The 55,595-nt window shown below is 62.6% G+C and carries 50 protein-coding genes, 1 tRNA gene and 4 pseudogenes (1 of these 55 running past the window's edge); 30 read left to right on the forward strand and 25 right to left on the reverse strand.

Annotated elements, in window-relative coordinates:
* Positions 1-150: 150 nt before the first annotated feature.
* Together B0T39_RS16240 and B0T39_RS26520 are read right to left on the reverse strand one after the other, a co-directional pair.
* Positions 151-605, reverse strand: a pseudogene (locus B0T39_RS16240) (transposase); the annotation flags it as partial.
* A gap of 385 nt (positions 606-990) precedes the next feature.
* Positions 991-1,236: a transposase gene (locus tag B0T39_RS26520; RefSeq protein WP_081548374.1), complete on the reverse strand. Its 246-nt coding sequence runs from the start codon at positions 1,234-1,236 to the stop codon at positions 991-993.
* Between the two features lie 1,020 nt (positions 1,237-2,256).
* Here B0T39_RS26520 and B0T39_RS16250 point away from each other — a divergent pair.
* Both B0T39_RS16250 and B0T39_RS25170 read left to right on the forward strand, forming a co-directional pair.
* Positions 2,257-3,087 (forward strand): winged helix-turn-helix domain-containing protein, encoded by an 831-nt coding sequence (locus tag B0T39_RS16250; RefSeq protein WP_081548376.1) that lies wholly within the window; start codon positions 2,257-2,259, stop codon positions 3,085-3,087.
* A complete protein-coding gene (locus B0T39_RS25170) occupies positions 3,088-3,606 on the forward strand; it encodes a hypothetical protein (RefSeq protein ID WP_141111264.1) in 519 nt (172 codons plus the stop codon). It abuts the gene before it with no gap.
* Positions 3,607-3,920: 314 nt separating this feature from the next.
* On the opposite strand, the pseudogene B0T39_RS16255 reads toward B0T39_RS25170, so the two are convergent.
* Positions 3,921-4,956, reverse strand: a pseudogene (locus B0T39_RS16255) (IS5 family transposase).
* Between the two features lie 88 nt (positions 4,957-5,044).
* Here B0T39_RS16255 and B0T39_RS16260 point away from each other — a divergent pair.
* Positions 5,045-5,362 (forward strand): annotated as a pseudogene (locus B0T39_RS16260) (integrase core domain-containing protein); the annotation flags it as partial.
* Between the two features lie 220 nt (positions 5,363-5,582).
* On the opposite strand, the pseudogene B0T39_RS16265 reads toward B0T39_RS16260, so the two are convergent.
* From B0T39_RS16265 to B0T39_RS16275, 3 genes and pseudogenes are all read right to left on the reverse strand, one after another.
* A pseudogene (locus B0T39_RS16265) lies at positions 5,583-5,818 on the reverse strand (transposase); the annotation flags it as partial.
* Positions 5,819-5,976: 158 nt separating this feature from the next.
* Positions 5,977-6,051, reverse strand: a tRNA-Arg gene (locus tag B0T39_RS16270).
* Between the two features lie 116 nt (positions 6,052-6,167).
* The gene (locus B0T39_RS16275; RefSeq protein WP_217806265.1) at positions 6,168-7,103 is read right to left on the reverse strand and encodes a polyprenyl synthetase family protein; all 936 of its coding nucleotides are present in this window, start codon (positions 7,101-7,103) and stop codon (positions 6,168-6,170) included.
* Positions 7,104-7,333: 230 nt separating this feature from the next.
* Between B0T39_RS16275 and rplU the strand changes: the two genes are divergently transcribed.
* The 7 genes from rplU to B0T39_RS16310 all read left to right on the forward strand — a co-directional run bounded on the left by rplU (position 7,334) and on the right by B0T39_RS16310 (position 12,841).
* Entirely contained in the window at positions 7,334-7,645 is a 312-nt protein-coding gene (rplU, locus tag B0T39_RS16280) for a 50S ribosomal protein L21 (RefSeq protein WP_039753142.1), read from the forward strand.
* A 12-nt stretch (positions 7,646-7,657) separates the two neighbouring features.
* Complete coding sequence (rpmA, locus tag B0T39_RS16285; RefSeq protein ID WP_043640972.1) at positions 7,658-7,933, forward strand: 50S ribosomal protein L27; 276 nt, start codon at positions 7,658-7,660, stop codon at positions 7,931-7,933.
* A gap of 130 nt (positions 7,934-8,063) precedes the next feature.
* Positions 8,064-9,224, forward strand: a complete 1,161-nt coding sequence (gene obgE / locus B0T39_RS16290) for a GTPase ObgE (protein WP_081548382.1) — start codon at positions 8,064-8,066, stop codon at positions 9,222-9,224.
* Positions 9,225-9,674: 450 nt separating this feature from the next.
* Entirely contained in the window at positions 9,675-10,454 is a 780-nt protein-coding gene (locus B0T39_RS16295) for an ABC transporter substrate-binding protein (RefSeq protein WP_081548384.1), read from the forward strand.
* A 204-nt stretch (positions 10,455-10,658) separates the two neighbouring features.
* Positions 10,659-11,348: an ABC transporter permease gene (locus tag B0T39_RS16300; RefSeq protein ID WP_081548507.1), complete on the forward strand. Its 690-nt coding sequence runs from the start codon at positions 10,659-10,661 to the stop codon at positions 11,346-11,348.
* A complete protein-coding gene (locus B0T39_RS16305) occupies positions 11,345-12,058 on the forward strand; it encodes an ABC transporter permease (protein ID WP_019102446.1) in 714 nt (237 codons plus the stop codon). The genes B0T39_RS16300 and B0T39_RS16305 overlap by 4 nt, the downstream gene beginning before the upstream one ends.
* A gap of 15 nt (positions 12,059-12,073) precedes the next feature.
* Positions 12,074-12,841 carry an ABC transporter ATP-binding protein gene (locus B0T39_RS16310; protein ID WP_081548386.1) on the forward strand — a complete coding sequence of 256 codons (768 nt, stop codon included), beginning with the start codon at positions 12,074-12,076 and terminating at the stop codon, positions 12,839-12,841.
* A 123-nt stretch (positions 12,842-12,964) separates the two neighbouring features.
* Here the strand turns inward: B0T39_RS16310 and B0T39_RS16315 are convergent, their stop codons facing one another.
* Together B0T39_RS16315 and B0T39_RS16320 are read right to left on the reverse strand one after the other, a co-directional pair.
* Positions 12,965-13,201, reverse strand: a complete 237-nt coding sequence (locus B0T39_RS16315) for a putative hemolysin (protein WP_081548388.1) — start codon at positions 13,199-13,201, stop codon at positions 12,965-12,967.
* A gap of 18 nt (positions 13,202-13,219) precedes the next feature.
* Positions 13,220-14,347: a succinylglutamate desuccinylase/aspartoacylase family protein gene (locus tag B0T39_RS16320; protein ID WP_081548390.1), complete on the reverse strand. Its 1,128-nt coding sequence runs from the start codon at positions 14,345-14,347 to the stop codon at positions 13,220-13,222.
* A gap of 154 nt (positions 14,348-14,501) precedes the next feature.
* On the opposite strand from B0T39_RS16320, the gene B0T39_RS16325 reads away from it, so the two are divergent.
* The 4 genes from B0T39_RS16325 to B0T39_RS16340 all read left to right on the forward strand — a co-directional run bounded on the left by B0T39_RS16325 (position 14,502) and on the right by B0T39_RS16340 (position 19,985).
* Positions 14,502-15,779 carry a hypothetical protein gene (locus B0T39_RS16325; RefSeq protein ID WP_254894574.1) on the forward strand — a complete coding sequence of 426 codons (1,278 nt, stop codon included), beginning with the start codon at positions 14,502-14,504 and terminating at the stop codon, positions 15,777-15,779.
* The gene (locus tag B0T39_RS16330; RefSeq protein ID WP_081548394.1) at positions 15,779-16,543 is read left to right on the forward strand and encodes a hypothetical protein; all 765 of its coding nucleotides are present in this window, start codon (positions 15,779-15,781) and stop codon (positions 16,541-16,543) included. Before B0T39_RS16325 ends, B0T39_RS16330 begins: the two co-directional genes overlap by 1 nt.
* Positions 16,543-19,353 (forward strand): ATP-binding protein, encoded by a 2,811-nt coding sequence (locus B0T39_RS16335; protein ID WP_081548396.1) that lies wholly within the window; start codon positions 16,543-16,545, stop codon positions 19,351-19,353. The genes B0T39_RS16330 and B0T39_RS16335 overlap by 1 nt, the downstream gene beginning before the upstream one ends.
* A gap of 77 nt (positions 19,354-19,430) precedes the next feature.
* Positions 19,431-19,985, forward strand: coding sequence for an REP-associated tyrosine transposase (locus tag B0T39_RS16340; protein WP_081548398.1), 555 nt, complete (start codon positions 19,431-19,433; stop codon positions 19,983-19,985).
* A gap of 456 nt (positions 19,986-20,441) precedes the next feature.
* On the opposite strand, the gene B0T39_RS16345 is transcribed toward B0T39_RS16340, so the two are convergent.
* Positions 20,442-20,849 carry a hypothetical protein gene (locus B0T39_RS16345; protein WP_081548400.1) on the reverse strand — a complete coding sequence of 136 codons (408 nt, stop codon included), beginning with the start codon at positions 20,847-20,849 and terminating at the stop codon, positions 20,442-20,444.
* A gap of 316 nt (positions 20,850-21,165) precedes the next feature.
* On the opposite strand from B0T39_RS16345, the gene B0T39_RS16350 reads away from it, so the two are divergent.
* Both B0T39_RS16350 and B0T39_RS16355 read left to right on the forward strand, forming a co-directional pair.
* Positions 21,166-21,435, forward strand: coding sequence for a hypothetical protein (locus tag B0T39_RS16350; protein WP_081548402.1), 270 nt, complete (start codon positions 21,166-21,168; stop codon positions 21,433-21,435).
* 439 nt (positions 21,436-21,874) lie between these two features.
* Entirely contained in the window at positions 21,875-22,213 is a 339-nt protein-coding gene (locus B0T39_RS16355) for a DUF1484 family protein (protein WP_081548404.1), read from the forward strand.
* Between the two features lie 228 nt (positions 22,214-22,441).
* On the opposite strand, the gene B0T39_RS16360 is transcribed toward B0T39_RS16355, so the two are convergent.
* The 3 genes from B0T39_RS16360 to B0T39_RS16370 all read right to left on the reverse strand — a co-directional run bounded on the left by B0T39_RS16360 (position 22,442) and on the right by B0T39_RS16370 (position 24,232).
* The gene (locus tag B0T39_RS16360) at positions 22,442-22,909 is read right to left on the reverse strand and encodes a DUF1842 domain-containing protein (protein WP_166453384.1); all 468 of its coding nucleotides are present in this window, start codon (positions 22,907-22,909) and stop codon (positions 22,442-22,444) included.
* A 247-nt stretch (positions 22,910-23,156) separates the two neighbouring features.
* Positions 23,157-23,684, reverse strand: coding sequence for an RDD family protein (locus B0T39_RS16365; protein WP_081548408.1), 528 nt, complete (start codon positions 23,682-23,684; stop codon positions 23,157-23,159).
* Between the two features lie 2 nt (positions 23,685-23,686).
* A complete protein-coding gene (locus B0T39_RS16370) occupies positions 23,687-24,232 on the reverse strand; it encodes a gamma carbonic anhydrase family protein (RefSeq protein ID WP_081548410.1) in 546 nt (181 codons plus the stop codon).
* Positions 24,233-24,291: 59 nt separating this feature from the next.
* Between B0T39_RS16370 and B0T39_RS16375 the strand changes: the two genes are divergently transcribed.
* Complete coding sequence (locus B0T39_RS16375) at positions 24,292-26,325, forward strand: M3 family metallopeptidase (protein ID WP_081548435.1); 2,034 nt, start codon at positions 24,292-24,294, stop codon at positions 26,323-26,325.
* A 210-nt stretch (positions 26,326-26,535) separates the two neighbouring features.
* Here the strand turns inward: B0T39_RS16375 and B0T39_RS25685 are convergent, their stop codons facing one another.
* Complete coding sequence (locus B0T39_RS25685) at positions 26,536-26,712, reverse strand: hypothetical protein (protein WP_176219578.1); 177 nt, start codon at positions 26,710-26,712, stop codon at positions 26,536-26,538.
* A gap of 220 nt (positions 26,713-26,932) precedes the next feature.
* On the opposite strand from B0T39_RS25685, the gene xth reads away from it, so the two are divergent.
* From xth to B0T39_RS16395, 4 genes are all read left to right on the forward strand, one after another.
* On the forward strand, positions 26,933-27,706 hold the full coding sequence (gene xth / locus B0T39_RS16380; RefSeq protein ID WP_081548437.1) for an exodeoxyribonuclease III: 774 nt from the start codon (positions 26,933-26,935) through the stop codon (positions 27,704-27,706).
* A gap of 125 nt (positions 27,707-27,831) precedes the next feature.
* A complete protein-coding gene (gene rquA / locus B0T39_RS16385) occupies positions 27,832-28,539 on the forward strand; it encodes a rhodoquinone biosynthesis methyltransferase RquA (RefSeq protein WP_081548439.1) in 708 nt (235 codons plus the stop codon).
* Positions 28,540-28,696: 157 nt separating this feature from the next.
* On the forward strand, positions 28,697-29,233 hold the full coding sequence (locus B0T39_RS26260; RefSeq protein WP_176219579.1) for an acid-shock protein: 537 nt from the start codon (positions 28,697-28,699) through the stop codon (positions 29,231-29,233).
* A gap of 213 nt (positions 29,234-29,446) precedes the next feature.
* Positions 29,447-30,574 carry a pyridoxal-phosphate-dependent aminotransferase family protein gene (locus B0T39_RS16395; RefSeq protein WP_081548441.1) on the forward strand — a complete coding sequence of 376 codons (1,128 nt, stop codon included), beginning with the start codon at positions 29,447-29,449 and terminating at the stop codon, positions 30,572-30,574.
* Positions 30,575-30,686: 112 nt separating this feature from the next.
* On the opposite strand, the gene B0T39_RS16400 is transcribed toward B0T39_RS16395, so the two are convergent.
* The 3 genes from B0T39_RS16400 to B0T39_RS16410 all read right to left on the reverse strand — a co-directional run bounded on the left by B0T39_RS16400 (position 30,687) and on the right by B0T39_RS16410 (position 34,048).
* The gene (locus B0T39_RS16400; RefSeq protein ID WP_019104206.1) at positions 30,687-31,469 is read right to left on the reverse strand and encodes a ferredoxin--NADP reductase; all 783 of its coding nucleotides are present in this window, start codon (positions 31,467-31,469) and stop codon (positions 30,687-30,689) included.
* Between the two features lie 720 nt (positions 31,470-32,189).
* Positions 32,190-33,230 (reverse strand): glycosyltransferase family 4 protein, encoded by a 1,041-nt coding sequence (locus B0T39_RS16405; RefSeq protein WP_081548443.1) that lies wholly within the window; start codon positions 33,228-33,230, stop codon positions 32,190-32,192.
* A complete protein-coding gene (locus tag B0T39_RS16410) occupies positions 33,218-34,048 on the reverse strand; it encodes a UDP-2,3-diacylglucosamine diphosphatase (protein ID WP_081548445.1) in 831 nt (276 codons plus the stop codon). Before B0T39_RS16410 ends, B0T39_RS16405 begins: the two co-directional genes overlap by 13 nt.
* Positions 34,049-34,269: 221 nt before the next feature.
* Between B0T39_RS16410 and B0T39_RS16415 the strand changes: the two genes are divergently transcribed.
* Both B0T39_RS16415 and B0T39_RS26410 read left to right on the forward strand, forming a co-directional pair.
* Positions 34,270-34,932, forward strand: a complete 663-nt coding sequence (locus B0T39_RS16415; RefSeq protein ID WP_081548447.1) for a response regulator — start codon at positions 34,270-34,272, stop codon at positions 34,930-34,932.
* Positions 34,929-36,281 (forward strand): ATP-binding protein, encoded by a 1,353-nt coding sequence (locus tag B0T39_RS26410; RefSeq protein WP_081548449.1) that lies wholly within the window; start codon positions 34,929-34,931, stop codon positions 36,279-36,281. The genes B0T39_RS16415 and B0T39_RS26410 overlap by 4 nt, the downstream gene beginning before the upstream one ends.
* Before the next feature lie 127 nt (positions 36,282-36,408).
* Here the strand turns inward: B0T39_RS26410 and B0T39_RS16425 are convergent, their stop codons facing one another.
* Both B0T39_RS16425 and B0T39_RS16430 read right to left on the reverse strand, forming a co-directional pair.
* Positions 36,409-36,810, reverse strand: coding sequence for a hypothetical protein (locus B0T39_RS16425; protein WP_081548451.1), 402 nt, complete (start codon positions 36,808-36,810; stop codon positions 36,409-36,411).
* 73 nt (positions 36,811-36,883) lie between these two features.
* Positions 36,884-38,860 carry a TonB-dependent copper receptor gene (locus B0T39_RS16430; protein ID WP_081548453.1) on the reverse strand — a complete coding sequence of 659 codons (1,977 nt, stop codon included), beginning with the start codon at positions 38,858-38,860 and terminating at the stop codon, positions 36,884-36,886.
* Positions 38,861-38,980: 120 nt separating this feature from the next.
* Here B0T39_RS16430 and B0T39_RS16435 point away from each other — a divergent pair, with 120 nt between their 5' ends.
* From B0T39_RS16435 to B0T39_RS16455, 5 genes are all read left to right on the forward strand, one after another.
* Complete coding sequence (locus B0T39_RS16435) at positions 38,981-40,258, forward strand: ATP-binding protein (RefSeq protein ID WP_081548455.1); 1,278 nt, start codon at positions 38,981-38,983, stop codon at positions 40,256-40,258.
* Positions 40,258-40,782 (forward strand): response regulator transcription factor, encoded by a 525-nt coding sequence (locus B0T39_RS16440; RefSeq protein ID WP_081548457.1) that lies wholly within the window; start codon positions 40,258-40,260, stop codon positions 40,780-40,782. The genes B0T39_RS16435 and B0T39_RS16440 overlap by 1 nt, the downstream gene beginning before the upstream one ends.
* A 205-nt stretch (positions 40,783-40,987) precedes the next feature.
* A complete protein-coding gene (locus B0T39_RS16445; protein ID WP_081548459.1) occupies positions 40,988-42,616 on the forward strand; it encodes a 3-(methylthio)propionyl-CoA ligase in 1,629 nt (542 codons plus the stop codon).
* Between the two features lie 400 nt (positions 42,617-43,016).
* Positions 43,017-44,894, forward strand: a complete 1,878-nt coding sequence (locus tag B0T39_RS16450) for a methyl-accepting chemotaxis protein (protein WP_176219580.1) — start codon at positions 43,017-43,019, stop codon at positions 44,892-44,894.
* Positions 44,895-45,289: 395 nt separating this feature from the next.
* Positions 45,290-47,140, forward strand: a complete 1,851-nt coding sequence (locus tag B0T39_RS16455) for a tetratricopeptide repeat protein (RefSeq protein ID WP_081548463.1) — start codon at positions 45,290-45,292, stop codon at positions 47,138-47,140.
* Between the two features lie 9 nt (positions 47,141-47,149).
* Here the strand turns inward: B0T39_RS16455 and B0T39_RS16460 are convergent, their stop codons facing one another.
* The 6 genes from B0T39_RS16460 to B0T39_RS16485 all read right to left on the reverse strand — a co-directional run bounded on the left by B0T39_RS16460 (position 47,150) and on the right by B0T39_RS16485 (position 52,631).
* Positions 47,150-48,532, reverse strand: coding sequence for an FAD-binding oxidoreductase (locus tag B0T39_RS16460; RefSeq protein WP_081548465.1), 1,383 nt, complete (start codon positions 48,530-48,532; stop codon positions 47,150-47,152).
* Between the two features lies 1 nt (position 48,533).
* Positions 48,534-49,049 carry a cupin domain-containing protein gene (locus B0T39_RS16465; RefSeq protein WP_081548467.1) on the reverse strand — a complete coding sequence of 172 codons (516 nt, stop codon included), beginning with the start codon at positions 49,047-49,049 and terminating at the stop codon, positions 48,534-48,536.
* A gap of 19 nt (positions 49,050-49,068) precedes the next feature.
* Complete coding sequence (locus B0T39_RS16470; RefSeq protein WP_081548469.1) at positions 49,069-49,692, reverse strand: glutathione S-transferase family protein; 624 nt, start codon at positions 49,690-49,692, stop codon at positions 49,069-49,071.
* Entirely contained in the window at positions 49,689-51,200 is a 1,512-nt protein-coding gene (locus tag B0T39_RS16475) for a sodium:solute symporter family transporter (RefSeq protein WP_081548471.1), read from the reverse strand. Before B0T39_RS16475 ends, B0T39_RS16470 begins: the two co-directional genes overlap by 4 nt.
* Positions 51,197-51,421 carry a DUF485 domain-containing protein gene (locus tag B0T39_RS16480; protein ID WP_081548473.1) on the reverse strand — a complete coding sequence of 75 codons (225 nt, stop codon included), beginning with the start codon at positions 51,419-51,421 and terminating at the stop codon, positions 51,197-51,199. Before B0T39_RS16480 ends, B0T39_RS16475 begins: the two co-directional genes overlap by 4 nt.
* Positions 51,422-51,494: 73 nt before the next feature.
* Positions 51,495-52,631: a sugar diacid recognition domain-containing protein gene (locus B0T39_RS16485; protein WP_081548475.1), complete on the reverse strand. Its 1,137-nt coding sequence runs from the start codon at positions 52,629-52,631 to the stop codon at positions 51,495-51,497.
* Between the two features lie 184 nt (positions 52,632-52,815).
* Here B0T39_RS16485 and B0T39_RS16490 point away from each other — a divergent pair, with 184 nt between their 5' ends.
* Both B0T39_RS16490 and B0T39_RS16495 read left to right on the forward strand, forming a co-directional pair.
* Positions 52,816-54,135 carry an MFS transporter gene (locus tag B0T39_RS16490; RefSeq protein ID WP_254894575.1) on the forward strand — a complete coding sequence of 440 codons (1,320 nt, stop codon included), beginning with the start codon at positions 52,816-52,818 and terminating at the stop codon, positions 54,133-54,135.
* A 37-nt stretch (positions 54,136-54,172) separates the two neighbouring features.
* Positions 54,173-55,339, forward strand: coding sequence for a glycerate kinase (locus B0T39_RS16495; protein ID WP_081548479.1), 1,167 nt, complete (start codon positions 54,173-54,175; stop codon positions 55,337-55,339).
* On the opposite strand, the gene B0T39_RS16500 is transcribed toward B0T39_RS16495, so the two are convergent.
* Positions 55,312-55,595: the 3' end of a S4 domain-containing protein gene (locus B0T39_RS16500; protein WP_081548481.1), read on the reverse strand. The gene runs 412 nt beyond the window's last position; only the last 284 of its 696 coding nucleotides appear in the window; the start codon falls outside the window, past its right edge; its stop codon occupies positions 55,312-55,314. The two genes, B0T39_RS16495 and B0T39_RS16500, sit on opposite strands and share 28 nt — an antisense overlap.

The following is a 55,595-nucleotide window of genomic DNA, read 5'->3' on the forward strand; positions in this document are numbered from 1 at the left end:
TTCGGCCTGCTTGAGAAAGCCAATGATCTGTTCTTCGGTGAATCTGCTCTTCTTCATGTCCGTCATTCTCCTTCAGTGACGGACTTCTCTCTACTTTTGATTGGTAAGGCCTAAGGGGAGCAGATCAGGGGAAGATCAGGGGAAGATCACACTGGCTCGCCAGGAGTCGCGAATCAACGCCAGCAATCTGGCATCTTCCTTGGCGTGATCAGATTCGGGGCGGTGTAGCCATTGATAGAAGCCGGCACGCGCAACTTGCAACAAACGGCACATGGTCGTCAGCGGCCAGGTATGTCGATGCTCGTTCATGAAGCGGTACCTTACTCGGACTCCCTGGCAAAGTACCGCGCGGCTTTTTTTAGAATATCTCGCTCTTCTTCTGTGCGACGCAGTTGCGCCTTCTGGCGAAGGATTTCGCTCTTGGCTTCGATCAGTTCAGCAGCTTGCTTCTCTGAGTTGTCCGGGGTGACAGCTTTCACCCACTTGTACAGGCTATGGCTAGAAACCCCAAGCCGAGCGGAAACCTCGGCCACGGAGTAGCCACGCTCGGTGACTTGTTTGACGGCTTCCTCTTTGAATTCTGGGGTGAAACGCGGTGTGCTCATGGACATCCTCCTATGCTCAAATCATAAGGCAGGAATGCCTACAGGAGCCGGGTCAGTCCATACCACCTAAGTTGGTGTCCGGATTTAGTAGACCACTACACCTCGAATAACCCAAGCTTTTCAGCAAACCTAACGACAACATGACGCTTATAGTTCACTTGCCAACCTTCCCCTTGCGGCATGACGTGCAGCCGGAGCGAACCAACGCGCTGGCGTTCTTCGGCCTACTCACAGAGGCGTTGCCGTAGCTCCGCATTACGGTCCGGCGCCGGCTTGCGACGAAAAGTCTTACGCGTGACCATGACCAGATTACAGGCCCGCCGCTCGGAGATTCGGTGGCGAGCCATCAACTGCTTGGCCGCTTCACACCGAGCAGCAGGCCTACTTAGTTTTTTCCAAGTACTTCTTTGAGCATCTCGATATCGAGAGCCTGGTTGGCGACCAAGCGTTTCAACCGGGCATTCTTTTCCTCTAGCTGCTTCAGCCGCTTGGCCTCCGACACTGCCATACCGCTAAACTTGCTGCGCCAGTTGTAGAACGTCGCATCGGAGATACCGTGCTTACGGCACAGCTCAGCGACCGGGGCCGGCCTCGGCTTCCTTGAGGATGGTAATGATCTGCGCTTCGGTATATCGAGACTTCCGCATGAGGGGTTCCTTTGGCCTTCATGCTAAATTATGTTTGGTATATCTGCCGAGGGGAAGGTCAAATCTTCCTGAGTACGGCACCGTTTTGATATGCTTATTTAGCGTGCTTTATATGGCAAGCAAGCAATTGAATGGTGTTGGCATTATATTTCTGTAAAATAAATCATATGCCATAATGTGTTCTGTTCAAATCGGACATGGATGTTTATGGGTGTATTTCGTACTAGTCATATATTGTTTTGTGTTGCACCTCTGCATACTACCGCTAGTAGTAATTATACCCATATCTAGCCAGCCTAGACCCAATGTTGTAATGGGCTAGTTGTAAGTGTAGGAGTTTGTGCAAAGCAAGCAGAACAATGAATGGCTTTCAGAATGTAAACACGATCTCCATGCTATATTATTTCACACCTCAGGCAAAGTACGTTTCATGTGTTACGCATATTGTTGCGTACGACTGCAAAATCTTTTGACTTACAGCTGTTAATGAAAGTATCTGGTCTTCAAGGGTAAATTCGGTTAAGCAAGATCATAGAAAAGCTATAGGTGTTAGCAAGACTGCTCTTTGGTTGAAGTTTACGCAATGCTGCCATGATTGTCCTATCTGATTCAATCTCTCTGAGCCGCCCTGTCAATCAGAAATAAGCTCATTCTCATTATGTCGATGTGCCTTAATATTTCATCACAAAATCTAATCGCTAGACACTAATTAATCGTTACTTGTGGTGTTAGGGATAGTGTGAAATAAAATGGGATGTGAGGCTCGCCTCGTAATATGGGAGGGTTTTATATTTTGATAGAAAATAAATCATGAATCTTTCTTGTGTATGGAGAGCGATTTGGTTGATGGAGCCATACTTTGTTTTTAAGTCAGGAATAGATTAGTGAAGTTATGCATATTTTTTAATGAATGATGACGAAGTTGTATGCTCGACTAGGTTTCATGTTTTTTATTTGTCCTGTGCCGATATTGATTTTTGGTAAATAATAACAAAGAGAATAAAATGTCTAAACACTTAATTTCTAATCAGGTTATTTTTGACTCCGTTTCACATCAATTGTTTAACTCGCTAGATGCTAGCCTCCAAACTACATTGGGAGCAACAGCAAGCAGGTGTTTGTTTGTATTAATAGAAAACAATGGGAAAATTGTTACAAAAAGAGAGCTGCTATATGAGGCATGGGAAAAGTATGGATCTATCGTAACAGGAAATAGTGTTAGCCAAGCGATAACGCAGATTCGAAGAGCTCTCTCGATAATAAATATTCGAGAAGATATTATCAATACTACACCAAGGATTGGATATAGCATTGCATGTCCTATCCAGTTGTTGGACTCAGGGTCTATCAATTTTTATCCACCTTCAGATATTTTGATGCCAGAGCCACAATCCCTCCATGCCGGCATATGGGATGTCGTTCCTGTGGAAGAGAATAAAAAAAAATATAAAGAGATAAAAAAAATAAAATGGGTAAATTTGCTTATATTGTGCAGTTTGACATGTTTTAGCTCGTTAATCGCTAGACTCACTTATATGGGCACATGGGGAAATGTCACAAATTCATTTGAAACCATTCGTTACAAAAAGGTAGAGGGGAATCCGAAAATATTTATGTCTTCAACGGCGAGTGATGGGCATGCTATTGCTTTAGATTATATTGATCAGTTAAAGGAATATCCTCCGACGACTATTGCGGATTTGAAAAATAAGTTGATTTATATAAATAATAATAAATTGTTGGAAAAAGATTTTTACAGCTATCTGGTGTGTGATAAAGCTATCGGAGAAGTTTCTGCAGAATGCGCTATTTATATTCTGAAAAAGGAGGGTTGAATGGCGCTTTTGCAAAAATGCATAATTGTTATAATCTGCATGTTTCTACCGTGGCTTATTTTTCTATCTGTAGGTGATAAGAGTGGATTGCTTGGTTCTAGTAAACCAATACATTATGAGTTAAAAACTATTGATAAGGAAGGGCACGTTTTTACAGCGAGTATGACGGAGGTGTTTGGGGCGTATGATCAGAATATGGCGATGGTAAGTTTAATCGGGGAATTGCAAGAAGATAGAGGGGATGGTTTGGTTGAAGTATTCCCTGTTAGACGGATTGCTATGCGTCAATATTGGAAAATAGATACATATTATTTCTTTAAAACAGAGGTCAGTTCAAGTCTAGTTGGAGACAAAATATCTGATGAAGTAGCCATGCGCTATGTTAGCCCGTTACTTGAAGTTGGATATGTTTCACATGGTCAGTTTTTTAAGGTCAATTCGGAAAGCTATATATTTGACAACATATCCAGGTTGCCTGGTTGTTTTAAATTGACAGAACGTTCTCCCTTTTTTTTGTAGCAGATGATTTTAGAATCCTAGGCGAATTTGGTCTCCTCCCGACTAACCGAGTAGTCTAGTTGTCGCATCCCGGACGATCGTCTGAGTAAATGTATCTGGAAGCTTATCCTGGCCCGTGAAGGTTTGGGTAAGCTTCTGGAGTCGCTCAAGGGCACATCGAATAACCTGATATTTTCAGTGAACCCGGCCGCAACATGATTACCGCGACCACATTCGGCGTAACTTCCGAGATGAACTGCCATCTTTGGGGGTGCGTCACGTGATTTTTTGCTCGGTTCTCCGCTTAAACCCAGCGATCCAGGCGAGTTCGAGCATCAGAAGGCTTGGATTTCCGCCTTGCGGAGAAATACCAATCGCTTCAGGTTGTAGCAGGTCGCCATCATCGTCAGCGCGAAGTTCGCACGCGCTTGGCCAATCGTGCGGACTAACTTGCCACTCATCTGCTCGATCACGGCGAACACATGCTCGACACGAGCACGCACCTTGGCAATGCGCTGGTTACGTCGCTGCTGGCAGTCGGACAGCGGCTTGTTGATGTACCCCCGGCGCTGAATCTGGTTCCGGAATCCGTCCTGCGCAAGCTGAGCTTCACGCGCTTCAGACGGGTAGCCGCGGTCGGCATAAATGTCCCGGCTTGTGTTGCCGGTATCGAAGACGTTGTCGAAATGCTGGCTGTCGTGCGTGCTGGCGGTGTCGGTCGCGAACTTGCGGATCAGTTTGTATTTATTGTCGATGTTCACCGACAGCTTGTAGCCAAGTAGGATTTGCTGTGCTTCTTGGTCCAGCTTGCATCCTGGTCCTTCTGGCGCCGTTTGGCCGGTTTCCAATCGGCCGGCGTCGCACCCTGATCGAGCAGTTCTTTCTCGCCGCGACTGTTGTGCTGCTTGGGCGCCGGCACCAGCGTCGCGTCAATGATCTGACCTCCGCGTGCGATATAGCCCTGCTTGAGCAACTGGGTTGACACACCGTCGAACAGCACATGAGCGCCGGTCTCGCCGACCCGGTTCTCGAAGGTCCAAATCGTGGTGCGGTCGGGGATATTAACGGTGTTGCTCAGACCGCAGAAACGCTGGTAACTCATACGGTCGAGCAGTTGATACTCATCTGCTCGTCGGACAGGTTGTAAAGCCGCTTGAGCACCAGAATCCGCACCATCGTTTCAGTCGGAAACGGCGGCCGACCGCCCTGCGGGCAGACCGGTCTCGGTGCCACCCGGTCGATCTCAGCAGCTAAAGCAGCAAAGTCGATGTGCTGCTCGATCTCGGAGAGCGGATCGCCCAGCCGGTCGATCTTCTGGCGGTGATGATCGGCGGCGAACAGGTCGTTCTTGATGGCGTTGGGCTGTTTCATCGGGCTCAAGCTCGGCAAGGTTCAGAACAACGTAATTTTAACAGCAGGTGGGCTCGTCTAGGTTTTTCGAGGTGCCCAAAAGCAGGCCAGCGGCGAACACGAATTTGACCAACTGTGCGTTGCTTTGAGTATCGAGCATCGCTTAACCAAGCCGCGCAGCCCGCAAACGAATGGGATGGTTGAGCGCTTCAACTGTCGCATCAGCGATGTGCTGGCGACACACCGTTTCGACTCGGGGGAGGACTTGGCCCAGACGCTGGGGCGCTATGTTCTGCTCTACAACCAACATCTCCCGCAGCTGGCTTTGCAGCACCAAACCCCCGTTCAGGCGATGAAGAGTTGGCAGAAACAGCGGCCGGGATTATTCAAAAAGCCGGTCAGCAATCGTCCGGGACTTGACACCTAGAGATGGCCGGCTGTGCAAGTCGATGGGCAGCTGCTACACGTGCCCCATTGCGAATCCGCGTGGCGGCAATCTCGCGAATTCGCTGCCGCTTCGCTCGATCGTTACGAGGGGGACGATAAAAATACGTTGCTTGCCGCAGCTGAATGACGGCTGTGGCGCGGCGTATACTGACGCGGTACGTACCGGTCAGAGTGGGCCAGTTCGCGTTGGCTAGCCGGCTTCACAGCTTTTTTGGATGACTTCCTGCCGCATCTGCTTATTCAGGCTCAGGTCCGCGACCATACGCTTGAGCCGGGGGACTTTTTCTTCCAATTGCTTCAGACGTCGTAGCTCGCTGACGCCCAGGCCACCGTATTTCTTCCACCAGTTGTAGAAGGTGGCTTCGGAGACGTCCATCTTGCGACAGACCTCTGCGACGGTGGTGCCGGACTCTGCCTGGTGCAATGCGAAGGCGATCTGTTCCTCCGTGAACTTCGTTTTTCATGACAAATCTCCTGCCTGAGTGGGCTTAAATTTGCCCGAAATTTCTACTTTTAGCTGCTACAGTTTTTCGGGAGGAGGTCAGCCAGGCAACAAAAAACCGCCCGGAGGCGGTTATGGGAAAACAAGTTGAGTGGCGCTCCCGACAGGAATCGAACCTGTATCTGCCGCTTAGGAGGCGGCCGTTCTATCCGTTGAACTACGGTAGCGGTGCTATGAAAGTGCTACTCAATTTTTTTATGATGTCTTAAATGTATTGAATTTTATGAAAAATTCGCTACAGCCAATCCCTTTAACTACGGAGACGTTTAGAGAAACTGCTGGGTCAGGCGCTGCGGTCCACCGATAGGCGGGCCAATTCCACCAAGGCCTGACGGGTGTCCGATTCCGGAATCGGCGCCAGCGCGGCGACAGCCTGTTCGGCCACTTTGACCGCTTCGGCCCTAGCGTAGTCCAGAGCGCCGCAGGATTGTACCGCAGCCAGCACGTCCTGGAAACGATCGCGGCTGGCGTGTTCCAGCGCGTCGCGCACGGTGGCGGAGGCTTCCGGATTGCCGTTGCGCATGGTGTAGATCAAGGGCAGCGTTGGTTTGCCTTCGGCCAGGTCGTCGCCCAGGCTCTTGCCTATGGTGTCGGCGTCGCCGCTGTAGTCCAGCACGTCGTCGATGATCTGGAAGGCGGTGCCCAGGTACATGCCGTATTCGGCCATTGCCCGCACTTGCTCGGCGCTGGCGCCGGCGCCGGCGCTGAGCGCGCCCACGCGGGCGGAGGCTTCGAACAGCTTGGCGGTCTTGTACTTGATCACGCGCAGGTATTCGTCTTCGGTAACGTCGGTGTTGCCGATGTTGAGCAGCTGCAGCACCTCGCCCTCGGCGATGATGTTGGTGGCTTCCGCCATCACCGCCAGGATGTCCATATTGCGGGTGGTCACCATCATCTGGAAGGCGCGGGTGTAGAGGAAGTCGCCCACCAGCACGCTGGCGGCGTTGCCGAACAGCGCGTTGGCGGTTTCGCGGCCGCGGCGCAGGTCGGATTCGTCCACCACGTCGTCGTGCAGCAAGGTGGCGGTGTGGATGAATTCGATCATCGCCGCCAGCTCGTGCAATTGGTTGCCGCCATGGCCCAGCGCGCGGCCGGACAGCAGCGTCAACACCGGGCGCAGGCGTTTGCCGCCGGCGGAAATGATGTATTCCGCTACCTGGCGGATCAGGACGACATCAGAGTGCAGCCGGGCGCGGATGACGCGGTCTACGGCCTGCATGTCGTCGGCTATCAGTGTACGGAAAAGCGGGGTGGACACGATTTCAACCAGTTATTTGAGATGGGTACGCCAAAGCCGAGAATGTTACCAGAAAAGCCCCTCCAGCCGCCATGGCGCGTACTCCTTAGGACTAAGTCGATGAAATCATTGACAACTTGACGGGCTGTCCGTATAGTTTCGCGTTCTCCCGCAACAGGCGGCGAGATTTTTATATTCAGGAGCTCATGCGAATGTATGCGGTCATAAAAACCGGCGGCAAGCAGTACAAAGTTGTCGTTGGTGAAAAACTCAAAGTAGAACAGATACCTGCAGACGTCGACAGCCAGATCGTACTTGAAGAAGTGCTGATGATTGCTGACGGTGAACAGGTTGTTGTAGGCGCCCCGATGATTGCCGGCGCCACTGTTAAGGCCACCGTTGTTTCCCACGGTCGTGGCGACAAGATCCGCATCTTCAAGATGCGTCGTCGCAAGCACTACCAGAAACATCAGGGTCATCGTCAAAACTTCACCGAAATCCGCATCGACGCGATTTCGAAGTAAGGATAAACAGTCATGGCACACAAAAAAGCAGGCGGTAGCTCCCGCAACGGTCGTGACTCCGAAGCCAAACGCTTGGGCGTTAAGGTTTACGGCAGCGAACTGATTCCGGCAGGTTCCATCATCGTGCGTCAGCGCGGCACCCGCTTCCACGCAGGTGAAAACGTTGGCCAGGGCAAGGATCACACCTTGTTCGCCAAGGTAGACGGCTATGTTGAATTCACCATCAAAGGTGCAATGAAGCGCAAGTTCGTTAATGTGGTTCCGTACACCGGCGTAGACGGCGAATAATTTTTCGCTTTCTAGTGACCGAGAAAGCCCTATCCTGCGATAGGGCTTTTTTTATACCGAGGGGCAAGGCGTGAGGGTTGAAGCGTGTCAATCCTGACCCCTGACTCCTCGCCAGACAGAGGTTGAAAACATGAAGTTTATTGATGAAGCCCGCATTGAAGTGTTCGCGGGTCGCGGCGGCAACGGCGCGGCCAGTTTCCGTCGCGAGAAGTTCGTTCCCTTCGGCGGCCCGGACGGCGGCGACGGCGGCAAGGGCGGCAGCGTGTACGCGGTGGCGGATGAAAACGTCAACACTTTGGTGGAATTCCGTTTCGTCAAAAAATACCTGGCGGAACACGGCGAACGCGGCCGCGGCGCTGATTGCTACGGCAAGGGCGGCGACGACATCGAACTGAAAATGCCGGTGGGCACGGTGATTACCGACCACGACACGGGCGAACTGGTGGCGGACCTGACCCACCACGGCCAGCGCATCATGATTGCGCGCGGCGGCAAGGGCGGCCTGGGCAACATCCATTTCAAATCCTCCACCAACCGCGCGCCGCGCCAATGCACGCCGGGCGAGCAGGGCGTGCAGCGCACTTTGAAGCTGGAATTGAAGGTGCTGGCGGACGTGGGCTTGCTGGGCATGCCCAACGCGGGCAAGTCCACCTTTATCCGCGCGGTGTCGGCGGCGCGTCCCAAGGTGGCGGATTACCCGTTCACCACGCTGCACCCCAACTTGGGCGTGGTGCGGATGGACGATACCCGCAGCTTTGTGATCGCCGATATTCCGGGCCTGATTGAAGGCGCGGCGGAAGGCGCTGGGTTGGGCCACCGCTTCCTCAAGCATTTGCAGCGCACCGGCTTGCTGCTGCACGTGGTGGACGTGGCCCCGTTCGATCCGGACGTCGATCCGGTGCGCGAGGCGCGCGCCATCGTCGAGGAATTGAAGAAGTACGACGATGAACTGCACGGCAAGCCGCGCTGGCTGGTGTTGAACAAGGTGGACATGCTGCCGCCGGACGAGCGCGAGCTGACGGTGTCCGCCTTCCTTAAAGCCTATGGCTGGCCGGAAGAGCAGCCGGACGACCGTTTCGGCTTCGATCTCAAGGCGCCGCGCGTGTTCAGCATCTCCGCGCTAAACCACGAAGGCACCCGCGAGCTGACTTTCGCCATCATGTCCTATCTGGACGTGGTGCGCGCCGAGCAGCGCAAGCTGGCGGACGAGGCGCAGCAGCAAGCCGCCGCCGCGCGCCAAACGGTGATTACGCCGGATGCGGCCATGCATCAGGATACGACCGAAGAATAAGAGTCCGTCCACTGCCGCGCGTCGGCATCCACGGCAAGCAACAAGGCCAGTCTAGCGACTGGCCTTTTTTCATGCGGTTTCTGTCCGAGCCTGTCTTCCCCTTCCTTCTCCCGTCCGCGGATACCAAGCGTTACTTGAGTTGGCGCTTGGATGTTGTATTTTTTCCTCAATAAAGCGCAGGTTTGTGCCGCTCCCTGGAATCTAAAGTCATTAATTGCGCCGCTTGGCATGACAAAAGGTTGGCTGAGCGCGCCCTGATAGCCGGGTGTGAGAGACGGTATAGACAAATTGCTCTATTTATATAACATGAAGCGCTTCAGCCCCTCCGGGGGCGATGCCGGATCAGAGGGCGAAAAGCCCCGGACGCTTTAACTTGTGAAATGCATATGCCCGGCTGTCGGCTCGGGATTTTCACCGTTGGCTGTAGATGAAGTCTATGAGGAGAAGCAAATGAAGAAAGCATTGGCTGTGATGGCCCTGGGTCTGATGACCGTGTCGATTGGAGCATGGGCCAAGGATTGGAAGGAAGTCCGCTTCGGGGTGGACGCCAGTTACGCGCCGTTTGAATCCAAAGCGGCCAATGGTCAGCTGGTGGGTTTCGACATCGACCTGGGCAATGAAATCTGTAAACGCCTAAAGGCCAAGTGCGTGTGGGTGGAAAACGATTTCGACGGCATGATCCCGGCCTTGAAAGCCAAGAAATTCGACGGCGTGTTGTCTTCTATGTCGATGACCGAAGCCCGGATGAAGGAAATCAACTTCTCCGCCAAATTGTTCAACACTCCGACGCGCATGGTGGCCAAGAGCGGTTCCGGCCTGATGCCGACCCCGGCTTCGCTGAAGGGCAAGCGCGTGGGCGTGGAGCAGGGCACCATTCAGGAAGCCTACGCCAAGAAACACTGGGCGCCGGCCGGCGTGGAAGTGGTGCCTTACCAAAACCAGACCCAAGTGCTGTCCGACCTGACGGCCGGCCGTCTGGATGCCTCGCTGCAAGACGCGGTGCAGGCTGACGAAGGCTTCCTGAAGAAGCCGGAAGGCAAGGGCTTCGGCTTTGCCGGCAAGGAACTGGTGGACCCGCAAACTCTGGGCGAAGGCGCCGCCATCGGCTTGCGCAAAGAAGACAAGGAGCTGAAGGCCGACATCGACAAAGCCATCGCCGGCATGCTCAAAGACGGCACCTATAAGAAGATTGAGAAGAAATATTTCAACTTCGACGTTTACGGCAAGTAAACCGTAAGAGCCTGTTCAGAGCTGTATTGCCGTTGTGCGGCAGGCTTTGAACCGGTTCTTGTAAGCCGCCGACAAAACCGTTGCATTGGAACCCGCAGCGCCTCCGTGGCCGGAGTTGGCCATCCGTTTTGTCGGCGGCTCGTCTTTTGCGCAAGTCAGGAACGGCCCGACGCCCACCGTCGCCGCTCCTGGAAGGGGATGAGCATGTTTTTGCATGGATTCGGTTCCATTATCTGGGAAGGCACGCTGGTGACGCTGGAGCTGGCGGTGCTGTCCTTGCTGCTGGCTTTTCTCATCGGCCTCATCGGGGCCGGGGCCAAGCTGTCCAGCAATCCCTTGCTGAGCGGCGTGTCCACCTTGTACACCACCTTGATCCGCGGTGTGCCGGACTTGGTGTTGATGCTGCTGATTTTTTACAGCCTGCAGATCGGCATTAATCATCTGACCGAATGGCAGGGCATGGAGAGGATTGATCTCAATCCCTTTGTGTCCGGCGTGGTGACCCTGGGTTTTATCTACGGCGCCTACTTTACCGAAACGCTGCGCGGCGCCTTCATCTCGGTGCCCAAGGGCCAGCTGGAGGCGGGCACCGCCTACGGCATGAGCCACTGGCAGGTATTTTCCCGCGTCCAGTTTCCGCAGATGATGCGTTTCGCCTTGCCCGGTATTTCCAATAACTGGCAGGTGATGCTGAAAGCCACCGCCCTGGTGTCCATCATCGGCCTGACCGACGTGGTCAAAGTGTCGATAGACGCCGGCAAGAGCACTTACAAAGTGTTCTTCTTCACCTTGGTGGCCGGGGCGATCTACCTGCTGCTCACCACGGTGTCCAACTTCGTGCTGATGTGGCTGGAGCGCCGTTATTCCCTGGGCGTGCGGGAGGCCGAGCTATGATCGACATCATTCAACAATACTGGCGTCCCTTCCTGTGGTCGGATGGCTACCACCTGTCCGGCCTCGCTGTCACCATGTGGCTGCTGGTGCTGTCCATCGCCTTCGGCTTCGTCGTTTCCATCCCGCTGGCGGTGGCGCGGGTGTCCAAGGTCAAGTGGCTGGCGCGCAGCGTCTGGTTCTACACCTATGTGTTCCGCGGCACGCCGCTCTATGTGCAGCTGCTGTTCTTCTACACCGGCATGTACAGCCTGGACGCGGTGCGCGAGGTGGGCTTCCTCAACCACTTCTTCCGCGAGGGTTACAACTGCACCATCCTGGCGTTCGCGCTCAACACCTGCGCTTACACCACCGAGATCTTCGCCGGCGCGATCAAAGCCACCCCTTACGGCGAGATTGAGGCAGGGCGGGCTTACGGCATGAGCAAGTTCACCCTCTACCGCCGGGTGATTATTCCATCCGCGCTGCGCCGCGCGCTGCCGGCGTACAGCAATGAAGTGATCCTGATGCTGCACGCCACTACCGTGGCCTTTACCGCCACCGTGCCGGACGTGCTGAAAGTGGCGCGGGACGTCAACGCTGCCACCTACGACTCCTTCAACGCCTTCGGTCTGGCCGCCCTGATCTATCTGGGCGTCACCTTCGTCCTGGTGGGCCTGTTCCGCAAGGCCGAGACCAGATGGCTGGCTTATTTGCAGCCGGCGAAAACTTGAGAAACGGACTAGAAGATGGACAAGCTGAATATCCAGAACATCTACAAGAGCTACGGCAGCCACGAAGTGCTCAAGGGCGTTTCGCTGACCGCCAAGGCTGGCGACGTGATCAGCATCATCGGCTCATCCGGCTCCGGCAAAAGCACCTTTCTGCGTTGCATCAACTTCCTGGAAAAGCCGAATCAGGGCAGCATCAGCCTCAATGGCGAGCCCATCCGCCTGGCCACCACCAAGAACGGCGAGCTGACGCCGGCGGACCAGAAGCAGCTGCAGGGCATGCGCACCAAGCTGGCCATGGTGTTTCAGCACTTCAATCTGTGGGCGCACATGACGGTGCTGGAGAACGTGATCGAAGCGCCGGTGCATGTGCTGGGGATTTCCAAGGAGGAAGCCACTCAGCGCGCGGTCAAATACCTGCGCAAGGTGGGCCTGGACGAGCGTGCGCAGGGCAAGTACCCGGCGCATTTGTCCGGCGGCCAGCAACAGCGGGTGGCGATAGCGCGCGCGTTGGCGATGGAGCCGGAAGTCATGCTGTTTGACGAGCCCACCTCGGCACTGGACCCGGAACTGGTGGGCGAGGTGCTGAAAGTGATGCAGGCGCTGGCCGAGGAGGGCCGCACCATGATCGTGGTTACCCACGAGATGGGCTTTGCCCGCAATGTGTCCAATCACGTGATGTTCCTGCACCAGGGACGGGTGGAGGAGGAGGGCTGCCCGGACGAGGTGTTCGGCAACACCAAGAGCGAGCGGCTGAAGGCTTTCTTGTCCGGCAGCCTGAAGTGATTTGAGTCTTACCCTGCTCAAGGGGGATACGGCCCGCCGGCGCATCATGACCGGCGGGTTCGTTGTTTTCAGGTTTGTGGATAAATCAGGAAAATGGGAAAGGCTGTGGATAAGCCTGGCGGGCTATCGGGGATGGTCGGCGCGGAACAGCGTCCACTCTTCCACCGTGCGGCCGTCCGGCAGCTGGCACAGCGCGTACTCATTGCCCTGGGCGTCTTTTTGCGGCAACAGCTTGCCGCCCTTTTCCCCGCAATACACGGAGGCCGGATTGGCCATGCCCACCGCGGGGCGCTCCGGCGGCTTGGTCTGGCTGCAGGCGCTCAGGCCCAAGAGCGCGGCGGCGCATATCAAGATTCTCATGCGGTTTTCCTTTCAGTATCAGGCCGACAACAGCTTGCCGGATTTGAAGGCCTCGCGGCTGGCCACCTTGGCCAGCGACAGGCCGGTGGTGGTGTAGGTGCGGGCGCTGGTGGCGTACAACATGCCGGGGCGGTTGGCGCGGATCTCGCTGCAGCGGTCGCCTATCGGGTCTATCACCTCGGCCAGCAGTTCGCCGCTGGCCACCTCTTCTCCGGGGAGAGCGTGATACACCACCACGCCGGCGTGCGGCGCGTACAGGTTTTCCGAGCCGGCCAGCGGCGTGGCCGGGAAGGGCAGTTCCGGCTGCGGCGGCGCGGCTTCGGCGATGACGCCGCGGTGGCGCAAGAAGTTGAGGATGCCTTCCGCGTCCTGGCGCGCGTAATCGTGATGGACGTCGCTTTCGCCGCGCAGTTCCACCGTCACCGCCAGGCAGGCCATGTCGATCTGCGCGTCCAGGCCTTCAGCCGTCGCCAGATCGCGCAGCTGCCACCACAGCTGGCCGCAGGCTTCGTCGAAGGGGTGGTCGCCGGAGTCGGTGGCCAGCAGGGTGGCGCAAGCGCCCAGATAGCGCGATAGCGGCTCGCACTGTTCCCATAGCGGGGTGCCGGTGTACAGGTGCAGGCCGGCGCGGCAGTCGCAGTGCAGATCCAGCACCACGTCAGCGTCGAAGGCCAGCTTCATCAGGGTGTGGCGCAGCGACTGCAGCTCGCTGTCGGCGCGCAGCGCGCCCAATTGCTGGCGCGCCTCCGCGCGGATCAGGGCGGTGTTGGCCTTGCCGTCGCGGCCCAGCTGCCCTTTCACCGCCTCGAAAATCGTTTCGGACAGCACCGGGTAATAGCGGTTGAAGTTCTGGCCGGTTTGCAGATCGAAACGCCCTAGCAGCTTCTCGCTCTGGTTCTGGTTCAGGCCGATGGGGTTGGCCACCGGCACCAGGATCACCTCGCCGCGCAGCAGGCCGGCGGCGTCCAGCCGCTGCAAGCCTTGCTTCAAATGCCAGGCGGTCAGCATGCCGGGCAATTCGTCGGCGTGCAGGCTGGCCTGGATATAGATTTTCTGGCCGCTTTGCGGCACGCCGAAATGGAAGCTGGTCAGATCGCGCTGGCTGCCCAGGCTGGGCGACAGCAAGGGCTGGCGGTGGGTGTACATGGGTTCTCCTCTTACGGTGTGCGGCTCGGTCGTGGAATCTTATTCCAAACCTGCCCGGGCAAGATAGGGCTGCCGAGCGGACATGCGTTGACGAACGACCATGCCCCCCGGACAATCATGGCTTTTGCCATTCCACGCCCGCGCGCGTGGTGGAGTGCCCTTGGATTCTCTCTCCGACTTCTTCCAGCCCGGCATCGAGCCCGCCTCCTTGCAGGCGGTATCGCGCCTGACCGGCGCCTGGCCTTATCTCGCCGTCTTCGTCACCCTGTTCCGCGGCGGCGACGAAGAAGTGCTGATGCGGCTGCTGGTGTTGCGGGAACTGGGCGGCCGCGCCGAAGCGCCGCTATGGACGCCGCAGGAAATCGCCCAGCGTTTCGCCTATCTGAACGACACCAAGCTGGCCACCATTCTGGGCCGGCTGCGCGAAGGCGGCCTGCTGGTTTACGACAGCGACGGCGGCGTTTACCAGCTGTCCGAAGGCGCGCGCGTCGCACTGGCTGCGCTGGCCACCATGGTGGATTTCGCCGGCGACGATGTGGAACTGGGCTATCTGACCAGTCAAGTGGCCGCCGGCCAGGCGGTGGGCCAGGTGTCCGACGAGGCGCTCAAACACCTGCTGGCGCGCTTGAACGAACTGTACGCGGAGTTCGAGGACGCGCTGGAATCGCAATCCGAATTCCGTATCCGCGCCGCTCAGCACCGCTTGGAAGCGGTGTGGCGCTGGGTGGCCAAATCCACCGAAGTGGTCAAGAGCCTGACCCAGGACGACACGCTGAGCCTGCTGGTGCTCAACCAGGCGCAAGCCATCGCGCTGGCGCAAAGCCGCATGCTGGCGCTGGCCGGCACGTTTGAGCGCCGGCTGGCGCAATTGGCCGCGCAGCGCGTGCACCTGGGCGGCTCCGGCCTCACCTCCACCGACATCGCCGACTGGCTGCGCCGCATGGCGGCCGGCCAGTTGGCGCACAAGCTGGACGCCTGTCTGTCCATCGCCCCCGAGCCCGCCTTCCTGTCCACGCCGGAGCTGGCCGACGTGGCCGAATTCGAACTGCTGGCGCGCGAGCGCGCCAAGGCCGGCTCCATGACGCTGCCGGGTGGCGAAGCCGCGCCGCTGGCCGACGCGCCGGAAATGGAGCGCCTGCTGGAGGCCGAGGCCATGTACGACGTCTTGCTGGAGCTGGGGATGTCCGGCGCGGCCGACGCCCACATCAGCCAGGCGGTGCTGGCCGACAGTTACAACGAAACCGCCTACCGGCTGTCGCTGCTGTCCCTGATCGGGGATCCGGAAACCAGCAACGACCAAAGCATCGTCGCCGCGCTGGCCAAGCTGCCGTTCAGTCTGCAAGGCGGCGAGCGCGTGATCGAGCCGGACCACCCGGAAGTGGCGTCGCTGTCCGACGCGCGCCTGGTGGCCGCGGCGCAAAAAGGTTCTTAATGGAAACAGAAATCAAAACCCTGACCGCCCGTTTGCTGGCGCATCGGGTGGTGCCGCGCGGCGACGCGCTGGCGAAGAAGGCGCTGCTGGACGACAGCTTCCGCCTGGAGTTGGACAAGAGCCTGGCTGCCGTTGGCCTGCGTTTGGTGGAGAACCCCTACGCCGAGCACGTGGCCGTGGCGCTGCTGCCGGAAATGACCGAGCCGGTGTTCGGCTCCGGCGACGCCTGGCTCAATAATAATCTGGGTCTGCCGCGCGACGGCGTGGCGCTGCTGGTCATCCTGTGGTCGCTGATCATCCTGCCCAAGCGCGAGCGCCAGATCGCCCGCGTGGAAGCCGGCAAGGAAAACCAGAGCGATATGTTCGGCGCGCAAAAGCCGCTGGAAACCGGCGACGCCGTGTCCACCGGCGTATCCGAGGACGCGCTCTACGCGGACTTCGGCAAGGCGCTGGGCGGCCGCACCCGCTTCAATGCCAACCTGGGCCGCCTGGTCAACCTGGGTTTCATCGTGCGCCGCAACCGTTGGCTGGACGAAGGCCCGATGCTGGACCTGATGATCGACTACGCCCAACTGGCGCCGCGCATCATCGAAGGCGCGCTGGCCGATGTGCTGCTGCGCCGCGAAGGCCGCGACGCGTTGGCCGACAAGCGCGCGGAGGCGACCGAGGACGAGCTAGAAGCCATCGCGGACGCCGACGACTCCGCCGGCCCGCTGTTTGACCTGCCGCCGGACGACGACGCGGCCCACGAGGAGACGCGCTGATGTTCCAGATGAAATCGGTGGAAATGGTGCACTGGGACTTCTGGCAGCGGCTGACCGTGCCGCTGGACGCGCAGATCGTCACCATCATCGGCCCCAACGGCTCCGGCAAGACCACCTTGCTGGACGCGATGCGCACCCTGCTGGCGATCAAATGCTCGGGCAAGCGCGATTACAAGCGCTACGTTCGCAACAATAAAGAGCCCTTCGCCTATCTGCGCGGCGTGGTGGACAATCCGCGCCGTCCCAGCGGCGGCCTGTACCCGACGCCTTTCTTCCCCATCGTCGCGGACGCCGTCACCCTGCTGTGCCGGGTCAAGAAACAGGGGGGGGACTGGGTGCGCCACTACGCCATCCTGGACGGCGACGTGCCGCTGGAGCAGGCCGAAGGCCAGGCCCAATGGATGGGCGTGCAGGAATACCGCCGCCGGCTGGAAATGGCCGGCCTGACCCCGGCGGTGGCCGAAGTGCTGGCGCTGGAACAGGGCGACACCGACAAGCTCACCGAATACAGCCCGCGCCAACTGCTGGACCTGGTGTTCCAGGTTTTCGGCGACAAGGACGTGCTGGACAACTACCAGCGCGCCCGCGATGAGCAGCGCGCCACCGAGCTGGAGCTGGAATCGCTGAGCCGTCAGGAAGAGGCGCTGCAGACGCGGGTGGAAACCATGAAGACCCGCGCCAACCGCTATCTGGAATGGCGGCAGTTGCAAACCGGCATCGCCCGGCTGCGTGACGAGGCGCTGCCGGTGCTGGCCTATCTGGACGCCAAGTCCGCGCTCGGCAATGTCTGGAAAAACTACCGCGGCAACTTCCACACGCTGAACCAGGCCCAGGGCGAGCACGCCGACACCCTGCAACTGGTGGCCAAGCTCAAGGCGGCGGAAGTGGCCGCCGACGCCTCGCGCAAGGCAGCCGAAACCGCCCGCGTCGGCGCGCAGGAAACTTTCATGGCGGCCAAGGGCGAACACGCCGGCGTGGCCGGCCAGCTCAAGGAACGCGACCGGCTGCAAGCCTTGGCCAGCAAGGAATACGGCGCCGACGCCGCCCATCTGGCCGACAAGCTCTCCGCCTTGCGCGGCGAAGCCGAGCAATTGAAAGACGGCCTGCGCGAACTGAAAAAGCAGCGCCAGGACAGCTCCCAGCATCTGGAGGCGCTGGAAATAGGCCGCGGCCGCGCGCCGGAAGACGTGCGCCAGTTCAAGGCCGCGCTGGACGAGGCCGGCATCGGCCACCTGATGTTGTCCGACATCGTGGAAGTGCTGGACCCCAACTGGCAGGCGGCGGTGGAAGCGCTACTGCGCGGCTATCGCCACGTGGTGTTGCTGGAGCGCGAAAGCGACCGTCGCGAAGCCTGGCGCATCGGCGAGAAACTGCGCTATCGCCACTTCGTGGTGCCGGAGCGCAGCAGCCCGCCGCGCGCCAACGCAGGCAGCCTGATGGAAGTGGTGCGCTTCTCCGCCGACGCGCCGGAATGGCTGTATCGGCAGTTGAACAGCGTCAGCCGCGTCGACGGTGCCGAGCAGGGCGCCGACGTTAGCGGCGACTGGATCACCCGCGACGGCTATTTCCGCGAACGCCGCGGCGCGCGCCACATCGGCGTGCCGGCGCATGAGTTCGCCTTCGGCGAAGCCGCCCGCCAATCGCGGCTGCTGGCGGTGCGCGAGGCATTGAAAGCGCTGAACACCCGCATCCTGGCCGATGAAGAACGCTTGGTGGCCGCCACGCGCGAAGCCGCCGGCCTGGCCGAATACCTGGGCGGCATGGACGCCATCCGCCAGCTGGACAGCCGCGCCGAAGAGTTCGCCGCGCTGGAAACGCGCAAGCAGGGGCTGGAAAGCGAAATCGCCCGCCTGGGCGCGGCCCTGGGCCTCGTCAGCGCGGAGAAGGAAGCCGCCGATCAGCGCTACAGCGACGCAAGGCTGGCGCACGACCGCGTCTGTCAGCGCGAACAGGACAGCCTGGCCGCCTTCCGCCAAAAACAGCAGGAAGTGGAGCAGGCGCGCCGCCAGGTGCGCCGCCTGCTGTCCGAGCTGCGCGAATGGGCGGAGCGCTTGCCTGATGCGGCGCTGGCGGCGGATAACGTCGCCGCGCTCGAAAGCGAGTTCGACACCGCCGCGGACGCCAAGCACCAGCTCAATTACTTGGAAGAGCGGCTGCAAAGCGGAGACTGGGAACAAGACGAAGCCGTGCTGGCCTTGAAGGAAAAGCTGGTGGAGGACCTGACTGGCCTGGACCGCGAACGCCAGCGCCGCCAGAGCGAAGTGGACCGCTCGCGCGAACTCACCGACGAAGCGCGCGCCGCCTATATGGGCAAGCTGCGCGCCACCGTCCGCGTCTACGGCCAGAACGTCAAGCGCTTGGGGGAGCTGGCCGGCATCCAGGTGGAAGTGGAACTGCCCCAGCTGTCCAACGACGACGCCACGCTGGCCCAGGCCGGGCTGGTGCTCAGGTTCAACTTCGACCAGAAGGGCCTGATGGGCATGAACGACGGCGAAGCCTCCGGCGGCCAGCAGGTGATGAAGTCGCTAATCCTGTTGATCGGCCTGATGATGGACGAGTCCAATCCGTCCGGCTTCGTCTTCATCGATGAGCCGTTCGCCCACCTGGACATCTTCAACATCGACCGCGTCGCCGGCTTCCTCAAAGCCACCGAGGCGCAGTACCTGATCACTACGCCCAACACCCACAACATCAATATCTTCGCGCCGTCGGAACTGACGCTGGCCACCCGCAAGAAGCGGCCGGGCGAGCAATGGGCGCCGCCCATCCTGCAAACCCGCCGCCGAGTGGACGGCGGCGAGCCGGCTTGAGCCAGACCACGCAGCCGCCCCTAGGGGCGGCTTTTGCTTGTTAGCATGGACAGACCCTAGCCCTGCCAGGAGAGTCCATGTCCAATTATCGACGCGACCGCAGCGCCGGCGGCAGCTGGTTCTTCACCGTCAACTTGGCTGATAGGCGGCAGCGTTTGCTGCTCGACCATGTTGAGGTCCTGCGTGAAGCTTTTCGTTATACCTTGCGCCGCCATCCCTTCCGGGTTGAGGCCATCGTGATCATGCCCGACCACCTGCATACGGTGTGGACTCTGCCGGCTGCTGACGTGGATTACCCCCTGCGTTGGCGTTTGATCAAAACCATGTTTACCCGATCATTGCCGGCGCTAGAGCGGATCTCCGCTTCGCGCCGTGGCAAGGGCGAGCGACATGTCTGGCAGCGGCGTTATTGGGAGCACCGTTTGCGGGATGAGCAAGACTTTGCCCGCCATATCGATTACATCCACAACAACCCGCTCAAACATGGCTACGTTTCCACACTTGCGGACTGGCCATGGTCTTCCTTCCATCGTTACGTGAGGCATGGTGTGTTGCCGGAAGATTGGGCCGGGGGAGATGGCGAGGGCGCCGAGTTTGGGGAGCGGGGGGATTCGATCACAAGGAGTGAGTAGATAGACCCAGCTTCCGTATGGTTGCGCTCCATCCTCGCCACTGCGAGTGGTGCATAGGGTGGGCGGAGAATCAGCAATCAAACAGGCCGGCGGCATGGAGTGCGTTTCCGCGTGGGTATCGCTTCGCTCCACCCACCCTACGGCGAGCTGAGCGTAGGGTGGGCGGAGCCGCAGGCGATGCCCGCCAATGATCAGAAATCAAACAGGCCAGTGATGTCGAGCACGTTTCCGCGTGGGTACCGCTTCGCTCCACCCAGCCTACGGCGAGTGGCGTGTAGGGTGGGCGGAGAATCAGCAATCAAACAGGCCGGCGGCATGGAGTGCGTTTCCGCGTGGGTATCGCTTCGCTCCACCCACCCTACGGCGAGCGGCGTGTAGGGTGGGTGGAGCCGCAGGCGATACCCACCAATGGCTGTCATCTCAAACAGGCTGATGAGCTGGGGGCATGGCGGTCGCTCACGGTTGGTTGTAGCTGTACTCGATGCCGTTGATCGTGGACTTGAAGCCGTAGCGCGGGAAGGCCGGGTTCGGCTTCTTGGCGAGGTAGGCGTCCGCCAGCGCCTCGGCCGCCTGGCGATAGAACTTGGTCTGGTTCTTGTTGTACCAAGGGTCGTCGTGGGGATTGGGGCTGAATTTGTAGCTCTGGTCCCGGCCGCTGGCGATGTAAATGCGGATGCCGCGCGCGCCGGGGCCGGAGCCGCCGCTCTTTTGCTCCACGTAGTTGAAGGTGATGCCGCTGTTTTTGTAATTGGGCAGGCTGCCGCTGATGTTGGCCGCCAGCGCGCCGCCGGCGGTCAGAGACAGTGCGCTGACGGCAAGCAAAGCCGCGACGCGGCGGAACAGGAAGTTGAGTGGGGGATGCATGGCGCTCCTTCGAATAATGGTTGAGAACCGTCGGCAAGCGGGCGGCCTTGCCGGCGAGGCGTTAGCGTCGTGAAATGGCGCTTAAATGTCGCCTATTTATACAAATGGCAATTATCTTTCGTTTTTTAATGTCATTTGGATTGTGAAGATAGGCGAGCGCGAGGCTATCAGCAAGCGCCGCATGCCAGTCCTTAATACCGGGCCGGGCAAGCGGCGATGGCGTGCCTGAGCGGGACAGAGGCGCTTGGATGGCGGCCCGCCGTCTCTGGCCTATGCTGAGAAAGAGGCATGGGCGTCGTGAGAAAGCGGGTTTGAAATGGAAGAACGCGACTTGGTGAGCAGCGCCATCCCCATGGCGCAACTCAAGCTGGAACTGCGGCCGAACGGCGTTTTGCGGATTGCGGTGTACGAGCTTGACGATGAGGAGCCGTTTTTCGTTTACGAGGCCAGCGATGACTTCGATCCCGAGGCGGTGCTGAGCGTCGCGGAAAGGCGGCTGGACCCGGTGCGGCTGGCCGTCTTCAAGCATGTGTTCTTCCCGGCTCAGGACGATGTCGAGGATGGCCGGGAAGAGGGCGAAGGGTAAAGGACTCCCGCGCCCCTTCGTTCATTGCAGGCCAACACCCCGCCAGGCGGGGTGTTGATTTTTACGCCGACCGCCATGGTTTTGACCCTGATGAACCGGCAAGTACAATCTTGGCCGTGTCGTTCAATTGGCGGAGCCGGATTTGGCGACCTAAATGTATTAATTCCTCTGTCGAGAGTGGTTGTCTCGCATCTATTTAAAGCAACGTAGTTGTGTTTCTTATGGCAGGCAGTGGCAGGGAGACCTTGATGGTCTGCCGGTTCTCAGTGCGCCGGTTCGCTAACCCTGTCACGTGCCTGCCGTATCCGCTTAGCGACGGATATCAGGCGTTAACGTTAGCACTGGAGACCGCCATGTTTACGTTGTTACGCCCCCTCCCGCATTTCCCTTTTTTCTTCTGGTTATGTCGTGTTTCTTTCCGTTCTTTGGAGATCCGGCCATGACTGCGCTGCCGCTTGCCGCTCCCTCCCAGAACCCGCGCCGGGAGCTGGCCCGTACCTTGAGTCGTCTGCATCAGATGCGGATGGAGCACGAGAGCCTGGCCTTGATCGACACCCAACTGGCCTGGCTGGAACACGCGATCGGTGAAATCGACGATGTCATGGACCACGTCATCCAATGCAAACAGGCCCTGGCCTTGCTGCTGCAGCTGTTGAGCCTGAGCGGGCAGGCGCAATTGTCGGGCCGTACGCTGTGGGCCTTGCTGGAGCCGGTGCAGCGCCGGCTGGCCGAGGCTTGTCATGCGCTGGACGATCAGTTCGACCGGCCGCGAGCCTGAGCCAGCGTCAAGACGCCCAAAGCCCGCCTGGGGGCGGGCTTTGGGTACTGATGGATGGCCCGGTCCCGGAACCGGGCGCATGCGCTTAGAACCTGTTTACGATCAGCTGCGCGTTGGCGATACGGCGTTGAAACCCGCTTCGAAATGCTCATGTACCACTCGTACATTCCGCTTTCTCAGCCGTTTTCACCTTGTCTCGCCTTAGCTCGCGAGATCGTAAACCTGTTCTTAGCGCAGGTTCAACGCTTTGATCGCGTTGTTGATTTCATCCGCCAGGCGCACTTCCTGACCCAGCTGCTCGTGCCATTGCTGGTTCTGGAAGAAGGCGTAGCGCGCCTTGGAGTTGTTGCCGGCTTGCCAGCCGTCTTTCAGTTGACCGTCGAAGAAGAACTGTTCCAGCAGCGCGTGGCCGGCGGCGTGGGCCTGGTTTTGCGCGTGCTGATCGTGTAGGCGCGGCGCGCCCACCAGATGCAGTTCGATGTCGCGGCCTTGCTCTTCATAGCGGCCTTGGATCGGATGCTCGAACACCAGCGGCTGCAGCGTGGCATGGGTGATGGTGGCGCGGCCGGTGATGTGGCGCGACGGGGTGTATACGGTCAGGTCCAGCCGCAGGTTCAGGCCGCCCGCCTGGCCGGGTTTGTTGACGTTGTAGCTGACGATGAACAGGCCGGATTTTTGATCGCGATCGATAGTCATGTTTGGACTCCTTGAGATCAATAACATCAGATGAGAAGTGTGAACGTCCGGTGGGACGTCCAGGCCCAATGGCGATGTGCAAGCTGCGGCGGTAACCGCTGCTGCCCTGTAGTTATATAACCTTTGATTTTATTTTCAGCCGTACTTAATGGCAGTTGGAAATAAGGAGGGGATGGGGCTTGCGCGCGGGGCTAGGGAGGGGAGGGGAAGAAAAGCGCGCCGCCGGGGCTGGCGGCGCGAGGGAAAATCAGGCTTGTTGCTCAAAGCGCACAGGCTGTTTGCCCAGGCGCTTGGGCCGCACCACCACGGTGCCGGCGATCTTGTCGTGCCAACCCTGTTTGCGGGCGTCCACGCCTACCCAGATCAGGCCCAGGAAGAAGGGGAAGCTGGACACGAAGTAGCCGAGGTAGCGCAGCGCCGCCTGTCCCGGCGTCATCGGCGCGCCGGTTTTGGCGTCCACGATGCGAGCGCCCAGCAGCATCTTGCCCGGCGTGCTGCTCTTGAACCACCAGAAAGCCAGCACTGCCGCTGCGGGCAGTACCCAGTTGATCATCAGGCCGGCCAGCGGGCTCAACTCGAAGCGGCCTTGCATCATGAAGGCCTGCATCATCCAGCCGTCGCCGCTTTCCGCCATGCGGCTGCTTTCGCCGCCGCCGCTGGCCAGCAGCCAGATCGCCGGCGCCAGCACCAGGCACAGCAGCAGGGTGTCGACCAGACTGGCCAGCACCCGCAGCCAGAAGCCGACGTATTCCAGTTCTTCCGCGCCGTCTTGCATCTTCAGTTCTCCAGATTGGGTTTGTGCTTGGCCGCCACGCGCAGGTAGTGTTCGGCGGAGTATTGGAAGTAGGCCAGTTCTTTGTCGGTCAGCGGCCGTGCCTGCTTGACCGGGTTGCCCAGGTAAAGATAGCCGGACTCCAGCCGCTTGCCCGGCGGCACCAGGCTGCCGGCGCCGATCAGCACCCGCGGTTCTATCACCGCGCGGTCCAGCACGATGCTGCCGATGCCGACCAGCACTTCGTCGCCTATGGTGCAGCCGTGCAAGGTGACGTGGTGGCCGATGGTGACATTGCGGCCTATCACCAGCGGCGCGCCAACCGGGTCCGCGGCGCTTTTGTGGCTGACGTGCAGCATGGCGAAATCCTGAATGTTGGAGTTCTCGCCTATGCTGATGGCGTTGACGTCGCCGCGGATCACGGCGTAGGGCCAGACCGACGCGCCTTCCGCCAACGAGACTTCGCCGATGACCACCGCCGCCGGGTCGATGTAGCAGCTGTCGTGGATTTGCGGCTGATGCCCGTCATAAGGGCGGATATTGCTTTTCATCGGTCTGTCCTCATCTGAAATCGGGTAAAGTTTCCATCATACCCCCACAGGATGCCAATATGAGCCAGAACCCCTTGCTGGACTTTTCCGGACTGACCCGTTTCGCCGAGATCAAGCCGGAGCACATTTCCCCCGCCATCGATGAATTGCTGTCCGCCGCGCGCGCCGCGGTGGCGCGGCTGACCGCGGAGCAGGGCGCGCCCAGCTGGGAAAGCTTCGTCGATCCGCTGACCGACGCCACCGAGCACCTGGGCCGCGCCTGGGGCGTGGTGGGCCATCTGAACGCGGTGGTGAACACGCCGGAGCTGCGCGAGGCCTACAACAGCAATATCCCGAGAATTTCCGAGTTCTGGACCGAGATGGGCCAGAACCTGGACTTGTTCGCCCGCTTCAAGGCGTTGGCGGCCAGCCCGGAACACGCGGATTACAGCGCGGCGCGCAAGAAGATCGTGTCCAACGATCTGCGTGATTTCCGCCTGTCCGGCGCGGAATTGCCGCAGGCGGAAAAAGAGCGTTTCGCCGCCATTCAGACGCGCTTGGCCGAGCTGTCCGCCAAGTTCGAGCAGAACGTGCTGGACGCCACCGACGCCTTCAGCCTGTACATCGAGGACAAGGCCGAGCTGTCCGGTGTGCCCGAGGATTCGTTGGAACTGTTCGCCGCCGCCGCGGCCGGCGACGACAAGAGCGGCTACAAGATCACCTTGCAGTTCCCGTTCTATTTCCCGGTGTTGCAGTACGCGGACAACCGCGCGCTGCGCGAAAAGCTGTACCAGGCCAATGTACAGCGCGCATCGGAGTTCGGCCCGTCCGAACGCGACAACAGCCCCATCATCCGTGAAAAGCTGAAACTGGCGCGCGAGGAAGCCCAGTTGCTGGGCTTCGCCAACTTCGCCGAACTGTCCTTGTTCACCAAGATGGCGGAAAGCCCGGAACAGGTCATCGCCTTCCTGCGCGATCTGGCCGCGCGCGCCAAACCGTTCGCGGTCAAGGACCGCCAGGAACTGGAAGCCTTCGCCGCCGCGGAACTGGGCCTGGCCAAGCTGGAAGCCTGGGATCTGGCTTACGCCGCGGAAAAGCTGCGCGTGGCGCGTTACGCCTTCTCCGAGCAGGAGGTCAAACAGTACTTCCCGGAAAGCAAGGTGCTGCCCGGCCTGTTCGGCGTGGTGTCCACGCTGTTCGGCGTGGACGTGCGCCCGAGCAGCGCGCCGGTCTGGCATCCGGACGTGCGCTTCTTCGACATCCATAAGGACGGCCAGTTGGTCGGCAGCTTCTATTTCGACCTGTACGCCCGCGACGGCAAGCGTTCCGGCGCCTGGATGGACGACGCGCGCGGCCGCCGCAGCAAGAGCGGCCAGGTGCAGACGCCTATCGCCTACCTGACCTGCAACTTCACCCGTCCGGTGGGCGACAAGCCGGCGCTGTTCACCCATGATGAAGTGATCACCTTGTTCCACGAGTTCGGCCACGGTCTGCACCATATGCTGACCCGCGTCGACGAACTGGGCGTGGCCGGCATCAACGGCGTGGAATGGGACGCGGTGGAGTTACCCAGCCAGTTCCTGGAGAATTTCGCCTGGGAATGGGACGTGGTGCAGGGCATGACTAGCCACGTGGACAGCGGCGCGACCTTGCCGCGCGAGCTGTTCGACAAAATGCTGGCGGCCAAGAACTTCCAGAGCGGCATGGCTACGGTGCGCCAGCTGGAGTTCGCGTTGTTCGACCTGCAGCTGTACAGCGTCTTCGACGCCGACAAGGGCGATTGGCTGGCCTTGTTGGACGAGGTGCGTCGCGAGGTGGCGGTGAATTTCCCGCCGGCCTACAACCGCTTCCCCAATAGCTTCAGCCACATCTTCGCTGGTGGCTATTCGGCCGGCTATTACAGCTACAAGTGGGCGGAAGTGCTGTCCGCGGACGCCTACGCGGCTTTCGAGGAGGCCGGCGGCGCCAATGCGGACACCGGCAAGCGCTTCTGGGACGAGATCCTGGCGGTGGGCGGCAGTCGTCCGGCGCTGGAGTCCTTCCGCGCTTTCCGCGGCCGCGATCCGCAGATCGACGCCTTGCTGCGCCATTCCGGCATGGTGGAAACAGTTTGAAACGACCGTTTTATGCCGGGGGAAAAATATTCCGGCTTTTGTCGGAACTCTTGTGAAGCGCCGCGGCTCTAATTTTTTGCTCAGTGGGTTATCTCCAGAGCAGCAAGCGAGCCAGACGCATATCAGGGTAGATTGATATAGTGTCTATTGCGCGCCTCCGTGTAGACGGAGGCGCCTTTTTTTTGCCGCGGATCGCGCGGCTAAAAAGATTTAGTCGTCCCGCTCTGGTTTGGCGGGCGGCGTCAGCGGCTGCAGGGTGTGGCGGTGCTGGAAGGTAGGGGTCCGCATCGAGAACGGCGGGGTCAACGGCGCCAGACGAGGGCGGTTGGGATTGCGCGTCGGGCATAATGCCTGTTGCACATCGTGCTGCTTGTGCTTGATAGTCAAGAACTTGCTCCGGTTACAACGACGCTTTCGATCATAGGCCGGCGTTCCGAGCCTTGGCAAATTCCCGTTGTCCGGCTGTTGTTTATTTGTTTAAACACTTTTGTTTAATCAAGCATCAAATAATCGACGTCGGCGACTGTCGCCGCCCAAAGCTTGGCAGTGCCGCGCGCTGCGGTTATGGTGTCGGCCTTTGCATGAAAAACATTTGGAGAGCCCGCCGATGCGTTTTGCCACCTGGAACGTCAATTCCCTCAAGGTCCGCCTGCCGCAGGTGATCCAATGGCTGTCGGACAGCCCGGTGGACGTGCTCTGCCTGCAAGAACTGAAAATGGATCAGGATGTGTTTCCGCTGACCGAGATCGAAGCGGCCGGCTATCGCGCCGCCTGGTTCGGCCAGAAAACCTACAACGGCGTGGCCATTCTGGTGCGCGCGCCGCTGGAGCTGGAAGACGTGGTGCTCGGCATCCCCGATTACGGCGACGAGCAGCGCCGGGTGATCGCCGCCACAGTGAACGGCATCCGGGTGATCTGCGGCTATTTCGTCAACGGCGAGGCGGTGGATTCGCCCAAGTATCCGTACAAGCTGGAATGGCTGGCCAATCTGGAGCGCTATGTCGCCGCCGAGTTGCAGCGCCATCCGCAGTTGCTGCTGTTGGGCGACTACAATATCGCCCCGGAAGACCGCGATGTGTACGACCCGGAAAGCTGGCACGAGCAAGTGTTGTGCAGCACGCCGGAGCGCGAATCCTTCCGCCGTCTGATCGCGTTGGGCCTGAGCGACAGCTTCCGACTGTTCAATCAGGAGGAGAAGCAATACAGCTGGTGGGATTACCGCGCGATGATGTTCCGTCGCAACAAGGGCGTGCGCATCGACCACATCCTGGTCAGCGACGCGCTGAAGCCGCGCGCGCTGGACTGCGTGATCGACAAGGCGCCGCGCAAATGGGAGCGGCCGTCCGACCACTCTCCGGTGGTGCTGACGCTAGCGGATTGAGCGTTTCCACTATTCTAAAGGCCGGCGGCAGCCGGCCTATCCGCCAGCTTTCTTGGCTTGCCTCAAAAATATTGCCGGCCGGTTTTGCTAGTCTGGAGCTTTCCTGCTTTTCAGATGGCTGCGCGATGACCCAAAACCACCCCAAACTGCCGGTAGACCCGTATTACGAGGGCGTGCCGGAATATATGACCCAGGTATACGACTGGGCTTACGTCAACCCGCGCAAGGCCGGCTGGCTGGATCGCAACCTGGTGGTGCGCGTCTTGCTGTTCTTCAACGATCAAAGACTGATGCGCGCCTACCTGGAGCAGATCCGGCCCGGCGACAAGGTGTGGCAGGTGGCTCACGTCTACGGCGACCTGGTGCAGCGAGCCGCGGACCGGGCGGGCAAGGACGGGCGCTTCGTGCTCACCGACATCACCCCGGTGCAGATAGAGCACGCCGAGCGCAAGCTGCGAGATCGCCCTCAGGCCGCGGTGGTGCGCGCCAACGCCGGCAATTACCGGCTGGAGTCCGACGATTTCAACCTGATTTGCAGTTTCTTCCTGCTGCACGAGGTGCCGGATCATCTGAAGCGCGCCATCGTCGACAATATGCTGTCGCAAGTGCCGTCCGGCGGCCGCGCGGTTTTCGTCGACTACCATAGGCCCAAGCCGTGGCAGCCGATAGGCTGGCTGCTCAAATGGGTGAACCGCGTGTTGGAGCCGTTCGCCGAGGCCTTGTGGAACCAGGAGATTCGCGACTACGCGCAAGAGGCGGACGGTTTCGACTGGAGCAAGCGCACCTTGTTTGGCGGGGTGTATCAGGTGACGATCGCGAAGAGGAAGCCTTGAGGACATGCCGTACTTGACGTTACACGGGCTTACAAGCGACTAACAGACCCAGGGCGGGGGCAGGGCTAGGATACGTCTCAAGGAAGCGCCGAATCCGGCGCGATGTGATCGGTGAACGGGAGCCCAAGGCTCCCAAGCCTGAAACTGGAGATGCATCATGAACAAACTGACTCTGCTTGCCCTGACCGCCGCTTTCGGCCTGAGCTCCGCCGCTGGTTTCGCCGCCGAAACCGCCAAGCCGGCCGCTTCCGCTCCGGTAGCCAAAATGGCGCCGGCCGCCAAAAAAGCTGAAAAGCACCCGGCCAAGATCCACCATGCCAAGAAAGGCGAAAAGGTAGCCGCTTCCGCTCCGGCGCAAAAAGCCCAGGCCGCCAAGGCTGAAGCCTCCGCTCCGGCCAAGGCCAAACACGCCGCCAAGAAGCCGCACGCCAAGCATGCGAAGAAGGCCGCTTCCTCCGCTGCTCAGAAAGCTCAGGCCGCCAAGGCCGAAGCTTCCGCTCCGGCCAAGGCCAAGCACGCTGCTAAAAAGCCGCACGCCAAGCACGCTAAAAAAGTAGCTTCCGCCCCGGCGCAAAAAGCCCAGGCCGCCAAGACCGAAGCCTCCGCTCCGGCCAAGAAAGTGGAGAAAAAGGCCGCTCAACACAAGAAGCACGCCGGCAAGGCCAAGAAGGCCGCTGCATCGGCTGCCAAATAAACCGGACTCCGCGTCTGGCTCGCTAAAAAAATAGGCCCCTCAGGGAGGCCAAGACTCAAAGGAGGCTTCGGCCTCCTTTTTCTTTGTGAACGGGACCGCCGCCAGGACAGGCGCGCCCGACGGCCTTATGCTGTTACACTCAAGTGCTTCGATGCTGGCCGCATGCCCCGGCGTTGAAACCGCCTTCGTTCATTTCGCGCTTAAGGAGCTTCCATGTTAGCCGCCCCGCAAGTTTCCGCCTTCCTGCCGCCGCGCCGCATTCTGATGGGGCCGGGCCCATCCGACGTTTATCCGGAAGTGCTGGCCGCCCAGGCCCGCCCCACCGTCGGCCATCTGGACCCGCTGTTCGTCGGCATGATGGACGAGGTGAAAAGCCTGCTGCAATACGCGTTCCAGACGGCAAACCCGATGACGGTGGCGCTGTCGGCGCCGGGTTCGGCCGGCATGGAGGCCTGCTTCGTCAATCTGGTGGAGCCGGGCGAGAAAGTCATCGTCTGCCGCAACGGCGTGTTCGGCGAGCGCATGCGCCAGAACGTGGTGCGGCTGGGCGCGGTGCCGGTGTTGGTGGACAGCCCCTGGGGCCAGCCGGTGGACCCGGACGCGGTGGAGAGTGCGCTGAAAGCCAACCCGGACGCGCGTTTCCTGGCTTTTGTCCACGCCGAAACCTCCACCGGCGCGCTGTCCGACGCCAAGACGCTGTGCGCGCTAGCCAAGCGTCACGGCTGCCTGAGCATCGTCGACGCGGTGACTTCGCTAGGCGGGGTGGAACTGCGGGTGGACGAATGGGGCGTGGACGCGGTGTATTCCGGCAGCCAAAAGTGCCTGTCCTGCGTGCCCGGCCTGTCGCCGCTGTCGTTCTCGCCGGCGGCGGTGGACAAGCTGCAGGCGCGGCAAAGCCCGGTGCCCAGTTGGTTTCTGGACCAGACCCTGGTGATGGCCTATTGGGGCGGCGGCAAGCGCAGCTACCATCACACCGCGCCGGTGAACGCCTTGTACGCGTTGCATGAGTCCTTGCGCCAGCTGGCCGGCGAGGGCCTAGAGGCGGCCTGGCAGCGCCATCGCGATATGCATCTGATTCTGCGCGACGGCTTGGAAAAGCTGGGACTGAAGTTCGTGGTGGACGCCGCGGCGCGCTTGCCGCAGTTGAACGCGGTCTATATTCCCGAAGGCATAGACGACGCCGCCGCGCGCAATCGTCTGTTGCAGGAGTACAACCTGGAGATAGGCGGCGGCCTGGGCGATTTGGCCGGCAAGGCCTGGCGCATCGGCCTGATGGGTTACGGCGCGCGCCGCGAGAACGTGGCCTTGTGTCTGAAAGCGCTGGAGAGCGTGTTGAAATAAGCGTTCGCTCCCTGTCCGGCGGGCGCAGTGGGACAGAGCGTCAGCCGTTGGAATAGAAAAACGCCATCCATGAAGGATGGCGTTTTTATTGCGGCGGGAGCCCGGCTTCGGCTTATTTTTCGACGAAGGCGCGTTCAATCGCGTAGTCGGCCGGCTCGCCCATGCGCGGCGATTCCTTGAAGCCCATGCCGTTCAGGATCTCGCACAGGTCGTGCAGCATGGACGGGCTGCCGCAGATCAGCGCGCGGTCGTGTTCCGGATTCATTTGCGGCAGGCCGATGTCGGCGCACAACTTGCCGCTGGTGATCAGATCGGTCAGCCGGCCCTGATTGCGGAACGGTTCGCGAGTTACGGTCGGGTAGTAGATCAGTTTTTCGCGAACCATCTCGCCGAAGAATTCGTTTTCCGGCAGTTCTTTGGTGATGTAGTCGTGGTAGCCCAGCTCGCTGACCCAGCGTACGCCATGGGTCAAAATCACCTTGTCGTAGCGCTCGTACACGTCCGGATCTTTGATGATGGACATGAAGGGGGCGAGGCCGGTGCCGGTGGACAGCAGGTAGAGGTTCTTGCCGGGCAGCAGATTGTCCTGCACCAGGGTGCCGGTGGGCTTCTTGCTGATCATCACGGTGTCGCCCACTTTCAGGTGCTGCAGGCGGGAGGTCAGCGGGCCGTCCTGAACCTTGATGCTGTAGAACTCCATGTGTTCTTCGTAGTTGGAGCTAACGATGGAGTAGGCGCGCATCAGCGGCTTGCCGTTGACTTCCAGGCCTATCATCACGAACTGGCCGTTGATGAAGCGCAGGCCGGCGTCGCGGGTGCAGGTGAAGCTGAACAGGGTGTCGTTCCAGTGATGGACGGACAGGACCTTTTCGGAGGTCAGGTTAGGAGAGGACATAAGGTTTGCTGCTCGCTAATTTATGAAGTAGAAGCTCGAAAAATATTGGGGCCGATTTTAACCGGTTTGTCGCTTCGCCGCTCGCTCTTGCTGGGAAAACCCGGCGCGAGCGACGTTAAATTCAATTGGAACAGCATGTTAACCGACATTGCCGTCGCAGCCGAACGATTGTTTTCTGATGTGTTTATCGCTGCGCGTTATTTGCCGATTCGCCATAACGAAAGAGGGCGTCACCATGGCGGGACGCCCTCTTGGACAACATAACAGAGAAATACTGTGCGCTTTACCCTTGCTGGCTTCACTACCACTGCTACTGCCGCAAGGCCGTTACCAAAGAGCGGGCTGTCCAAGACAGCTCAATGACGTTGCCGTGTTGAGGCGGAGCCATCATCATGACGGGCTGCCGCGCATGTGTCCTTGATGGACATCACAGAAAGACCAACCGCTTCTTTCTTAATGGGCAAATCGACAAACGGTAATCTCAAGTTTGCTAACTCTGAATTTGGCGGACCGGCCCGGCCGGGACTGCTGATGCTCCGTCTTGGAGGCTGGCTTGGCGTTGCGGACTGTGCCGATTTGGCTGGCCGTGGTTATTGGCCAATGCTCAACGCGTGTATCACTGGATGGCCGCCGGCATTCTGCCGTGAAAGCATTCGGAACCCTCCTTGTCGTGTCGACCTTTTCACTATAAGACTCCGCCGCGCCCAATGCAAGAGGGGCTCAGCCGGCCTTTGGGTCTGGCAGCGAGGCGGGCAGCGCCAGCCGCGCGGGGCGCAGATGTTGTTCGAACTGGCGGCTGGCGGCTTGCCAGGAATAGCGTTCGGCGACAGCTCGAACATGGCCGCGGTCCAGTTCCAGCGCCTTGAGGCAGGCGGCGCGCAGGTCCGCGTCCAGCACGCCGGCGCCGCTGTCGCCCACCACGTCCAGCGGGCCTGCCACCGGATAGGCGGCCACCGGCGTGCCGCAGGCCATCGCCTCCAGCAGCACCAGGCCGAAGGTGTCGGTCAGGCTGGGGAACACGAAGACGTCGGCGGCGCGGTAAAAGCGCGCCAATTCGTGCTGGGGAAAGATGCCGGCGAAGTGGACGTCCTGGTATTGCTGTTTCAGCCGCGCCAGTTGCGGGCCGTCACCCACCACCCATTTGCTGCCCGGCAGTTCCAGTTTGAGGAAGGCTTCTATGTTTTTTTCCACCGCCACCCGGCCGATATAGACGAAGCGCGGCGGTGCGGTGCCGTCCAGACGCTCGCGCTGGCCGGGGCTGAACAGCGCGGTGTCCACGCCGCGGCTCCACAGCTTGACGTTGCGGAAGCCACGGGCGGTCAAATCGTCGGCGATGGATTGGGTGGGCACCATCACGCAATGGGCGGCGTTGTGGAAGCGGCGCATCCAGGCGTAACTGACGGCCAGCGGCAGCCGGCAGCGGGCGTGCACGTATTCCGGAAAGCGAGTGTGGTAGGCGGTGGAAAAGGCCAGGTCGTGGCGCAGGCAATAGCGGCGCGCGGCCAGGCCCAGCGGTCCCTCGGTGGCGATGTGGACGGCGTCCGGGGCGAAGGCGGCGATGCGCGCGGCCACTTTGCGGTAGGGGAACAGCGACAGCCGGATGTCGGGGTAAGTGGGGCAGGGCAGGGTGCGAAAGGCCTGGGGGGTGATCATTTCCACCCGGTGTCCGAAGCCGGCCAGTTCGCGCGCGGTTTCGGTCAGCGAACGGACCACGCCGTTGACCTGGGGCAGCCAGGCGTCGGTGACGATCAGGATGCGCATGTTGGTTCCTTGTGGTCGGCTTGCGCCGCTTGGGGTGGCGGCGCGGCGGCCGGTTGGCCCAGTTGGGTCCAGTACAGCACTTCCAGCCGTCCGTCGGGGTGTTCCACCAGCGCGGACAGGCTTTCCACCCAGTCGCCGCTGTTGCCGTAGAGTATGCCGTCGATGTCGCGCACCTCGGCCTTGTGGATATGGCCGCAGATCACGCCGTCGAAGCCGCGCCGACGCGCTTCGCCGGCGAGAATGATTTCGAAGTTGCTGATGAAGTTGACCGCGTTCTTGACTCGGTGCTTCAGGTATTGCGACAGCGACCAGTACGGCAGGCCCAGTTTCAGCCGCGCCCAGTTGAAGCCGCGGTTCAGTTCCAGGATCAGGGTGTAGAGGGTGTCGCCGACGTAGGCCAGCCATTTGGCGTATTGAATCACGCCGTCGAACTCGTCGCCGTGCAGGATCAGCAGCCGCTTGCCGTCGGCGGTGCGGTGCTCGGCTTCCTGGCGGATGGCGATGCCGCCGAAGTCCAGCCCGGCGTATTGGCGCGCCGCCTCGTCGTGGTTGCCGGGCACATAGATCACCTTGGTGCCCTTGCGCGCCTTGCGCAGCACTTTTTGCACCACGTCGTTGTGGCTTTGTTTCCAGTACCAGGATTTTTTCAGCTGCCAGCCGTCGACGATGTCGCCGACCAGGTACAGGTATTCGGATTCGTGGAAGCGCAGGAAATCCAGTAGGTGGTCGGCGCGGCAGCCGGAGGTGCCGAGGTGGACGTCGGAAATCCAGATCGCGCGCAGTTGTCGGGCGCTGTCGGGGGCGGGGTCTGGCTGCATGGCGGCTCCGTCGGCCTGTGGACTGCTGGCGATGCTGCCAGCGGCAGGTGACAGTCGCGTGAGATTTCAGTGACGACGCGATGAAATTTCTTGAGCGCAGCCTTTAAGATTGTCTTAAGCGCAGGCTGCTGCAATCAAGGTTTTGCGGCGGGCGCTTGTTACGGCGGCGAGAGCGCGCTAGGCTGCCGGGACCTTGAACGCCCGGCGACGGGGAGACGGATATGCGGGTTTTGGTGGTGGAGGACGACGCTCAGATCGGCGACGGGTTAAAGATAGGCCTGGAGCAGCTGGGTTTCGTCGCGGATTGGTTTCGCGACGGCAAGCAGGGCCTGGCGGCGCTTGGCGCCGCGCCCTACGACGCGGTGGTGCTGGACCTGGGGCTGCCGGGCATGGACGGCATGGACATCCTGTCCGCCTGGCGGCGCGGCGGCCAGGACGTGCCGGTGCTGGTGTTGACCGCGCGCGACGCGCTGGCCGACCGCGTGGGCGGCCTGGACGCCGGCGCCGACGATTACTTGGTCAAGCCGTTCGCGCTGACGGAGGTGGCGGCGCGGCTGCGCGCGCTGCATCGTCGCCGCCACGGCCAGAGCCATCCGGAATGGCGGCACGGCCGTCTCTGTCTGGACCCGGTGGCGCGCGCGGCCACGCTGGACGGCGCGCCGCTGGAGCTGACCGCGCGCGAACTGGCGTTGCTTGAGTTGCTGCTCAGCCACAAGGGACGGGTGTTGCCGCGCGAGCTGATCGAGGACAAGCTCTACGGCTGGAGCCAGGAGCTGGAAAGCAACGCGGTGGAGGTGCATGTGCACCATTTGCGCAAGAAGCTGGGCAGCGCCTTCATCCGCACGCTGCGAGGCGTTGGCTATACCTTGGGAGATCCGGCATGAGAGGACCGCGCAGCTTGCAGGCGCGGCTATTGCTGCTGCTGTTGTTGATTGTGCCGGTGATCTGGCTGGTGGCTTCCGCCACCGCGGCCTGGTTGGCGCATGAGGAGGTGGACGAGCTGTTCGACACCCAGATGGGCCAGTTCGCCCGGCAGCTGCTGCTGGTGGATGTCGGCGACGAAGAGGTGATCGATCTGCCCAAGCTCAAGCATCTGCTCAAGCACGCGGACAAGGGGCAGTTGGACAACGACGATTTCGGCCTGGCGGTCTGGGACCGCCACGGCCGGCTGCTGCTCAGCGACGGCCGAGGCCGCCGTTTCGATTTCGAACCGGAGCGGCGCGGCTTCTACGATTACCGGGGCAAGGACAGCGATCACGACTGGCGGCTGATTTACCTGGCCGCGCCGGACGGTTCGCGGCTGGTGGCGGTGGGGCAGAAGCAGGGCTTGCGGCACGACATGGTGCTGAAGGTGGTGTCCGCCCAATTGCTGCCGTGGCTGCTGGGTCTGCCGGTGATGCTGTTGCTGATTCTGCTGGCGGTGCGTCGTGAACTGGGGCCGCTCAAGCGCCTGGCCGCCGGCATCGCCCAGCGCGCGCCGGACGACAGTGAGCCGGTGTCGCGCGAGGTGCCGCGGGAAGTGATGCCGCTGGTGGACGCGCTCAACGCCTTGTTCGCCCGCATTGCTTCCACGCTGGAGCATGAGCGCCGCTTCACCGCGGATGCCGCGCACGAGCTGCGCACGCCGCTGGCGGCGCTGAAAGTGCAAGCCGAGGTGCTGGAGCTGTTGCCGGACGAGGGCCGGCGCAAGCACGCGCTGCGGCAGCTGATGTTGGGCATAGACCGCGCCACGAGGCTGGTGGAGCAGTTGCTGGCGCTGTCGCGGCTGGATCCGCTTAGCCGGCCGGGACAAGGGCAGCCCATCGCCTGGGCGGCGCTGGCGGAGCGTTTGCTGGCGGAGATGGCGGCGGAGGCTGCGCTCAAGGGGGTGAGGCTGGAGACGGAATGGCGTTGCGTGCCGGAGCGGGCCTTGCCCTTGAACGGCGACGAAACCCTGGTGGGCCTGATGCTGCGCAATCTGCTGGAAAACGCCGTCCGCTACGGCGCCGAGGGCGGCGAGGCGCGGCTGGTGCTGGCCGAGGACGCGGTCAGCGTGCTGGACCGCGGTCCGGGCGTGGCGGCGGAATGGCTGGAACGGATACGCGAGCGCTTCTTCCGGCCGCCGGGCCAGGACGTGGCCGGCAGCGGGCTGGGCCTGTCCATCGTCGAGCGGGTGGCGGAGCTGCACGGCTTGAGCTTGAGCCTGGCCAACCGCGAGGGCGGTGGGCTGGAAGCCGGCTTGAGGCGGCGCTGAGACTGCGGCAATTCGCCGCATGGGAGCGCCGGGCGAATCCGGCTATGCTGGCTGAGCTGGCCCTGACGCCGCCAGCGTTCTACATTTGGTTGCGGCCCGCCGGTTTCGGCGGGCTTTCTTTTTTTGCCTAGCTGGGGCGGGGCGACGCGCCGAAGCGCATCAGCCAGAACAGCGCGTTGCAGACGCCGCCGGCCATCGCGCCAAGGTAGAGGTTCATCAGGTCGTTGTACAGCAGCGGCTCGGCCAGCCTGGCGTAGACGAAGGTGACCGCGCTGCCGCTGAAGGCGCCGGGCAGGAAGGCGACCAAGGTCAACAGCCAGCGCGGCCATTCTTGCTGCCAGCCGGCGATGGGCCGGGCCAGCAGCATGCGCAGCAGGCAGAGCAGCAGACCGAATCCCAACGCCGGGATCGCGCCCATCAAATAAGCCATCATCGGCACCACGCCGCTGGCCAGCAAGGCCACCAGCGGGCCGAGCAGGATGAACAGGGTCAGGCCGCAAGCGAGGATTTTCAGATAGGGCGTTTTCATCCGACGGGGAGGGGCGGTGGCAAAAGGCCTCCAGCCTAGCAGACTGGAGGCACGGCGGCGAGAGGCCGCGGAATCAGAACTGTAATTGCACGCGGCCCCACACCGTACGGCCCGGCTCGTTGACTTGCAGGGTGCGGTCGTAGCCGGCCACCATCGCGCCGCCCTTGCTGACGCTTTCGGCGTAGGCCTTGTTGAACAGATTGTCCACGCCGAACAGCAGTTTGGCGTGTTTGTTCAAGCGCAGGCCGCCGTCCAGCGACACCACGCCAAAGCCCGGCGTCGCGCCGATATCGGTGCCGACGATATTGCCCTGGCCCGGCGCCACGCGGTCCTGGCGCTGCACGCCGCGCACGGTCAGGCCGGCCGCGTATTTGCCGTTGTCCCATTTCAGCGCCGCCTTGGCGTCCAGCGGCGGAGTCTGGCCCAGCGGGCGGTTCTCATCGAGGTTGGTGGCCCAGACCCAGGCCAGGCTGCCGGACAGCGTCCATTCCGGCGCGAAGCGCCAGCTGAGATCGCCTTCGAAGCCGTAGCGGCGTGCGTCGATGTTGCGGGCCTTGCCGCCGATGGCACCGGCGTCGCCTTCCACCAGAATGAAGTTCTGCACGCGGCTGGCGTAGGCGGACAGCGAGCCTTGCAGCTTGTCGTCGCGGTAGAGCAGGCCGGCGTCCAGTTGGCGGTTGGTTTCGCTGTTCAGCGTCGAGCTCTTGTTGCGCTCCCAGAAGTCAGGCGCGCGTTCGGCTTGGCCCAGGCCGACGTAGCGGGTCCAACTGCCCGCCGTGTGTTCGTAGCGCAGGAAGCCGGCGTTGAGCTGGTACTGGGTTTCCTGGCGCGCTTGGGCCGGCTTGCCCATGGCGGCGGCCTTGGGCTCGAACACCGCCTGGGTCTGGTCGCGGCGCAGACCGGCAATCAGTTTGCCGCCCGCGCCCAGCGGGTGGCTGGCCTCGGCGTAGACGCCGTGATTGTCGAAGCTTTGGTTGGGCGCGCGCGGTTGGTCCACATATTGGCCGGCATTGACGCCTTTGCCCATGCGGCTGCGGTGGCGGTCGCTTAGCCAGTCGAAACCGGCGCTCACTTCCCAGTCGCCGAAAGCCATGTCGGCGGCCAGGCGGCCGGTGTCGGCGCTGCGGTCCGGGTTCATCGCGGAACGGCTGGCCGGCGCGGTCTGCGGGCGCAGGGAGTAGTTGTCCATCACGTGGTCGACATAGCTGTGACCCAGTTGCAGCCGCAGCGCGTCCAGCCAGCCGCTGAGATTGCGGCGCTCGGCCTTGAAGCTCCAGGCGTCGCGGTCGAACTTGCTGCCGTCCATGCCTCGGTCCGCGTAGGCGGCCTGGCCGCGGCTGCGGTCCAGAGCCAGTTCCAGCGTGGTGTCCCGGTCCGGAGTCAGTCCGGCGATCAGGGTCTGGCTGTCGCGGTCGAAGCTGGAGTGGACCTTGGCGCCGTTGCCGTCCTTGTAGTCGCCGCCGTGATTGCGGCTGGCGATGGCGCGCACATAGCCCAGGCTGGAGCCGAAGGCGGCGTCGGCGTAGATGTCGTTGCGGTCGGCGTTGCCGCCGGTCAGGCTGCCGTTGAAGCGCACGCCGGCCTCGTCGAAGCGCTTGGTCTTGCGCTCGAAGTTGACGCCGCCGCTGATCAGGCCGGGTCCGAGTTTGACGCTTTGCGGGCCCTTAACCACGTTCACTTCGTCATAGGCATCCGGGTAAAGATAGGCGGTGGGCGGGTCCATGCGGCCGCCGCAGCCGCCGAACACGAAATTGCCGTCGGCGAGAATGGCTAGTCGCGAACCGCCCAGGCCGCGCAGCAGCGGATCGCCGGAGGCGCCGCCTTTGCGGATGACGTTGAAACCGGGCAAGCCCTTGAGCAAGCCGGCGCCGTCGGCGGACGGCAGAGGCTGGCGCGGCGCGCGCGGGTCCACCGACATTTTCAGCGGCTGTTCCTCCTTGGCGGCGGTGACCAGCACTTCCTCTCCGCGGAATTCCGGCAGCTCCTGGGCAAAGGCGTGGCCGACGGCGAGCGCCAGCGGGATAGGCAGCAAATAGTGTTTTTTAGACATTTTTTAGAAACTAACGTTAACAAATTTGAGGGTGACAATTCTAAATTGCATGATGTCTCGCCCCAATGCGGCAAAGTGTCGCAGCGCCCCTGGCCGTCCCATGGTGATAAAGTGTCGGCCATGATTGCCGGATTCCCTGTTTCTTCCCCCCGTCTGGGCCTTACCGCGGACATCGCGCGCTCGGCGCGGCTGATAGGTTGGCTGCGCTGGCTGATGTTGCTGCTGGGCTCGACGGTGGCCTTGGCCTGCTGGTGGCAGCATGTTTATCTGCCCTGGCCTTTGCTCTCCCAAGCGCTGCTGACGCTGGCCGCGGTCAACGTCTGTCTGCCGTGGTGGCTGCGCCATGGCGGAGATCCCTTGTTGGCTCTGCGCCTGGGGCTGGCCGCCGACGTATTGGTGTTGACCGAGCTGTTGGCTTTCACCGGCGGTGCGGCCAATCCGCTGGCTTCGCTGTTTCTGCCGCCGGTGTTGTTCGCCGCCTTGCTGTCGCCGGGGCTGTTCGCTTGGGCCCTGGCGCTGGCCAGCGTCGCGGCTTACGGCCTGTTGTTCGAGTGGCATCTGTCCTGGCCGGTGGACCACGGCAACGCGCTGCATATCTTTTCCATGCATCTGACCGGGATGTGGTTGAGCTTCGCGCTGTCGGCGCTATTGATCGCCGGCTTCGTATCTTGGCTGGCGCGGCAGCTGGCGCTGAGGGAAGCGGCGCTGGCGACGGCGCGGGAGACCCAGTTGCGCGACGAGCAACTGTTGGCGGTGGGCATGCAGGCGGCCGGAGCCGCCCACTCGCTGTCCACGCCCTTGAACACCATGACCCTGCTGGTGGACGAGTTGCTGGCCACCCGGCAGCGGGACGCGGAGCTGATGGAGGACTTGCGGCTGATGAAGGCGCAGCTGGCCAATTGCGGCAGCGCGTTGGCGCGCTTGAAACTGGGGTCGGAGTCCGCGCCGGGGGAGAGCGGGCTGTTCGCCGCGCTGGCCGAGCGGCTGGCCGGTTGGCGTTCGTTGCGGCCGGACGTGCGGCTGGATTGGCAGGCGCCACAGGGACCGGACCCGCTGGTGGCGCTGGACCCGGCGTTCTGGCCGGCGTTTTTCAATCTGATCAACAACGCGGCCGAGGCCGGCGGCGGCGAACTGACGGTGGCGGCGCGGCTGGAGCAGGGGGCCTTGTTGTTGGACATCGTCAACCATCAAGGCTGTTTGACCGAACAGCAGTTGGAGCGCGCCGGTCTGACCCCGTTGCCGTCCGACAAACCGGTGGGCATGGGGCTGGGCGTGATGCTGAGCCACGCCACGCTGGCGCGACTGGGCGGCTCGCTGCGCTTGCTGAACCGGCCGGAAGGCGGCGTTCACGCGCAGGTGCGCCTGCCCTTGCTGGTGGATGATAAGGACGAAGCCTGATGCTGGATTTTCTTTTGGTGGACGACGACGAGGCCTTTGTCGCCATGTTGGCGCGCTCGCTTAGCCGGCGCGGTTTTCAGGTGGCGGCGGCCCAGACCGCCGCTCAGGCTTTGGCGCTGGCCGGCGAAGCGCCGGCGCGCATTGTGCTGGACCTGAATCTGGACGGCGACAGCGGGCTGCGCTTGCTGCCGGCGCTGCATGCCGCCTGCCCGCGCAGCGCCATTCTGATTTTGACCGGCTACGCCAGCATCGCCACGGCGGTGGAGGCCACCAAGCTGGGCGCGGTGCAATACCTGGCCAAGCCGGCCACCGTGGATGAAATTCTGGCCGCTTTCGAGCATCAGCAAGCTAATCCTGAACTGCCGCTGACGCCGCAGCCTATGTCGCTGCGACGGGTGACTTGGGAGCATCTGCAACGGGTGCTCAGCGAGAACGACGGCAATATCTCCGCCACCGCGCGCGCCTTGAACATGCACCGGCGCACTTTGCAACGGATGCTGGCCAAGAAGCCTGTGAAGAGTTGAAGACGGGCCTGTTGCATTGCTACAGCGTCTTCCGACCGCCGGCAATTGGCTGGATGCGGACTGTAGCGGTCTTTGTTCTTCAATTACCCGGCAATGACGAGGGTATAAATGCGGCTTGGCCGCGCCATCAGAAAAATTGATTGGAGCGTCCACTCTAGCCGCCGTATGGTGAATGTCCATAACCATGCCAATGGAGGGGACAACCATGCTTCGCGGACAGATGATGGACCGGCCTTTGCTGATTTCCGACTTGCTGCGCCACGCCGAAACCTATCACGGCGACACGCCCATCGTGTCGCGCACCGTGGAGGGGCCCATCCATCGCTACACCTATCGCGAAGCGGCGCGGCGCGCGCGCCAGCTGGCCAACGCGCTAGCGGCGCTGGGCGTGCGCCAGGGCGATTGCGTGGGCACCCTGGCCTGGAACGGCTACCGCCATTACGAAACCTATTTCGCCGTGTCCGGCTACGGCGCGGTATGCCACACGGTAAACCCGCGGCTGTTCGCGGAGCAGATCGCCTGGATCGTCAACCACGCGGAAGACAAGGTGCTGATGTTCGACCTGAGCTTCCTGCCGCTGGTGGAGCAGATCGCGTCGCAGCTGGGCACGGTGGAAACCTTCGTGTTGATGACGGACAAGGCGCATATGCCGGCGCAGACGCCGCTGGCCAACCTGCTGTGCTACGAAGACCTGGTCAACAGCCACAGCGACCAGTACCAGTGGCCGTTGCTGGACGAAAACGCAGCGTCCAGCTTGTGTTACACCTCCGGCACCACCGGCAACCCCAAGGGCGTGCTGTTCTCGCATCGCTCCACCGTGCTGCACGCCTACGGCAGCGCCTTGCCGGACAGCTTCGACATCTCGGCGCGCGCCTGCGTGATGCCGGTGGTGCCGATGTTCCATGTCAACGCCTGGGGCCTGCCTTACAGCTGCACGATGAACGGCAGCAAGCTGGTGCTGCCCGGCCCCAAGTTGGATGGCGTCAATCTGTACGAGCTGATCGAAAGCGAGCAGGTGACCGTTACCGCCGGGGTGCCGACGGTGTGGATGATGCTGTTGCAGCATTGCCAGAAGAACCATCTGAAACTGCATTCCCTGAAGCGGGTGATCGCCGGCGGCTCGGCGGTGCCGGAAAGCATGATCGAGCAACTGGCCGAGCACGGCGTGGAAATGCGTCAACTATGGGGCATGACCGAGCTGTCGCCGTGCGGCACCACCGGCACGCCCAAGCTCAAGCACGAGGGCCTGGACCAGGCCGGACTCAACGCCTTGCTCAGCAAGCAAGGGCGGCCGATCTACGGCATCGAGCTTCGCATCGTGGACGACGCCGGCAAGCCGCTGCCGCACGACGGCGTGGCCTTCGGCAATCTGCAAGTGCGGGGCCTGTGGGTGTTGTCGCAATACTTCCGCCGGGAGCTGGACGCCAGCCACAGCGCCGACGGCTGGTTCAACACCGGCGACGTGGTGACCATAGACGCCGACGGTTTCATGCGCATCACCGACCGCACCAAGGACGTGATCAAGTCCGGCGGCGAGTGGATCAGCTCCATCGAGCTGGAGAACATTCTGGTGGGTCACCCGGCGGTGGCGGAGGCGGCGGCCATCGGCATTCCGCATCCCAAGTGGGACGAGCGGCCGCTGATGGTGGTGGTGCTCAAACCCGGCGCAGGGGCCACGGTGGAAGAGTTGCTGGGCTTTTACGAAGGCAAGATCGCCAAATGGTGGACGCCGGACGACGTGGTCTTCGTTGAGGAGCTGCCGCACACCGCCACCGGCAAATTGCAGAAAGTGCGGCTGCGCGAGCAGTTCCGCGATTTTCGCTGGCGTTCCTGACGCAGTCGGCGGAATAGACTGGACTGAATAGAGTAATTACGCTACAGTGGTGGCGGCACTGAAAACCGTATGGTTTTGAGGTGTTAGCCCCTCGAAATGTCGGCCGGTCCGCCGGACGACGTTTCTTCCTCGTGTTGGCCCCTGCCGTTGTCAAACCGCAGGGGGTTTTTTTTGCCCGTTGTCCGGCCGGCCATGTCCCTATCCTCCTGTGTTTGATCAAACAAAATCATAATCTGTCACAACTGTACCCATATTTGATATTTATAACGGGTGACTTCCGTTAAACTGGCCGGATATAAATCAACAATAACAATTGGCTGCCAACGGTATGGGGAGTGTCGCCGGCAATGCGCGGCATTGGAGCCATGGTTGTCAATCACGCGAGAAAAAAGGACTGTTCATGAAATCTCTTCGTAGCCGGCTGATCGCCTTGAACGCGCTATTGATGGCATTGTTCGGGCTGGTGCTCGTCGTCATCGTCTTCGTGCAGATGCGGACGGAAATACTGCAGGGTCTGGACCAGGAGTTCGAGGCCAGCCTCAAGGGGCAAAGCTCGGTGGTGACCACCTGGTTGGGAGAGAAGAAGCAGCAAATCGTCGCGCAAAGCACGATGGCGTCGGAGTCCGACGCCATTCGCTTCCTGAAAACCGGCGCCAAGGCCGGCGGCTTCAACGTCAACTACGCCGGCTACGCCGACGGCCGCTCGCTGTTTTCCGATGACTGGACAGCCCCGGCCGACTACAAGGTGGCCGACCGTGATTGGTACAAGCGCGCGAAGGAAAGCGGCCAGGCGGTGGTGACCGACCCCTATCTGGACGAAGCCACCAAGAAACTGACGGTAACCATTTCCGCGCCCTTCAACCACAACGGCGCTTTCGCCGGCGTGGTGGGCGGCGACGTGATGGTGGACGCGCTGGTGAAATCGGTGCTGGGCCTGAAAGTGCGCGGCAACGGCTACGCCTTCATCATGGACAAGAAGGGCACGGTGATCGCCCATCCGCAAACCGACCTGGCCTTGAAGCCCATCACCAGCGTGGCGCCGGAACTGACGCCAGAGCGCTTGGCCGGCATCGTTAGCCACGATCAGGCGTCGGAAGTGCAGATCGGCGACCAGGCCATGTTGTTGTCCGCGCAGGAAATCCCGGGAACCAACTGGGTGATGGCCTTGGCGGCGGACCGCGCCACCGTGCTGGCGCCGTTGACCACCTTGCTGTATACCATCGCCGGCCTGACCACGCTGGTGTTCGTGCTGATGATCCCGTTGGCGAGCCTGGTGATAGGCCGCATGCTGGCCGGCCTGGTGCGGCTGAAGAACGCGATGGAGGACATCTCCCACGGCGAGGGCGATCTGACCTTGCGGCTGAAAGACGACGGCCAGGATGAGATAGCCGCCACCGCGCGCGCCTTCAACACCTTCGTCGCCCAGTTGGCCCAGCTGTTCCGCGGCCTGAAGCAGGACGCGGCCGGCGTGGTCAACGGTGTGCAGGACGCCAGTCAATTGGTGGCCGGCGTGGCGGACAGCTCTCGCCACATTTCGGACGTGTCCTCGTCCAACGCGGCCACGCTGGAGCAGATCACGGTGTCGATCTCCCATATCGCCGACAGCGCGCGCCAGGCGGACGAACTGACCAGCCTGACCGGCGCCAGCCTGGAGGCCAGCGCCAGCAATATGCAGCGCCTGTCCAGCGGCATGGAGGGCACGGTGCAGTCGGTGCGGGGCCTGGAGTCCATGCTGTCCTCGCTGGACAAGCGCTCGCAGGAAATTTCCGGCATCACCAATGTGATCCGCGACATCGCGGACCAGACCAACCTCCTGGCCTTGAACGCGGCGATCGAGGCGGCGCGCGCCGGCGAACAGGGCCGAGGCTTCGCTGTGGTGGCCGACGAAGTGCGCAAGCTGGCCGAACGCACCGCCCAGGCCACGCTGGAGATCTCCAATATGGTCAGCGCGATCCGCGACGAAACCGGCCGCGCGGTCAACGACGTCAACCAGACCGTGGCCGCAGTGGACGAGGGCGTGGAACTGACCCGCGAAGCGGTGGCCAAGATAGAGGAAATCCGCGCTTCGATGCTGGACGTGGTGGCCAAGATGAACGAGATTTCCGATTCCACCAGCGAACAGCACAAGGCGACCACCTTGATTGCGCAAAGCTCGGAGGCGATCAACGGCCATGTGCTGGAAAACGACGACTCCTTGCAGAACGTCAGCAGCACGCTAACCGGCTTGTCGCTCAATGCCGGCAAGATGAATGCGGAGTTCAACAAGTTCCGTCTGTAAGAACGTGTTTACGCTCTAGCGAGCTAAGGCGAGACAAGGCGAAAACGAGCGAAAAAGCGGAATGTACAGGTGGTACATGAGCATTTTGAGCTCGTTTTCAACGCCGTATCGCCGACGCGCAGTAGATCGTAAACAGGTTCTAAGACTGCGCGCGAAACAAAATACGGCCGGGGAGCATGCTCTTCCGGCCGTTTTCATATTTGAAGGCTCCGCGTTCTTGCCGCGTATCCGGTAAAAAGGCCGCAACGCTTATAGGAAATCCAAGCTGGGTACGGCAAAGGGCATTTTCATCAAGTAGAGATGCTGGTTACTATGCGGGAGACGATATTCAGCGGATTTCAAAAAGCGTTTATCGAAACGGGGCCGGACGGTTGCGTTTCAGGCGCTGAAAACTTATGACCGAATCGACTTCCGATGCCTTGCGCGCCGGGGCCTTGCTGGCGGCCGGCGACCTGAACGGCGCGCTGCTGGCCGCGCAAAGCGGTTTGCAGGCACAGGCGGACAACGCCGAATTGTGGAACCTGCTGGGCGTGTGCGCCGCGCGGCTGGAGCAACTGGCGATGGCGGAGCAATGTTGGCGTCAGGCGCTGCAATGCGACCCGCGGACCCCGGACGCCCATTACAATCTGGGCCGCTGTCTGATGGCGCAAGGCCAGTTGGCGCAGGCGGAAGCGCATTACTGCGCGGAACTGGCGCAGCGCCCGGAGCACGCCGCCTGCCAAGGCAATCTGGGCGTGCTGTTGGAGGAGGCGGGGCGGCTGGACGAGGCCGAGGCCCAGTATCGGCTGGCCTTGAGCTTGCGGCCGCAGTCCGCCGTCCATTGTTTCAACCTGGGCCGTTTATTGTATCGGCTGCGACCGGAAGAGGCCGAGGACTGCTTGCGACGGGCGCTGGCCTGCGAGCCAGACGACGTCGACGCGCTCAATCTGCTGGGCCAGTTGCTGGCGGAGCGCGGCGAGCGGGGCGAGGCGGAAACGCTGTTACGCCGGGCGCTGTCGTTGGACGCAAGCCATGCCGGCGCGCTGACCAATCTGGGTTTGTTGTTGCAGGCGCAACGACGCTGGGCCGAGGCGGAAGCCTGCCTGAGCGCCGCGGTGGAACGCGCGCCGGAACAGGCGCAGGTGCTGGGCAATCTGGCCTTATGCCTGTGGCGGCAAGGGCGCAGCGCGGAAGCGGAGCCGCTGGCGCGCCACGCCTTGGCGCTGGAACAGGCCGGCGCGGAAGCGCATCAGCAATTGGCGCTGGCTCTGGCGCAGCAAGGCGGCTGGGAAGAGGCCGAAGCGACGCTGCGCGCCGGGTTGGACGCTCAGCCGCTGCACGCCGGGCTGCGCCGTAATCTGGGCTATCTGCTGCTGACCCAGCGGCGTTGGGGCGAGGGCTGGCCCTTGCACGAGGCCCGGCTGGAAACCATGCCGTCGCCGGTCTTGACGTCGCCGCGCTGGCGCGGCGAGGCATTGACCGGCCGTCGTCTGTTGCTATGGTTCGAGCAGGGTTACGGCGACGCCTTGCAGATGGCGCGTTACTTGCCGCAGCTGTTGCGGCGCTCGCCTGGGAGCGTGGTCGCCGCTTGCAGGCCGGCCTTGCTGCCCTTGTTGGTGGCCCAAGGCTGGCCTGTGGAGTTCTTGCCGATAGTCGACCTGGACGGGCCGTGGCCCGAGCACGATTGTCATGTATTTTCGATGAGCTTGCCCGGCTTGTTGCAGCCGGAGCCGACGCCGGGGCCGGCGTATTTGCGCGCCGACGCCGCCGGCCGCGCCGCCTGGCGCGCGCGCTTGCCGGCCGGCGGACGCAAAATCGGGCTGGTGTGGCGCGGCAGGCCGGAGCACGAGTTCGATCATTGCCGCTCTTTGCCTGATCTGGAGACGCTGCTTCCCTTGTTGACATCGCCTGGCATCACTTGGCTGGCCTTGCAGCCGGAGTTGAACGAGGCGGAACGAGACGGGCTGCGCGCGCGCGGCGTGGAAGTACTGGGAGATGAACTGGCGGACTTCGCCGCCAGCGCCGCCTTGCTGGCGGAATTGGACGGGCTGGTGACGGTGGACACCGCCTTCGGTCACCTGGCCGGAGCCTTGGGACTGCCCTGCGTCTTATTGCTGTCGGCGCATCACACCGACTGGCGCTGGGGGCTGGAGAGCGAAACCACGCCCTGGTATCCGGGGCATCGTTTGTTTCGCCAAAGCGAGCCGGGCGATTGGACCGAGCCCTTGGCGCGAGTCCTGTCGGCCGGCTTCGGCGCTATCGCCTGAGCCGGCCGTTTACAACCACTTGCCTGGATTCATCAGCCGATCCGGGTCCAGCGCGGCCTTGAGCGAGCGCATCAGCTCCAGCGCCAGCGGGTCCTTGTAACGCTCCAGCCATTGGGGTTTGAGCTGGCCTATGCCGTGTTCGGCCGCCAGCGTGCCGCCCAGCCGGTAGACGTGGTCGTAGACGATGGCGTTGACCGCGGGCTCGTCGTCGAAGAGGTCGACGTTGCCGGGACGGGTATAGCTGATGTTGTAATGCAGATTGCCGTCGCCGGCGTGGCCGAAAGCGACGATGCGCACGCCGGGGTAGGCTTGGCGCAGCGCGGCGCCGCAGTCGCGCACCAGTTGCGGCAACGCCGAAGTGGGCACAGCGATGTCGTGCTTGATGCTGGGCCCGTCCTGTTTCTGGATTTCCGAAATCTCTTCGCGCAGCAGCCACAGCTTGCGCCGCTCGGCCTCGCTTTGCGCCACCACCCCGTCGCGCGGGGCCTGCCCGGCCAACCAATCCAGCAGCGCCTCGTTCAGCGCGGCGTCGCCGCCGCCGTCGGACAACTCGATCAACAGCAGCCACGGCGCGGTGAACGGCAATTGACCGGGCCGGTGGCGTGCTATCGCCTGTTGGCAATCGGCCTCGATCACCTCGAAGGCGGTGAGGCGGTCGTCGAAGCGTTGGCGCAGGCCGTTGAGCCAGAGGATGGCGGTTTCTATGTCGTCGACGCCGATCAGTGCGGTGGCGCGGGCGCTGGGCAGCGGGAACAACTTCAGCGTGGCGGCGGTGATCAGGCCCAGCTGGCCCTCTGCGCCGATGAACCATTGCTTGAGATCCAGGCCGGTAGTGTCTTTGCGCAGGCCGGCCAGCGCGTCCAGCACTCGGCCGTCCGGCAGCACCACTTCCAGGCCCAGCGTCAGTTCGCGCATGGTGCCGTAGCGCAGCACCGCCACGCCGCCGGCGTTGGTGGACAGGTTGCCGCCGATCTGGCAGCTGCCTTCCGAGGCCAGCGACAGCGGAAACAGCCGTCCGGCCTGTTCCGCGGCCAGCTGTACTTCGCGCAACGTGGCGCCGGCCTCCACGGTGATGGCGTTGTTGTCCGCGTCCAGCTTGCGCACGGCGCGCAGCCGCCGCATCGCCACCACCAATTGGCGACCGCTGGCGTCCGGCGTGGCCGCGCCGCAGGTGGAGGTGTTGCCGCCTTGCGGCACAATGGCCACTTGGTGGCGGCGGCAGAGTTTGACCAGCTCGGCGGCCTCGACCGTGCTGCTAGGCAGCGCCACCGCCAGCGGGCGGCCCTGGTAGCGGCGGCGCCAGTCCAGGGTGTAGGGCGCGGTGTCGGCGGCGTCGGTCAGCAGGTGGGCCGGGCCGATCAGAGCCGCGATGGCCTGGAGAAAATCGTGCATGTCAGAAAGGGCCTCCGGCCGTGCGCAGCAGGTCGGGCAAGCCGTCGTGATCGCCCTGCGGGCGCTCGGGCGCGTCGCTCCAGTGCTGAGGGCCGATGGCGGCGTTGCGTGCAGGGTGCAGCGGGTAATGCACCTGGTTGTCGGTGCGGTTGACGTCGCCGACGCAGAGCAGGCGCACTGGCTGCGCGGTGTTGTTGATGAAAGTGTGGGCCAGGCCGGTGCCGGCCTTGAAGCCGACTGAATCGCCCGGTCGCAGCCGGTGCAGCGCGCCGTCCAGCCAGACGTCGGGCTCGCCCTCCAGCACGTGGACGAATTCATCCTCGGTTTTTTCGGCGTGCGGCCAACTGGTGCGTTGGCCCGGCGCCAAGAGTTCGTGATGGATGCCCAGCCGGGCGAAGCCGTAATGCTTGCCCAGCGCCGCGCCGCGCGCCAGCGGCTCCCGGCTGTCGGGGTAGCTTTGCGAGCGGGCTTCGATCAACTCGCTCCAGTGTTGGATGCAATCGGGACGGGAGGACATGGAGGGGCTCCGTGGGCGGTCAGTCGGGAATGTCCGGCGCCATCAGCACGTTGGGGTGCTGCCAGCCCGGTTGCTGGGCGATGCGTTCCAGCCAGGCTTCTACTCGCGGCCAGCCGGCGATGTCGAGGCCGGCGTCGGCCAGCCACCATAGATAGGCGCTGGCGGAAAGGTCGGCGATGCTCAGCCGCTGGCCGGCGAGATAGGGTTGTTCGGCCAGCGCGGCGTCCAAGGTGTCCAGATCGGCGCGCGCGCGCTGTTCCAGCCAGGCTTCCACTTCCGGCTGCGGCAGGCGGTTCAGCCGCGACCAGCGCAGATTGGGCACCGACAGACCAATGCGGTTGGCTTCCCAGCTCAGCCATTCGCGCACGGTTTCCCGGCTGCCGTGCTCGCCGCTGAGCTGACCGAAATTATTGGCCAGCCATTGCAGGATGGCGTTGGACTGGCACAGCGCGGTGCCGTCGGCCACCAGCACCGGCACTTCGCCGAAGCGGCTGGCGGCGCGGAAATCCTCCGGCCGCTGCTCGCGCGGCACGGCCAGGTCCACATGGAGGTAATCATGGGAAACATCGGCCAGCATCAGCGCCAGGCGCACCTTGTAGCTGTGGCCGGACAGGCGGTTGCCGTAAAGAGTCAGAGTGGTCATGAGCGTTGGGATCGATTCGAAGTTTGGCTAGTCGATGATACCGCCGTTGCGCCGCGGCGCGAACCCAGCCAAGCCAGCGCAAAGGCCAGCGGCACGGAGAACAGCGCCGGGTTGGCGTAAGGGAACAGCGGCTTGGCGTGGCCCAGCGCGCCCACCCACACAGCGGGGCCGGCCACGATCAGCGCCGCCGCCGCGACAAGCCCGCCCTGGCTGCCCCACAGCGCGCCGCGCGCGCTGAGGCCGGGCCAGTGAAGGGCGAGCAGCAGTACCGGGAAATTGGCCGAGGCGGCGATGGCGAAGGCCAGGCCCATCAGGAAGGCGATGTTTTGTTGCTGGAACAGCGTGGACAGCAGCAGCGCCAGCAGACCCAGGCCGACGGTGGCCCATCGCGACACCCGCAATTCGGCGTGGGCGTCGGCGCGGCCGCGGCGCCACCAGGCGGCGTAGAGATCGTGGCTGATGGCGCTGGCGCCGGCCATGGCCAGGCCGGCCACCACCGCCAGGATGGTGGCGAAGGCCACCGCCGCCACCAGGCCCTGCCAGGCCGGGCCGCCCAATAGAGTGGCTAGGTGGATGGCGGCCATATTGCCGCCGCCCAGCAGCTTGCCGGCGGCGTCGTGGAAGCCGGGTTCCGGTCCCACCAGCGCCAGCGCGCCGTAGCCGATGACAATGTTGACGGCGAAGAACAGCGCGATCAGTCCGGTGGCGAAGCAGGCGGACTGCCGCGCGGCGCGCCGGTCCGGCACGGTGAAGAAGCGCATCAGCACATGGGGAAGGCCCAGCAGGCCCAGGCAGAGCCCCAGGCCCAGCGACAGGACTTCCAGCGGATCGCTCAGCGCCGGGCTGGGCAGGAAGGCCTGAGGCCCGCGCAGCGCCTCGGCGGCGGCGAACAGCCGCGTCGGATCGCCGCCGAAGCGCGCGAGCACGCCGCCGGCCAGCAGCAGCGCGCAGCCGAACATCAGCACCGCCTTGACCATCTGCACCCAGGTGGTGGCCAGCATGCCGCCCAGCGCCACGTAGAGCACCATCAGCGCGCCCACCAGGCTCACGGCGGCCAGATAGGGGAGGCCGAACAGCAGCTCGATCAGCTTGCCTGCGCCCACCATCTGCACGATCAGATAAAACAGCGTCACCGTCAGCGAGTTGATGCTGGCGGCCAGCCGCACTCCGTTGTGGTCGAAGCGTCGGCCCAGCACCGCGGCGGCGGTGTAGCAGCCGCTGCCGCGTAACTTTTCCGCCAACAGCAGCAGCAATAGCGGCCAGCCGGCCAGGGTGCCGACGGCGTAGGCCAGCGAATCGTAGCCCTGGGACAGATATAGGCCGGCGGCGCCGAGGAAGGCCGCCGCGGACAGGTAGTCTCCGGCCAGAGCCAGCCCGTTCTGCCAGCCGCGGATGCGGCCGCCTGCGGTGTAGAAGTCGCCGGCCGATGCGGTGCGCCGTGCGGCGGCGGCGGTGATGGCCAGGGTCAGCAACACGAATAAAAGGAAAAAGGCGGAGGCGTGAGTCATCGGCTCTCCGAGTCGTCGGCGCGGCCGGCGGCCAGCGCGTAGCCGGCGGCCAGCAGGAAGAACAGCAGAAACATGGCCAGCGCCAGCAGAACAGACGCCGGCCAGCCGGCGAACTTGGCGCCGAGCCAGGCCGGGCGCAGCGCCAGCAGCAAGTAGTAGCCGAGGCAGCCTGCGGCGGCGGTCCAGGCCAGCCGGCGGGAGAGAGAGGTGGCGCGCGTCATGGCAGGGTGTTAGGGAGAAAAGCGCTAGTGTAGCGCATCCGGCCATCATGCCGCGGCCATCGACGAGCGAGTGTCAACCCAGCAGCAGCGCGACGTAGAGCCGGAAACGGTCCTCGTGGCGCTCCAGGTCCAGTCCGGTGATTTCGGCGATGCGGCCCAGCCGGTAGTCCAGCGTGTTGCGGTGGATGTGCAGCGCCCGCGCGGTGGCGCCGGGATGGGATTGATGGGCGAACCAGGCCTCGGCGGTGCGGCGCAGCCCGCTCTTGCCGGCTTGCTCCAGCCGTTGCAGCGGCTGCCGCAATTGTTGGGCCTGCCAGCCGTGGTCGAGGCCGGACAGCAGCACCGGTAGCGCCAGTTCGTAATAGCTGTGAGCCCGCTTTTGGGGCTGCCGTTGCCGGCCGATGCGCGCGGCGGCGCGGGCGCTGAGACTGGATTGGGCCGCGCCGTCCCGCCCCGGCAGCGCAATGCCCATGCCCAGGTGGAAGCCGGGCGCCGCCGTTTCTTCCAACCAGGCGGCCAGCGAGCGCAGCCGGCGTTGCAGCAGCGCTTCGCGCTCGGCTTCGTCGCCCTCGCCGCAAGCCTCCACCAGCACCAGTTCGTAAGGGCTGGTGGCCGCGCTCAGCAGCCGCGGCCAGCGTGAGGCCAGCCCTGATTGCAACTGCTGCAGCGTTGCCTGAGCCTGATCGGCGGCCAAGCCCTCTTCATCCAGTTGCAGGCTCAGCACCACGTGATGTTGTTCCAGCCTCAGCCCCAGTCGCTGCGCCCAGGCGTCCAGCGCCGCGCCGGACTCGCCTCGTATCCACTCCAGCACAAAGGCTTCGCGCTGGCGCGCGTCGTGTTGTAGCGCCCGCTGCAACTGGGCCTGTTCCAGAATCATCTCGGCGGTGAGTCGCACCAGTTCGCCGAACTGGCGAACCTGTTCCGGCTGGCCGGTCAGGCCGACCACGCCCGCGATGCGGCCGTCCACATGCAAGGGCAGGTTGATGCCGGGGCGGGAGCCGTGCAGTTTGCCGGCGGTGACGTCGTCGATTTCCACCGTGCGTCGCTGCGCCAGCGCCAACAGCGCGCCGTCGTGCAATTGCCCCAGCCTGTCGGAGTCGCCGCTGCCCAGGATGGCGCCTTGGGCATCCATTACATTCACGTTGAAAGGGATGATGCGCATGGTGCGGCTGACGATGTCTTGCGCCAGTTCCGTGGTCAGAATGGACATGGACACTCCCGTTGATGTGCTTTTGCCCAATATATCCGTGGATTGATCCGATATAAATAGTGCGCTTGCATGAAGCATTTTCCGGACACGCTGACCAGAATGGGCGGCACAATACAAAAACAATATTCATCAGAACCAAGGAGACGCGCCGGAGGGACTGCCCCCGCGCGCAGAGGAGATGGATTTGAACCCTAGCGACACCCTGAGCGCGCCGCGGCAAGACATTCTGGCCGGCGCTTACAAGAAAGCCGTATGGCGGCTGATTCCCTTCATTTTCGTCTGTTACCTGTTCAACTATCTGGACCGAGTCAACGTCGGCTTCGCCAAGCTGGAGATGCTGGACGCGCTGGGTTTGAGCGAAACCGTCTACGGCTTGGGCGCCGGCATTTTCTTTATCGGCTATGTGTTGTGCGGCGTGCCCAGCAACCTGATGCTGCACAAGGTGGGCGCGCGGCGCTGGATCGCGCTGCTGATGCTGGTGTGGGGCATGCTGTCCGCCTGCCTGATGTTTGTATCCACGCCGCAATCTTTTTATGTGCTGCGTTTTTTCACCGGCGTGGCCGAGGCCGGTTTCTTCCCCGGCATCGTGCTCTACTTCACCCGTTGGTTTCCGGCGGACAAACGCGGCCAGGTGATGGCGCTGTTCATGTCGGCGATCCCGGTCTCCGGCGTGCTGGGCGGGCCGCTGTCCGGCTGGATGCTGCAGCATTTCGCCGCCGGGCAAGGCGGCCTGGCCGGCTGGCAATGGCTGTTCCTGTTGCAGGGCCTGCCCACGGTGCTGTTGGGCCTGGGCGTGTATTTCTATCTGAACGACGGCATCGCCCAGGCGCGCTGGTTGAGCGCGGAAGAAAAGGCGGCGATGCAACAGGCTCTGATCGACGATGAGGCGCGGCGCGCGGCGCAGCGTCCAATGGAGCAGTCTTTCGCCAGCGTGTTGCGCAACGCCAATGTCTGGATGCTGGGCGCGATTTACTTCGCCATCCAGATGGGGGTGTACGCCATCAACTTCTGGCTGCCGTCCATTATCAAGAGCCTGGGTTTCCAGAACGCCGGCGTCATTGGCTGGCTCAGCGCCTTGCCCTACTTGGCCGCTTGCTTCTTCATGGTCTGGGTCGGCCGTTCCGGCGACCGGCGCGGGGAGCGCCGTTGGCACGTGGTGCTGCCGCTGCTGATGGGCGTGCTTGGCCTGTTGTTGGCGGCCAATAGCGGCGGCGCGGTCTGGCTGTCCATGCTGGGCCTGACCCTGGCCACCATGGGCGCGCTGGCCGGCCTGTCCATGTTCTGGCCGCTGCCCACCGCCTTTCTTGGCAGCGCCGCCGCCGCCGGCGGGCTGGCCTTGATCAATTCGCTGGGACAGGTGGCCGGTTTCGTCAGCCCCTTCCTGGTGGGCTGGATCAAGGACCTGACCCACAGCACGGACCCGGCGCTGTATATCCTGTCCGGCGTGATGCTGGCCGGCGCGCTGCTGGTGCTGAGGATTCCGCCGCGGCTGGTCAATCGCTAATATCTTGCTCTTGTCATCTTTTGTGATTGAAAACCGCATGAAAATCGTGATTGCCCCTGACTCCTACAAGGAAAGCCTGAGCGCGCTGCAGGTGGCTCAGGCGATAGAGGACGGCTTCCGCCAGGTGTTTCCCGCCGCTCGCTATCGCAAGCTGCCGATGGCGGACGGCGGCGAGGGCACGGTGCAAGCCATGCTGGACGCGTTGGGCGGCCAGCGGCGCGAGGCTGCGGCGCGAGGCCCGCTTGGCGAGATGCTGTCCGCGAGCTATGGTTTGACCGCGGACGGCGTGGCGGTGATAGAAATGGCCGCCGCCAGCGGCCTGGCGCTGTTGCCGCCGGTGCGGCGCAATCCCTTGCTGACCGGCAGCCACGGCACCGGCGACATGATTCGCGACGCGCTGGACGCGGGCGCGCGCCGTTTCGTGCTGGGCATAGGCGGCAGCGCCACCAACGACGGCGGCGCCGGCATGCTGCAGGCCTTGGGCGCGAGGCTGCTGGACGCGGAAGGACGAGACCTGCCGGCCGGCGGCGCGGCCTTGGCGGGACTAGCGCGGCTGGATCTGTCCGGGCTGGACCCGCGCTTGGCCGCCTGCCGCATCGATGTGGCTTGCGATGTCGACAACCCCCTGATCGGCCCGCGAGGCGCGTCGGCGGTCTTCGGGCCGCAGAAGGGCGCGACGCCGGCGATGGTGGCGGAACTGGACGCGGCGCTGGCGCATTTCGCGGTGTTGATGGAGGGCGCGTCGGGCGTGGCGGCGGCCGAAGAGGCCGGCGCCGGCGCGGCCGGCGGCATGGGCGCCGCGCTGCTGGCCTGCCTGGGCGGCCGTCTGCGTTCCGGCAGCGCCATCGTCGCGGAGGCCGTCGGTCTGGACGCGGCGCTGGCCGACGCCGATCTGGCGCTGACCGGCGAAGGCCGCATCGATAGCCAGAGCGTGCAAGGCAAGACGCCGATTGGCGTCGCCCGCGTTGCTCAGCGATATGGCGTGCCGGTGCTGGCGATAGGGGGGTGTTTGGGCGCGGGCAGCGAACTGACCCACGCGCACGGGCTGGACGCGGTGTTCGCCGCGGTCAGCCGGCCGTGCAGTCAGGAACAGGCTCTGGCCGAGGCCGCGGACAATGTGAGCCGCGCCGCGCGCAACGCGGCGGCGGCATTGGCTCTGGGCATGAAACTAAGCTCTCAGAATCGCTCGAAATCCGGCACATAACGCCACTGCCCGGCGGCCAACTGGCCGATGGCCAGCCGGCCGATGCGGATGCAGCGCAGCGCCAGCGGGCTGACGCCCAGGCCGGCGCAGATATCGTCCAGCCAGCGCGCGTCGCGCGCCGCGAGCACCAGGCGCAGCTGACGGTCGCTCTGGCGCGAAACCTTGAGGTCCCGCAGCGGCTTGCCGCCGGGGCGCAGCCCTTTTTGACGCTGTTGCAGGTCGTCGGCGGCGGGCGCGGCGTCGACATTGATCAGGA

It is taken from the genome of Chromobacterium haemolyticum, assembly GCF_002081825.1.
GTDB classification, from domain to species: domain Bacteria; phylum Pseudomonadota; class Gammaproteobacteria; order Burkholderiales; family Chromobacteriaceae; genus Chromobacterium; species Chromobacterium fluminis.

Bases quoted from the DNA above. Each gene is read 5' to 3' on its own strand.
- B0T39_RS16365 (WP_081548408.1), bottom strand. From the start codon at position 23,684: ATGCAAGACGGCGCGGAAGAACTGGAATACGTCGGCTTCTGGCTGCGG.
- B0T39_RS16485 (WP_081548475.1), bottom strand. From the start codon at position 52,631: ATGTCCATTCTGACCACGGAACTGGCGCAAGACATCGTCAGCCGCACC.
- B0T39_RS16320 (WP_081548390.1), bottom strand. From the start codon at position 14,347: ATGTACACCCACCGCCAGCCCTTGCTGTCGCCCAGCCTGGGCAGCCAG.
- B0T39_RS16295 (WP_081548384.1), top strand. From the start codon at position 9,675: ATGAAGAAAGCATTGGCTGTGATGGCCCTGGGTCTGATGACCGTGTCG.
- B0T39_RS25170 (WP_141111264.1), top strand. From the start codon at position 3,088: ATGGCGCTTTTGCAAAAATGCATAATTGTTATAATCTGCATGTTTCTA.
- B0T39_RS16480 (WP_081548473.1), bottom strand. From the start codon at position 51,421: ATGACGCGCGCCACCTCTCTCTCCCGCCGGCTGGCCTGGACCGCCGCC.
- B0T39_RS26260 (WP_176219579.1), top strand. From the start codon at position 28,697: ATGAACAAACTGACTCTGCTTGCCCTGACCGCCGCTTTCGGCCTGAGC.
- B0T39_RS16460 (WP_081548465.1), bottom strand. From the start codon at position 48,532: ATGCACGATTTTCTCCAGGCCATCGCGGCTCTGATCGGCCCGGCCCAC.
- B0T39_RS16370 (WP_081548410.1), bottom strand. From the start codon at position 24,232: ATGAAAAGCAATATCCGCCCTTATGACGGGCATCAGCCGCAAATCCAC.
- B0T39_RS16410 (WP_081548445.1), bottom strand. From the start codon at position 34,048: ATGCAGCCAGACCCCGCCCCCGACAGCGCCCGACAACTGCGCGCGATC.
- B0T39_RS16330 (WP_081548394.1), top strand. From the start codon at position 15,779: ATGGAAACAGAAATCAAAACCCTGACCGCCCGTTTGCTGGCGCATCGG.
- rquA (WP_081548439.1), top strand. From the start codon at position 27,832: ATGACCCAAAACCACCCCAAACTGCCGGTAGACCCGTATTACGAGGGC.
- B0T39_RS16475 (WP_081548471.1), bottom strand. From the start codon at position 51,200: ATGACTCACGCCTCCGCCTTTTTCCTTTTATTCGTGTTGCTGACCCTG.
- B0T39_RS16425 (WP_081548451.1), bottom strand. From the start codon at position 36,810: ATGAAAACGCCCTATCTGAAAATCCTCGCTTGCGGCCTGACCCTGTTC.
- B0T39_RS16470 (WP_081548469.1), bottom strand. From the start codon at position 49,692: ATGACCACTCTGACTCTTTACGGCAACCGCCTGTCCGGCCACAGCTAC.
- B0T39_RS16400 (WP_019104206.1), bottom strand. From the start codon at position 31,469: ATGTCCTCTCCTAACCTGACCTCCGAAAAGGTCCTGTCCGTCCATCAC.
- B0T39_RS16405 (WP_081548443.1), bottom strand. From the start codon at position 33,230: ATGCGCATCCTGATCGTCACCGACGCCTGGCTGCCCCAGGTCAACGGC.
- B0T39_RS16345 (WP_081548400.1), bottom strand. From the start codon at position 20,849: ATGCATCCCCCACTCAACTTCCTGTTCCGCCGCGTCGCGGCTTTGCTT.
- B0T39_RS16340 (WP_081548398.1), top strand. From the start codon at position 19,431: ATGTCCAATTATCGACGCGACCGCAGCGCCGGCGGCAGCTGGTTCTTC.
- B0T39_RS16275 (WP_217806265.1), bottom strand. From the start codon at position 7,103: ATGCAGGCCGTAGACCGCGTCATCCGCGCCCGGCTGCACTCTGATGTC.
- B0T39_RS16350 (WP_081548402.1), top strand. From the start codon at position 21,166: ATGGAAGAACGCGACTTGGTGAGCAGCGCCATCCCCATGGCGCAACTC.
- B0T39_RS16395 (WP_081548441.1), top strand. From the start codon at position 29,447: ATGTTAGCCGCCCCGCAAGTTTCCGCCTTCCTGCCGCCGCGCCGCATT.
- B0T39_RS16415 (WP_081548447.1), top strand. From the start codon at position 34,270: ATGCGGGTTTTGGTGGTGGAGGACGACGCTCAGATCGGCGACGGGTTA.
- B0T39_RS16435 (WP_081548455.1), top strand. From the start codon at position 38,981: ATGATTGCCGGATTCCCTGTTTCTTCCCCCCGTCTGGGCCTTACCGCG.
- B0T39_RS16335 (WP_081548396.1), top strand. From the start codon at position 16,543: ATGTTCCAGATGAAATCGGTGGAAATGGTGCACTGGGACTTCTGGCAG.
- B0T39_RS16445 (WP_081548459.1), top strand. From the start codon at position 40,988: ATGCTTCGCGGACAGATGATGGACCGGCCTTTGCTGATTTCCGACTTG.
- B0T39_RS16440 (WP_081548457.1), top strand. From the start codon at position 40,258: ATGCTGGATTTTCTTTTGGTGGACGACGACGAGGCCTTTGTCGCCATG.
- B0T39_RS16375 (WP_081548435.1), top strand. From the start codon at position 24,292: ATGAGCCAGAACCCCTTGCTGGACTTTTCCGGACTGACCCGTTTCGCC.
- B0T39_RS26410 (WP_081548449.1), top strand. From the start codon at position 34,929: ATGAGAGGACCGCGCAGCTTGCAGGCGCGGCTATTGCTGCTGCTGTTG.
- B0T39_RS16465 (WP_081548467.1), bottom strand. From the start codon at position 49,049: ATGTCCTCCCGTCCCGATTGCATCCAACACTGGAGCGAGTTGATCGAA.
- obgE (WP_081548382.1), top strand. From the start codon at position 8,064: ATGAAGTTTATTGATGAAGCCCGCATTGAAGTGTTCGCGGGTCGCGGC.
- B0T39_RS16455 (WP_081548463.1), top strand. From the start codon at position 45,290: ATGACCGAATCGACTTCCGATGCCTTGCGCGCCGGGGCCTTGCTGGCG.
- B0T39_RS16355 (WP_081548404.1), top strand. From the start codon at position 21,875: ATGACTGCGCTGCCGCTTGCCGCTCCCTCCCAGAACCCGCGCCGGGAG.
- B0T39_RS16430 (WP_081548453.1), bottom strand. From the start codon at position 38,860: ATGTCTAAAAAACACTATTTGCTGCCTATCCCGCTGGCGCTCGCCGTC.
- rpmA (WP_043640972.1), top strand. From the start codon at position 7,658: ATGGCACACAAAAAAGCAGGCGGTAGCTCCCGCAACGGTCGTGACTCC.
- rplU (WP_039753142.1), top strand. From the start codon at position 7,334: ATGTATGCGGTCATAAAAACCGGCGGCAAGCAGTACAAAGTTGTCGTT.
- B0T39_RS16360 (WP_166453384.1), bottom strand. From the start codon at position 22,909: ATGACTATCGATCGCGATCAAAAATCCGGCCTGTTCATCGTCAGCTAC.
- B0T39_RS16450 (WP_176219580.1), top strand. From the start codon at position 43,017: ATGAAATCTCTTCGTAGCCGGCTGATCGCCTTGAACGCGCTATTGATG.
- xth (WP_081548437.1), top strand. From the start codon at position 26,933: ATGCGTTTTGCCACCTGGAACGTCAATTCCCTCAAGGTCCGCCTGCCG.
- B0T39_RS16495 (WP_081548479.1), top strand. From the start codon at position 54,173: ATGAAAATCGTGATTGCCCCTGACTCCTACAAGGAAAGCCTGAGCGCG.
- B0T39_RS16310 (WP_081548386.1), top strand. From the start codon at position 12,074: ATGGACAAGCTGAATATCCAGAACATCTACAAGAGCTACGGCAGCCAC.
- B0T39_RS16315 (WP_081548388.1), bottom strand. From the start codon at position 13,201: ATGAGAATCTTGATATGCGCCGCCGCGCTCTTGGGCCTGAGCGCCTGC.
- B0T39_RS16250 (WP_081548376.1), top strand. From the start codon at position 2,257: ATGTCTAAACACTTAATTTCTAATCAGGTTATTTTTGACTCCGTTTCA.
- B0T39_RS16300 (WP_081548507.1), top strand. From the start codon at position 10,659: ATGTTTTTGCATGGATTCGGTTCCATTATCTGGGAAGGCACGCTGGTG.
- B0T39_RS16305 (WP_019102446.1), top strand. From the start codon at position 11,345: ATGATCGACATCATTCAACAATACTGGCGTCCCTTCCTGTGGTCGGAT.